Below are 57,671 nucleotides of genomic sequence, written 5' to 3'. Positions count from 1 at the left end.
CAGCGAATGTACGCCCATTTTGCTCAGGCGCTCAACATGCTGAACCGCGCGAAGATCTTTGGAGTTCATGATATAGGTGCCGTGCTCATCTTCAAACGCGGCCATTTTTTCATCCGGTTTGTGGCTTTCGCTCAGCAAAATGACCTGATCAGTCGGCTTGCCTTCACCCAGTGTGGGCGCGACGTCCTGCATCTGTACCGCGGAAGCGGGTTGTTGCACTTCTACAATCTGGCCGGCATCGTCTTCTTTGGCGGCTTCCGCCTTGTATTCCCAGCGGCAGGCGTTGGTACAGGTGCCCTGATTGGGATCCCGCTTATTCATATAGCCAGACAGCAGGCAGCGACCTGAGTAGGCCATGCAAAGCGCGCCGTGAACAAAGATCTCCAGTTCGGTTTGCGGGCATTTTTCACGGATTTCTTCGATTTCTTCCAGCGACAGCTCGCGGGAAAGAATCACCCGTTCAATCCCTTGCGTTGACCAGAATTTTACCGTCGCCCAGTTAACTGCATTGGCTTGCACCGACAAGTGGATAGGCATGTCAGGGAAGCTTTCTCTGACCATCATGATCAGGCCGGGATCAGACATGATTAAGGCGTCAGGGCCCATGTCGACAATCGGGGTCAGATCGCGGATAAAGGTTTTAAGCTTGGAGTTATGCGGCTGAATGTTGCACACCACGTAGAACTTTTTACCCTGGGCATGGGCTTCGTCGATACCTATCTTCAGGTTGTCGTGGTTGAACTCATTGTTGCGTACACGCAGGCTGTAACGGGGCTGGCCTGCATACACGGCATCGGCACCGTAGGCGAAGGCATAGCGCATGTTCTTCAGGCTGCCGGCAGGCGATAACAATTCAGGTTTAAACATAACTCGGGTTTCCCTTTTGGGTCAAAGTCTGATGTCAGATCAGGCCGCACTCCTGCTCACCGACAGGGCGAATTCATGGGAGGCGGAAAACAGAGGGCGAATTTTACTGTGAAGGCGGGGATCTGGCAAATATCCTGAATCTTGATAAGGGTATTAAGTAGCACAAAAGATGACAGCTGCTTAAAATGGATGTGAGCCATGTCTCATACTTTTTATGTTAGCGGTAAGAGTATTAGAGGTCTTAGCCGTTTAAGTTTACTTATTAACGGTGTTTTCTTATTGCATTGAGTTGGATATAAAAAAATGGATATAGCGTCGATCATTTCGTCTGTGTTTAGTATTTGGGTGGTGATGGCAATACTGGTAATTGTCATACTGCGTTCTTCTATTAAGTTTGTTCCGCAAAATACTGCTGTGGTCGTTGAACGATTCGGTAAATACCACAAAACCATGGAAGCGGGTCTGAATTTTATCGTGCCTATGATTGACCGGGTTGCCTACACCCAGACCCTGAAAGAGCAGGCGTACGATGTCCCGAGCCAGTCGGCCATTACCAAAGATAACATTTCCCTGATTGTTGACGGGGTGCTCTATATCAAGCTGATCGACCCTTACAAAGCCAGCTATGGCGTCGACAACTATATTTTCTCTGTCACCCAGCTGGCGCAGACCACCATGCGCAGTGAAGTGGGGAAAATGGACCTGGATAAGACGTTCGAAGAGCGTGAGAATCTCAATACGGCGATTGTGTCTGCCATCAACGATGCCGCCTTGCCATGGGGTGTTCAGGTACTGCGATATGAAATCAAAGATATTGAGCCGCCACGTTCAGTACTGGACGCCATGGAGCGCCAGATGAAAGCCGAGCGTGAAAAGCGGGCGGTTATTCTTGAATCTGAAGGTAAGCGCCAGAGCGAGATCAATATTGCCGAGGGTATGAAGCAGGCCCGGGTACTGGCAGCAGAAGCGGAAAGATCCGAGCAGGTTCTCAAAGCCGAAGGTGAAGCCCAGGCTATTCTGGCGGTCTCGAAAGCCGAAGCCGATGCGCTGGCGATTATCGGCCGGGTGGCATCTACCGAAGAAGGCCAGAAGGCAATCCAGCTGGATCTGGCGGGCAAGGCCATTCAGGCCAAAGAAGCGATTGCGAAAGAATCCTCTGTTGTTCTGCTGCCTGATGCTTCTTCTTCTGCGTCAAACATAGTGGCAGAAGCCATGACCATTATTCACCAGCTCAACCGTCAGCAGGGCAATTCGGCTAAAAGAACCGACCCGCACGAGGAACAGTAATGATGACGGATTTTTTTGGACTGAGCCCGGCTCAGCTGACCATAGTGATCGGCCTTATCCTGCTGGCCGTCGAGGTCTGGATGCTGGGGCTGTCGACTATTGTTTTGCTGGCCCTTGGTGTGTCAGCCATCCTGACCGGTACGCTGGCACTGGTGGGTGTGGTACCTGAAACCATGACAGCCCTGGTGGCGGTCAGCGGTATCGGCGCGGGCGTATTGACGCTGTTGTTGTGGAAACCGCTGAAACGCTCGCAGAAAGCGGAAAAACCGAAACAAAATATCAGCAGTGATTTTATCGGCCTGACGTTCCGGCTTGATGCCGCACTCAGCCATGAACAGCCGGGGACAGTAAAGTATTCCGGCATCAGCTGGAAACTGGTACTCAGCAGCGATTACACCGGTGAGCAGGTAGAAAAAGGCCGGGAAGTGGAAGTGGTGGCGGTGGATGTCGGTCGCTTTACTGTCAAGCCGGTGAATCACGCTTAAGCGAGTGTTTGTGAGGATTTCTTCCCTTGAAAAGGGGGAGGGACTGAACCGATTGCAGGAATCACAATGATTCCCTCCCTTTGGCAAGGGGAGGGTTAGGGCGGGGTTCGTGAAATGTGCACAGATTTGGCATTTGTGCTCGGTAACCCCCCGCCTGGCCGCCCCCTTGAAAAGGCAATGCGTTGTCAGACGCGTTCTTCCATGCCACCCAGTTCTTCAAACAGGTTAGGCAGTATGGCGGACAGCTCACCGCACATTAATGACAGATCAGCATCCAGACGCTGCGCCATGTCTTCACGGTCGATGTCGTCATTTTGCTCTCTCAGCTCATCGGAAAATTTCAGGCGCTTGAGTGACAGATCGTCGCCCAGCACAAAATCGATGCGCTCCTGCCAGTTGATAGCCAGTTTGGTTACCACTTTATCGGCTTCGATATGGGCCAGAATTTCATCACAGCTCAGGTCCTGCTGCTTACAGCGGATCACGCCGCCGTCTTCCAGAATGGCTTTCAGCTCGGCTTCTTCACCTATGGTAAAACCGTTAGGGGACTCGCCGGAGCGCACCCATTCTGTCAGTGTCTGCGCGGCTGGTTTGGCCACAGTCACAGGCACAACCGGCAGGCTGCCGATGGATTTACGTAGCAAGCCAAGCAGATCTTCGGCTTTTTTGAAGCTGCCGGCATCAACCAGCAACAATCCCTGCGCAGGCATGATCAGCGCATAGGTGTGGCTCTGACGGCTGAAAGCGCGAGGCAGCAGATCCATCACGATCTCATCTTTCAGGGTGTCTTTTTCATTTTTCTTTAGTTTACGGCCCTGTTCTTTCTCCTGCATCTCCACTTTGGCATTCAGTGATTCTTTGATCACAGAGGCGGGCAGCATTTTTTCTTCTTTGCGGGCACAGATCAGAATGTTGTCCCCGGCAAGGTGAGTATACATATCACCGTGTTTGCCCAGTGCTGAAACCCAGCCGAATTTTTGAATATCCTGGCTACCACAAGGGGTAAAGCGGAATTCTTCCAGTTGCTTCTCAAGCTCTTCCGGTTTGAAGTCAATCTCGCGACTGAAGCGATAGGTAAGCAGGTTTTTAAACCACAGCATAGTTGTGACTGATCCTAGGTGTGTGCATTGGGCCGACAATCTTATACCCAAGTTGCCTCACTTTGCTAGGTTCAGTGAGGTTTGCAAGCAGCACGGACAGAGGCTGCCGTCGGTATTCCCGTGGCCTGGCGGCAGAAAATCGTGTCTGGCAGTCGCAATTTTTTCTGTTGATCTGACCGTGATAGCACCTGGCTGAGGTACAATCGGCCCTTATCTTTTCTCTGGATCTCTCAGTATTTACACTAACGGCATGAAAATACTTCACACCTCAGACTGGCACCTCGGGCATCAATTACATGGCTATCAGCGCGATTATGAGCACCAGCAGTTTCTCGACTGGTTGGCCGATACGCTGGAACGCGAACAGGTCGATGCCCTGCTGGTGGCCGGCGACATTTTCGACAGCGCCAATCCGCCGGCCAGTGCCTGGCGTATGCTGTACCGTTTTCTGGCCCGGTTAGCGAAAACCCTGCCAGAGCTGAACGTGGTGATGACGGGCGGCAATCATGATTCGCCCAGCAAGCTGGATGCGCCTCATGAACTGTTAAAAGCCTTTGACCTGCATCTGGTCGGTGGTATCAGCCGCGATGATCAGGGCCGGCTGGAGATGGACAGATTGCTGGTGCCGCTGACCAACCGCAGCGGCGCTACGACAGCCTGGGTGCTGGCGGTGCCGTTTCTGCGCAGCAGTGATCTGCGCACTGACGATCTCAGCGAAGATGACGATCGCCTGATCAAAGGTGTCGAAACACTCTACCAGCAGGTGACCGACGCCGCCCGGAAGGTCCAGCAGCCAGGTCAGGCACTGATTGGCATGGGGCATGTCTATATGGCTTCCGGCCAGTTATCTGAAATGTCTGAGCGCCGGGTGCTGGGCGGTAACCAGCATGCATTGCCAGCCTCTGTCTTCCCTGATGATCTCTGCTATGCCGCGCTGGGCCATCTCCATCTTGCCCAGCGGGTCGCGAAAAAAGAGCACATACGGTATTGCGGCTCGCCGCTGCCTCTGTCGATGTCTGAACGCCACTACAAGCACCAGGTGGTATTGCTGGAGCTTGACGGGGAAAGCTTGTCGGGTATTACCCCGATCCCGGTACCCAGAGTGGTTGATATGCTCAGAGTTCCGGCTGAACCTCAGCCGCTGGATCAGGCTTTGAACGCCCTGAAAGCGTTAGCAAGCGGGGATGGTCCGAGGGAAACCCAGCCTTATCTGGAAGTGCCGGTGCTGCTTGATAAACCTCAGGCGATGCTGCGGGAGAAAGTGCTGCAGGCGCTGGAGGGGAAAGCAGTCCGGCTGGCGAAGATAACCACCCATTATCGTCAGCAGCAAGACGCGCCTTCGCTTGAACATCAGCGCTTGTCTGAAGTGAGTCCGCAGCAGGTTTTTGCTTTGAGCTGGCAACAGAAATATGACGGACAGCCACCCAGTGCGATGTGTGAGGCATTCGAGACATTACTCACGCGCATTGACGACGAAGAAGATAAATAACGGCAGACAGAGACGATGAAAATTCTGGCTTTGAGGGGCGAAAATCTCGCCAGCTTACAAACACAGTTTGAGATTGATTTTGCCAACGGGCGTCTGGGCGAGGCCGGTTTGTTTGCCATTACCGGCAAAACCGGGGCAGGCAAATCAAGCTTACTGGATGCGATTTGTCTGGCGTTATACGACCGCATTCCGCGTTTACAGTCGAACAAAAAAAATGATGCGGAAATCGGACGCGGCGACGATGAGAACCGCATCAGAGCCAACGATGTCCGCAGTATTCTGTCGCGGGGCAAAGCGGAAGCGTTTTCCGAGGTCGACTTTCAGGCCAATGATGGCTCCCGCTGGCGGGCACACTGGCAGGTCCGCCGGGCCAGAGGCAATGCGGAAGGGCGTGTGCAGCCTTCTGAGCAATGGCTGGAAAACCTCGAGTCCGGGCAGCGGTTTGCGGGTAAAAAACAAGAAGTGCAGCTGGAAATCGAGCGTCTGATCGGCCTGACCTTTGAGCAGTTCCGCCGGGCCGTGATGTTGCCGCAGGGCGAGTTCGCGGCATTTCTGAAAGCGGCTGCTGATGAGCGCGCGTCTTTGCTCGAGCGCATGACAGGCGGTGAAATTTACGGCCGGCTGTCGGTAGCCGCTTACGAAAGAGCCAGAGAAGAGAAACTGAAACTGCAACAGCTGCAGGAAAAGCTGGGTGATATTGCCTTACTCAGTGACGATGAAAAACTGGTATTGAACGCGCAGATCACTGCCCTGAAAACCCAGCTGGCCGAGCTTGATGCGCGGCTGGCGGCGCTGAGCCAGCATCAGCAGACGCTGAGCACAGAGAAAACGCTGCAGGAGCGGGTGGCGCAGAGTCAGCAGGCGCTGACTGAGGCGATCGCACACAGTACGCAGGCCACTCCCCGCACTGAATATCTGGCTAAGCTTGAGACAGCCCAGCCGGCGCGGGCAGACTTTACTTTGCTGACCCAGTCTGTGCAGCAAATCGGCCGTTTGCAGGCCTCACTGAACGACGCTCAGCAAGCGTTAGCGCAGGATCAGCAGCAGCGACTGGATGCCGATCAGGCCGTAGTGCAAGCCCGGCAGTCACTCGAACAGGCACAGCAAGACTGGCTGCTGCTGGAGCCCAGGCTGAAACAGGCACAGATGCTGGATCAACAGCGACAGGGGCTGGAGCAGCAACATCAGCTGCTGGTGCAGGATGCTCAGGCGCTGCAACAGCAACTGGAGCAGGAAGACAGGGAATACCGGCACCAGCAGAGTGCACAGCAGCAGTTGCAGGCGCAGGGCCAGCAGTTGTCCAAGCAACTGGAAGACAATCGTACTCTGGCTGCGGTAGCCGAACAGTTCCAGCCTGTGCTGGATAACCTGAAACAATATCTGACCGCCCACCGTTCCTTGTCCCGGCTCAGGAAAGACATGCAGCAAGGGTTGCAGGAGCAGCAGGCATACCGGCTCAATGACAGCAAGCTGAAACAAGAGAGTGAGCACCTGCTGACACAGCGGCAACAGCTGGAAAAACAGCGGACTGAGCTGAATGTCGACGAGGTGAGCGCGGCGCAGGAGCAGAGTCAGCAGGCTTACCGCCGCCATCAGCAACGTCTTGATGATCTGCGTCAGGCGATGGCCGCCACACAGGAATGGTGTGGCTTGCTGGATCAGCAAGGCCGGCTGATGCAGGAGCGACAGGAGCTGGAGTCAGCCCGTCTGCAGACAGAGCAGAAATTGCAGGCATTAGTGCCCGAGCTGAGTCTGCTCAGTGCACGGGCGGAAGAATCTGAATATCAGTTTCAGCAAAGTCAGGCCGTGCTGCAGCTGAGCGATTACCGCAGCCTGCTGAAACAGGATGAGCCATGTCCTTTGTGCGGCGGGCTTGATCATCCTTATGCCGCCAGTCATCCGGCAGTCGATAGCGTGCTGGAACAGCATAATCAACGCCGGCAGGCACTGGCGAAGCAGTTACAAGCGCTGGAAGGTGAACGCCATCATCTGGCGCAGCTGGTACCGCAATACACTCAACGCCTGGCGGTGATCAATGACGAGCTGGCCAGTATCGCTGCGGTAGCTGCGAAGATGGCGGTTCAGGCAGCCGATTGCGCCAAGGCATTGCACATTGAGTTTACTGAACAGATGCCCCTGGCCTCACTGCGTGAACAGCTGACTGCCTGGCAACATGAAGCCGGGCAATTATCCCCGCAACTGCGTCAGCTTCAGCAGCAGTATGAAAGCGGTCAGTTACACTTGCGGCAGGCCAGAGAACTGGAGCAGCAGTATCAGCAAGTGGTACAGGCTGAAAACAAACTCGCGCATGACATCCACCAGTTAGCTCAGGCAGAAGCAGGCCGGCAAGCCAGACTGACCTCGCTGGAAGAGCAGTGCGCTGAACAGCAGACCCTGCTCGGTCAGCGAGCCGAGACCCTGAACAAACAGTTCGGCAGCGAGGTCTGGCTGGAGGGCTTGCGTCAGCAGGGAGAAGAGCAATATACCCTGCAGTTAACCCGGCAGGCGGAGGATTACCTTAAGTGCCAGCAGGATCTGATCACCACAGACAAACAGCTGCATGCGTTGGCCCCGGAGCTGGCGCAGCGCCTGACCCGTATTCAGAATCTGCAGACACAACTGGCAGAAGCGAAGAACAAACAAGCGGCACTCAAGAGCCAGCTTGAGCAGCTATGGCAGGAAAGAAAAGCACTGGTGGGTGAGCAGGCACTCACTCCTATAGAATCGCAGCATAAAGCCGTAGTGGAAGCGGCCCGTCAGTCACTCAGCACCAGCGAGCAGCAGCAGCGGCAGGCCGGTGAGCGCCATGCCGCCACTCAGTCGGCCTTAAACAGCACGCAGCAACAATTACAAGAGGCCCAAACAGCGCACAGTTCAGTGCTGCAGCGCTGGCAGAGCTGGCATCAGAAGCTGGGGATGTCGGAGCAGGAACTGATGACCTTGCTAAGCAAGGATGAGGCGTGGCTGGCTGAGGAAAAAGCGGCGCTGCGAGTGATTGAGCAGGCACAGGCCGCCGCCCAGACCCGGTTGTCCGAACGGGAGCAGTCGCTGAAAGATCATCAGCCCAGAGTGGATGCCGCCAAAGCCTGGCTGACCGCGCAGGGCATGGCGCCGGAGGCTGAACGCCAGAGTGAGCATCAGGCTCAGTGGCAAGCGGACAAGCAGGCACTGGAAGAGCAGCATTTTACCCAGCGACAGCGTGTGGTGCAGGCGGAGCAGGCCGAACAACTGGCCGGTACTCTGACTCAGCAGTTGCAACAGCAGCAAGCGAGTACTGAACTCTGGCTGGAAATGAGTGAGCTGATAGGTTCTGCCAATGGGAATAAATTCAGAACGCTGGCGCAGGGACTGACATTGCAGCAACTGGTACTTCTGGCCAATGAGCATTTGCAGGATCTGGCGCCGCGCTATGCCCTTCAGCCTGTGCCGGGCAGCCCGCTGGCGTTGCAGGTTGTCGACCATGATATGGGCGATGAAGTGCGCAGTGTTGAGTCATTATCCGGCGGGGAGAGCTTTCTGGTATCGCTGGCACTGGCGCTGGCGCTGGCTTCACTGGCGGCTGATACCCGCCAGCTGGGTTCGCTGTTTATTGATGAAGGGTTCGGCACCCTGGATCCTGACAGCCTGGAAATGGCGCTGGCCTGTCTGGACGCCTTACAGGCCGATGGCCGCCAGATTGGGGTGATCTCCCATGTCGGCACACTGGTGGAACGCATTGGTGTCCAGGTGGCGGTCGAAGCCATGGGCGGTGGCCGCAGTCGGGTACGGATCCTGGGCTAAGCGGGATAAATCGCGGATATCATGACAGTTTGATAGCAATCGGGTGAAGCTTTTCGCCTCTTGGTCACAAAAGTGTCATACTTTATTCGGATAATGGCGCCAGACAGAGAGCTATGACTTAGGTATCGAGATTATGGTTAGACGGATTCTAGTGGTTGAGGATGAAGCACCGATCCGCGAAATGCTGTGCTTTGTGCTGGAACAAAAAGGTTATCAGACAATTGAAGCAGAAGACTATGATTCTGCGCTGGAGAAGATCTGTGAACCTTTTCCTGAGCTGATTCTGCTCGACTGGATGTTGCCGGGCGGGTCAGGGATCAACCTGATTAAACACCTCAAGCGCGATGAGGTCACCCGCAGCATTCCCGTTGTGATGCTGACAGCGCGTGGTGAGGAAGAAGATAAAGTACGTGGGCTGGAAGTGGGCGCGGATGACTACATCACCAAGCCTTTCTCTCCCAAAGAGCTGATGGCTCGTCTGAAAGCCGTGATGCGCCGTGTGTCACCGACGTCACTGGATGATGTGATAGACGTGCAGGGACTGAAACTGGACCCTGTCTCACACCGTGTGACTTCCAATGATGACCCGCTGGATATGGGGCCGACAGAGTTCAAGATGCTTCATTTCTTTATGACGCATCAGGAGCGGGTATACAGCCGCGAACAACTGCTGAACAATGTCTGGGGCACCAATGTCTATGTTGAAGACAGAACGGTTGATGTGCATATCCGTCGCTTGCGCAAGGCACTGGAGTGTGGCGGACACGATAAAATGGTACAGACGGTGCGTGGTGCCGGATACCGTTTTTCAACAAGGGTGTAATGACCACACAAAAGGACGATGAGTCAGTAGCTGGTTGTACGGCCGGGTTAAGCCGCAGTTACTGGCGGGAGAGGTGAATGGTAGAACGCTTGTCATGGAAAAAGCTGGTCCGGGAACTGGCTTTTTTTTATTTCCCCTGGGTTATCCTCGGGCTGATTGTTGGTTACATGCCCTGGTTTTTGCTGGCGGCCAGCTGGATTCTGCTGGGCTGGCACTGTCACCATCAACTTAAAATGTCCCGCTGGCTGTGGACGGATCGCAGCCTGACTCCGCCATCCGGTTCGGGCAGCTGGGAGCCGCTGTTTAACGGTATTTACCGCCTGCAGCAAAGAAACCGCCGCCGCCGCCGCGAACTGGCGACCTTAATCCGCCGCTTTCGCAATGGCGCTGAATCTCTGCCGGATGCGGTGGTGGTTTTTCGCAGCGAGGGCAATATCGTCTGGTGTAACAAACTGGCGCAGAATCTGTTGGGCCTTCGCTGGCCGGACGATGCCGGCCAGCCGGTCAGTAACCTGCTGCGCAGCCCGGATTTTGTCCGCTATCTGGCCAAACAGGATTTTGAAGATCCGCTGGAAATCACCTCGCCGCTCAATTACGACCGGACGCTGGAGTTACGTATCATGCGTTATACCGAAGGTGAATACCTGATGGTGGTGCGTGATATCTCGCAGCTCAAGCAACTGGAAGGGATGCGCCGCAACTTTTTTGCCAATGTTTCGCACGAACTGCGCACCCCTATGACAGTACTGCAGGGCTATCTGGAAATGTCACGGGACCCGGATATGCTGGTTGGCCCGATGTGGGAAAAAGCCCACGGCGTGATGACAGAGCAGCTGACGCGGATGAATTCGCTGGTGGAGCAATTACTGACCCTGTCCAAAATCGAAGCGGCTCCTCATCTGGAGCTGGAAGACAGAGTCGATGTACCCGCCATGCTGGATGTGCTTGAAAAAGAGGCTATTTCGCTCAGCGGCGATAAAAATCAACTCTTTGAATTTAATGTCGATGAGTCACTTCAGGTATTTGGTGATGCCGATCAACTGCGTAGCGCCATTTCGAATCTGGTCTATAACGCAGTTAAACACACGCCGCCTGAGTGCAAAGTGACGGTACGCTGGTTCCTGTCGCCTAAAGGTCCGCGACTGGAGGTCACAGATACCGGCAGTGGCATTGAGCCGCAGCATATCCACCGGCTGACCGAACGTTTCTACCGGGTTGATAAAGCACGCTCGCGTGAAACGGGCGGCAGCGGCCTGGGGCTGGCAATCGTGAAACATGCCCTGAGTCACCATGATGCGTTTCTCGAAATTGAAAGTGTGGTTGACGAGGGAAGTACTTTCTCGTTTACGCTGCCGCAGCGCCTGATTGCGAAGGCAGCCTGATTCAGATTGGGATGATATACAGCCGGCCCTGGGGGCCGGCAGAGGAGAAGAGCGGTAAATGAGACACAAAGGCTGGGTGGCGACATTGAAGTGGGGCTGGCTGGGCGTGATGAGCCTGTTGAGTGGTGGTCATGCTCTTGCACAAGATGCGCCGGCGCCTGCTCCTTATCAGAACGTCGAAGGCGTAGCCGGTGTGCTGACGTCTGTCGGCTCCGATACCTTTGCCAACCTGGTGACTTACTGGTCGGAAGCGTTTATGCAGCGCTATCCTAATGTGAACGTTCAGGTGCAGGCGGCGGGCTCATCCACCGCGCCGACCGCACTGATCGAAGCCACAGCCCAGCTTGGCCCGATGAGCCGCCCGATGAAGAGCCGGGAAATGACCGCTTTTGAACAGAATTACGGGTATAAGCCTACGGCGGTTCGGGTTGCGATTGATGCACTTGCCGTCTTTGTGCATGAAGATAATCCCTTGCAGGGGCTGCGATACCGGGAACTGGATGCGGTGTTCTCCCGTACTTTGCGTTGCGGTGCCAATTCGCCAATCACACATTGGGGGCAGCTGGGGTTAACCGGCCGCTGGGCGCAGCGTGATATCCAGCGCTTTGGCCGTAACTCCGTCTCAGGCACTTATGGTTATTTCAAGCAAAAAGCCTTGTGCAACGGCGATTTCCGCAATGATGTCAACGAGCAACCGGGTTCGGCTTCTGTGGTGCAGTCGGTATCGACCTCGCTCAATGCCATAGGGTATTCGGGCATTGGCTATCGGACCTCAGGGATCCGGGCATTACCTATCGCTCAGGGGGATGGTCCTTTTATTGCGGCCACCAAAGCCAATGCGGCCAACGGCAGCTACCCGCTAGCGCGTTATCTGCTGATTTACGTTAATAAAGCGCCCGGCAAACCCTTACCTAAACTGGATGCGGAATTCCTGCGGTTCATTTTATCCAGTGACGGTCAGCAACTGGTGGATAAGGACGGCTACGTGCCTTTACCCGCGGCTGTGATCGCCAGAGAGCTGGCGGCGCTGGGGCTGGCAGATGCTGAGTAAGTCTCAGTATCTGTTAAAGGCTCAAACGATAATTCCCGCCAAAGCGGGGATTGGGTAGGTTACTAAGACTGCGATGGTTTTCGCTTGACCTGTCTATTCACATTCTTCTTCCGGCGAAATTGACAGCTCCCAACCGGTTTTTTGCCAGTAATCCCGCTCTTTCGCCAGATCGGCCGCCAGTAAACGGTTATTACCCTGCCAGCCATCAGGCAGGGTGAGCTGCCATTTTTCTTTATCAGCGCTCAGGGTAAGTGCTGGCAGCGGCTCATCAGAGCGCTGTCCATGCAGGGCGACGGCCAGTCGCAAGGCGCGGATCATCGGATAGATGTGTTTGCGGTTGTAAATGGTCAGCTCTGGCATTTCATCGAGCTTGAGTGGTTTGCGCTGAAAGCGCACTAAGGTCGCCAGTACTGTCTGTTGCTCAAGATTGAAGCCTGGCATAGTACTGTGGCGCAACAGATACGCGGAATGGCGGTGAAAGCCGGGATAGCTGATACTCAGCCCGACCTCATGCAGTAATGCGCCCCAGCTGAGCAGCGATGCCAGCTCAGGCGTATGACTGGCGGACGGATCAGCAATCTGGCTGTACAAGTGCTCTGCTGTGTTTTTTACCCGGTTGGCCTGATCGATATCCACGTTATACTGCGCTGCCATCGCAGTGGCCGTCCGGCTTCTGATATCACTTTGACGGAACCTGTCTTCCATTTCATACAGCAGCCCTTCACGCAGCGCGCCATCGGAAAAAATCATAGTGTCGATTTTCAGTGCGCTGAATACCGCGCTTAAGATGGCGACACCTGCCGCAAAAACCGGTTTTCGATCTTCGGTCAGTCCGGGCAGGTTTAACTCAGAACTCTGTTTGCAGGCGGAAACCTGTTTGACCACCTCGTCCAGCCGCTCTCTGGTGATCACCCCGTCGGCATGTCCCTGGGCGATGACCACTTCCCGAATGGCTTTGATGGTACCCGAGGAACCAATGGCCGTGTCCCAGCCCATTTTGCGATACTTGCTGGCGATGCTTTCCATTTTCTGCAGCGCTGCCATCTGGGCTTTGGTGATGGCTTTGGCGGAAATTTTGCCGTTGGGAAAAAAGTGCTGGTTATAACTCACACAGCCCATGTGTTTGCTGTACTGAAGCTGGGGATCAAAGCCTTCGCCGATAATCAGTTCGGTACTGCCGCCGCCAATATCGACCACCAGTTTGCGGCCCGGTTCGTGCTGTGTATGGGCGACCCCCAGATAAATCAGACGCGCTTCCTCTGTGCCGGGAATGATTTCAATGGGATAGGGAAGTACGCGTTCAGCCCGTTTTAGGAAAACATGGGCATTCCTTGCCTGCCTGAGGGTATAGGTCGCCGCGATGCGGACGTTTTCCGGCGCAAAACCCTGCAAGCGTTCGGCAAACATTGTCAGACAACTCAGGCCGCGCTGAATGGCAGCCTGATCCAGATCCATATTATCGTTGAGTCCTTCAGCCAGATGCACACGCTGTTTATGCCGGCTGACAATCTGCAAGCTATGGCCCACTACCCGGGCGACCACCATATGGAAGCTGTTTGAGCCCATATCTATTGCTGCTATTTCGCGGGGACGCTCAATTTCTATCATGCTGCGTTTTCATTATTCTCTTCGGAGGCCATCGTTTCAGCTATCTGGCTGGCTTGTTTTTGCATCTTTTTTTCAGACTGTTTCAGGTAGTCGTAGATGGCAATCTGCGATCTGATTTTCCGCTTGTTACCGCGCGGTACGTAATTGTTGCTCATCGACTTATCCAGAATTCTTGCTTTGACTGTGTCTGAGAACTGGATGTTAAGTATGTCGATGATTTTCTGCTTCAGCTCAGGTTGCCTTATCGGGCAGCCAACTTCAATACGGTTGTCGATATTGCGTGTCATCCAGTCTGCGGACGAGATGAACACTTCGGGCTCGCCATTATTTTCGAACACCATGACTCTGGGGTGTTCCAGGAACCTGTCAACGATACTGATGATCCGTATGTTGTCGCTGATACCGGTAATACCCGGCACCAGAGAACACATGCCACGAATGATCATATCAATGCGAACACCGGCGCTGCTGGCCTGATAGAGGCGGTTAATCAGTCCCTTATCAACCAGGTTGTTTACCTTGAGTGTAATGGCTGCCGGCAGTTTTTGCTTGGCGTTGGCAATTTCTCTGTCGATGAGTTCATACAGACGGCTGCGCGAGTTGCGCGGCGAGACTATCAGCTGATTGAACTTTACCGGCCGGTACGGGTTCTGAATAAAGCTAAATACCTGACGCACTTCGTTGGTCAGCTCAGGATCGGCGGTGAACAGCGAGAAATCGGTATAAATCCGTGCTGTTTTCTCATGGAAGTTGCCTGTGCCTATGTGTGCGTAGCGGACGATGGCATCGTCTTCCTGGCGTGTGATCAGGCACAGTTTAGAGTGAATTTTCAGTCCGGGTACGCTGAACACGACACGCACACCCGATTCGGTCAGGCGTCTGGCCCATTCGATATTGGCTTCTTCGTCAAAACGCGCCTGCAGTTCAACCACTACAGTGACCTGTTTGCCGTTATTGGCGGCATCTATCATAGAATCTATGATGCGCGAGTTTTTGGCGACCCGGTAAATATTGATATGGATGCTGCGGACTTTAGGATCGAACGCGGCCTGACGGACAAATTCCGTCATGTGGTTGAATTTGTGGTACGGGTAGTACAGCAGGATATCTTGCGCCTTGATGGCTTCAAACGCATTTCTGGCGCTGACAAAATGGTAACTGTCCAGAGCCGGTAAGGGTTTGTTTTCCAGGTAGCTTCGGCCAATGTTCGGAAAACTGATGAAATCTTTGAAATTGTGATAGCGGCCGCCGGGAATAATGCTGTCGTAGCTGGACACTTTCAGCAAGCCGCACAGTTTTTCGATCAGCTCCCCCGGCATATCGCGCTGATAGACAAAACGTACCGGCATAGCCGTCAGGCGTTGATTCAGCCCTTCTGACATCAGTTCCAAGATACCGTGGTCAACCTCCTGGCTGAGATCGTACTCGGCATCCCGGGTCATCTTCATCGAATAGGCCGCCAGACTGTCATAATCGAAAAAAGCCTTGAAAATATCATCCAGGCACAGCCGGATAATATTATCTAACAAAATCAGTGTTTTTCTGTTTTTACCTTTGGACTCAGGAACTTTAATAAAGCGCGGTAGCTGGTCGGTCGGAATTTCCAGCAAGGCATACTGGCTGTTGTCCCCCTGCTTCATGTCGATCGCCAGATAGGTATATTCATCCTTGAGAAACTGCAGTAGATCGATATCGTCAGTCAGTAAAATCGGTGTCACGTGAGGCAAAATGGTGTGGCGGAAATACCGTTTCAACCACTCAACCTGGTTATCATCGACCTGTTGTTCGTTGATGAGGAAAATATGGCGGCGGGCCATTTCCAGCAGGATTTCGTTATACAGGGTATCGAAGTCCTGATTCATTTTCAGAACCCGGCTCTGGATCTTGCTCAGCAGGTGCTTGGCATTGGTGTTGCCGCTCTGCTCCTGGGTGATCAGAATACGTCGTTTGACATCGGCAAAGCGGACTTTATAAAACTCATCTGTATTGCTGGAAAAAATACCCAGGAAACGGACTCGCTCAATCAGCGGCACTGATTTGTCCGCCGCTTCCTGGAGGACTCGTTCATTAAAAGACAGCCAGCTAAGTTCTTTGTCAATATACAGCGGTTCAGTACTCATGGTTTTCCTAACATCAGAATCAACAGCAGAGAGAGCGGCCTGTCTTTCAGTTTTGAAAGGACAACAGCCCTTTAGTGCGCTTCACTACTTTCGGGTTCTTCGAAATCTATTGTCAGATCATCGGCCAGACTTTCCAGCTGCTGCTGTATGGTCGAGACAGCCACTTCTGCCGGGATTTCAAGTTCAAACCAGGCAGTGAAGATGGGGTAGCCCCAGTTGGGTGCACTGTGTGTGTCGGTTTTTAGCTTGTGAATATTGATCCCCAGCTCGCCAAGGCGAGTGGTGACTTCTTTGACGATGCCTGAGCGGTCGTTGCCTGTGACTGTGAGCTGCTGCAGTTGAGCGGGAGGCGCCGTGATCTTGGTATCCTCGGCGATATGAATGTTCAGACCATCAAGCTTGGACATAGCCTGCCGTAAGGGCTTGACGGACTCTTCCGGGATATCGACCTGAAGAATACCGGCAAACTGACCTGCCAATTTGCTCATACTGCTGCCCAGCCAGTTGCCTTTATGCTGATAAACAGTATCTGATAATGCCCCCACTAATCCCGGGCGATCCTGACCAATGACTGTAATGACAAGGTGTTTCATGTCGCGTCTCCTTCTGGTAGCGGTTAAATTCATTATCTGACCACGATCAGATTATGTCCAGACAGGATACCTACTGAGTCACCGGAATTCGGCTACCGTCATAAATCATTAAGAATACGGAAATTTTGTTGCAAATTGATGTCAGTCATTCCATCAGTCTCTCACAATAAAAAGGCCAGCAATAAACCGCAAGTCGCTGTAATATTACTGTCATCTAACAGACATATACTTTGTCAGTTTGTAACTTTCATGGGGTGAGAATGGCAGATGCCGGTGCATTTTTGACTGACAATAACCGTAACCGTCAACGAAAAGACAGGTTTGCGCGTTATGGAGTGATTGCCGGTGGAATATCTGTCCTTCTGACTCTTGTCCTGATCTTTTTCTATCTGCTTTATGTGATCGTGCCTGTGTTTGCACCGGCCAGGATCACGCCTGTTCAGTCGTTTTCTATTCCGCTGACACTAACCGCTGCAGTGCGTGTCAATGAACAGAACACCCATGTTTTTCACTTCTCCTCTGAGGGGCAGATCAGCCTGGTCGCACTCAGTGCCCGTGAGGGACAGCAAGCGGTTACACAGCAGCAGGCTGTGATGGCTAACCCGACCAGCTTCGCTGCGGCTTTGCCTAACGAGCACGTGTTTGCCTATGGTGATCAGTCAGGTGGCGTCACTGTGGTGAAGCCGCTGATCAGACAGGGTAAGCTGATGATGAGCAAGCCCCTGACATCCTCTTATATTCAGCTTGATACTCAGGGGCAGCCTCTGGTTCAGCTGGCGGTTTCAGTGCGTCGCCAGGTCGCGGCTTTGGTTGGTGTCACACAGGATCAGCGGCTCGTTGCCAAGGTTTTCCATCGTGGCAGTGGTCTGGATACCGGTGAACAGGCGTGGCAGGAAACCCAGCTTGCTATGCCGGCAATCGGGCATCCGGTAACGGATATGGTGGTGACGCCGGATGGCCGTACTGTGTATGTGCTTAATGGCCGGCAAGTTACTGTGATTGATCTGCGGCATACCGTAGGGCGGATTCGCCAACAAACAGATGTCAGTCAGGGGGCGGGGGATCCGGTCGCCATGACGGCACTTTCTGGTGCTAATTCGCTGTTAATTACCGGTAATGACGGCAAAGTCACGCAATGGTTTGAAGTGGTGAGTACGGGGCAACGCCAGCTGATACCTGCTCGCACCTTTTCAGCCGATTCAGGTGCTCTGCATCTGGTGGTGCCTGAGTATTACCGCAAAGGCTTTCTCGCTGTTCAGGATGGCGGCAGGCTGACGGGATATTACATGGCGGATTCACCTGCTCCTGTACTGGAATCCCGGCTGTTCAGTCAAACGCCCGATCTGATGGCTGTCTCGCCCCGTGCCGACAGGTTGCTGGCGATCTCAGAGCAGCAGTGGCAGTTATTTAAGGTCTCCAACCCTTACCCGGAAGTGAGTTTCAGCAGCCTGTGGCAGAAAGTCTGGTATGAAGGTTACCCGGAACCGGATTATGTCTGGCAGTCCACTTCTGGTACTGACGAGAGTGAGCCTAAGCTGAGCCTGATACCTGTTGTTTTCGGTACCCTGAAAGCGGCTTTTTACGCTTTGTGTTTTGCAATTCCTCTGGCACTGGCTGGTGCTATCTATACCGCCTATTTTATGTCTTCTTCGATGCGTAAAGTGGTGAAACCGACGATAGAGATCATGGAAGCCCTGCCGACTGTCATTCTGGGGTTTCTGGCTGGTATCTGGCTGGCGCCTATCGTTGAAAATAATTTGATAGGCATAGTGCTCAGCGTGCTGGTGCTGCCTCTGGTGATGGTGGCTGTCGGTCTGGGTTGGGCTATGCTCCCAGGCGGCTGGCAGCGAAAAATGCCAACCGGGCTGCATATTTTATTGCTGATGCCAACGCTGGTGCTGGCCGGATACCTTTGTTTCTCGCTAAGCCCTGTGGTTGAACAAGCTTACTTTGGCGGGGATATACGCAGTTATCTGACCAATAACTGGGGGATTGGTTATGATCAGAGAAATGCGCTGGTGGTGGGGATCGCCATGGCCTTTGCGGTGATCCCGACCATTTTCACCATTGCCGAAGATGCCATTTATTCGGTACCGTCGCATCTGAGCAGCGGCTCGCTGGCACTGGGGGCGACCCCCTGGCAGACCCTGACCCGGGTTGTTCTGCTAACCGCCAGCCCGGGGATCTTCTCCGCTGTGATGATGGGGCTGGGACGGGCGGTGGGAGAAACCATGATAGTGCTGATGGCTACAGGCAATACGCCCATTATGGACTGGAACATACTGGAAGGTTTGCGTACGCTGTCGGCAACCATTGCTATAGAAATGCCGGAATCGGAAGTCGGCAGTGCGCATTACCGTGTCCTGTTTCTGGCGGCATTTGTTCTGTTTGTTTTTACCTTTTTCTTCAATACCCTGGCTGAAATTGTGCGTCAGCGACTGCGTGAAAAATACAAGTCGCTATGATCACCGGGGCAGAGGCTGTGTGACTGATTAGATGTTGAAATGGATGCGTTCCGGCTCCCCCTGGATCTGGCTGACGGCTGGTACTGTCAGCCTGAGTTTGCTGGCGGTGCTGGGTTTGTTACTCATGATAGGCTGGAAAGGATTGAGTTACTTCTGGCCGGCACAGGTGTATCGGTTTGACGTCAGTCTGGCTGATCATCAGCAAGTGATCGTGGGTGAAATTTATGAAACCAAACAGGTGCCCCGCCAGCAGTTACTGGAAGCCGGGTATGAGCTGGCGGGCAATGATAATACGACCATTGCCCGCTATCTGATCAAAACCGGCAATCGTGAATTAGCCGATTTAGACTTTGTGACCCTGCTCGATACACAAATCCGGTCAAAGGAAGTGGCGCATGGGGTTGCAGTGATTGACAGGCTGCGTAACGGCAAGTTTTACGGTTATCCGCAGGCAGTGATGGTTAATGGCAGCAGTCACAGTGCCGCTTTATTACCTGACTGGCTGAGCCAGGCTGAGGCCGCCAAAGAAGCTATACTGGAACTACAGCAAAATCAGTATATTCCGCTGAATCGTCAACTGGCGTCGCTGGCAGCTAGCAGTGATAAAGCGTCCGAGTCGCGACGGGGGGAGTTGCTGGCTCGTCTGCGTGAGGTTGAGCACGAGCTAGGACAAGTCCGTCAGGTACTGGATGGTCAGTCGCTGCTGATGAAGGACGCTGAAGGGCGTGAGGTACAGATACCGCTGGCGGATATACTGGACGTCTGGTACCCCAACGATATGTCATTCTCTGAAAAAGTGGCACACTGGGGACGTCAGCTCGGTCACTTTGTCACTGATGCGCCTCGTGAAGCGAACACCGAAGGGGGCGTGTTTCCGGCCATTTTCGGCACTGTGCTGATGGTACTGCTGATGAGCGTGATTGTGACGCCTTTGGGAGTACTGGCCGCGATTTACCTTCATGAATATGCCAAACAGAACCGCTTTACCCGTTTAATTCGCGTGGCTGTGATCAATTTGGCGGGTGTGCCGTCTATCGTGTATGGCGTATTTGGTCTGGGCTTTTTTGTTTATATGGTGGGCGGCACCATTGACGAGCTGTTTTTTTCGGATCAGTTACCCGCGCCGACTTTTGGTACGCCGGGTATTCTCTGGTCTGCGCTGACACTGGCGATTCTGACCTTGCCTGTGGTGATAGTCTCAACCGAAGAGGGCTTGGCCCGTATACCGCCCTCCATTCGTCACGGCTCGCTGGCATTGGGCGCGACACAAGCCGAAACCTTATGGCGGATTGTGATCCCCATGGCCAGCCCGGCTATCATGACGGGGTTAATCCTCGCGGTGGCCAGAGCGGCGGGAGAAGTGGCACCACTGATGTTAGTCGGTGTTGTGAAAATGGCGCCATCGTTACCGATAGATGCACAGTTTCCGTATTTGCATTTAGACCGAAAGTTCATGCATCTTGGCTACCATATCTATGATGTCGGCTTTCAGAGTCCGAACGTAGAAGCGGCGCGCCCTCTGGTTTATGCGACCTCTTTGCTGCTGGTCACTGTCATTATTGGTCTGAATCTGACCGCCATTGGCATTCGTAATCATTTGCGGGAGAAATTCCGCGATCTGGAACAATAACGAGAAGGACGTAGATGTTTTCATTCAACGCCAGTATGGACTGGCTTAAGCCAGTCGATCTGACCGCACTGCCAGAAGAAAAAACCGCCCTGACAATAGACGGGCTGGATCTGTATTATGGTCAGAAGCAGGCGCTGTTTACTATCAACATGAAGATTGCCAAAGGCCAGGTCACGGCCTTTATCGGTCCGTCCGGTTGTGGGAAATCCACCCTGCTGCGCTGTATTAACCGGATGAACGAGCTGGTGGAAGGCTGTCGGGTTGAAGGGCAGATCATGCTGCATGGCAGAAACATCTATGATCAGAATGTGGATGTGGCGGCCCTGCGCCGTCGCGTCGGCATGGTCTTTCAGCGGCCCAATCCGTTTCCTAAATCCATTTATGAAAACGTGGTTTACGGTTTACGTCTGCAAGGGGTGAAAAATACCCGGGTGCTGGATGACGCGGTAGAAAATTCACTGCGCGGCGCCGCGCTGTGGGATGAAGTGAAAGATCGTTTGCATGAGAATGCATTTGGTTTATCTGGCGGCCAGCAGCAGCGTTTGGTGATTGCCCGCGCCATTGCGATTGAGCCGGAAGTCATCTTGCTAGATGAACCGACCTCCGCCCTGGATCCGATCTCCACGCTGACCATTGAAGAGCTGATCAATGACCTGAAGAAAAAGTACACGGTTATTATTGTTACCCATAATATGCAGCAGGCCGCCCGCGTTTCAGACAACACGGCTTTTATGCACATGGGCGAGCTGGTGGAGTACGCATCAACCAATGACATCTTCACCACCCCTAAAGAAAAACGCACGGAAGATTACATCACCGGCAGATACGGATAAGGAGTAGAGACAATGTTAGACAATATGAGCCTTAGCCGTCATATCTCCGGCCAGTTCAATGCCGAGCTTGAGAGTATACGCACCCATGTCCTGGCTATGGGCGGACTGGTTGAGCAACAGCTGACAGATGCGCTCAAGGCAATGCACAGGCAGGATGTCGATCTGGCTCGCCGGGTCATTAAAGATGATCATAAAGTCAATGCGATGGAAGTGGCGATTGATGAAGCCTGCACCCGGATTATTGCCAAACGTCAGCCGACCGCCAGTGACTTGCGTCTGGTGATTGCCATTATCAAAACCATTACTGATCTCGAACGCATTGGTGATGTGGCAGAAAGCATTGCTAAAGTGGCGCTGGAAAACTTCACCAATAAGCAATACAACCTGCTGGTGTCGCTGGAAGCCCTTGGTCAGCATGCTGCCCGTATGCTGCATGAAGTACTGGATGCCTTTGCCAGAATGGATGTGAAAGCGGCGATTCGGGTGTATCAGGAAGATGACCGGATTGACAGAGAATACGAGGCGATCATCCGGCAATTAATGACCTATATGATGGAAGATCCGCGATCTATCCCGAATGTGCTGCAAGTGATGTGGTCGGCGCGTTCCATTGAGCGGGTGGGGGATCGCTGCCAGAATATCTGCGAATACATCATTTACTTCGTTAAAGGCAAAGATATTCGCCATACCAGTCCACAGGAAATGGAAATTTTCATGGATAATAACCGCTGAAGGTTATCGGGGGAGTCATACGGCTCCCCGGTTTGCTCTTAATCGTCGCTTTTATCAAAGCGATCCGGCACAAAAGTTTGCTCGTCCATGGGCGGTCGCGTGTAACCACTCTTGTTGATTTCGGGCAGGATCACTTCCGGATACTGGATGTCCTGATAGGGGATCTGGCTCAGGAAATGCGAAATACAGTTGATTCTGGCCTGTTTCTTATCGTCACTTTCAACCACCCACCATGGGCTCTGTTTAGTATCTGTGTGGGCAAACATCTTGTCTTTTGCCGCCGAATATTCCGCCCAGCGTGAGCGTGATTCCAAATCCATCGGACTGAATTTCCATCGCTTGATCGGGGTATTGATGCGTTCCAGAAAACGCTTTTCCTGCTCTTCGTCTGATACCGAGAACCAGTATTTGATCAGTATGATGCCGGATCGCTGCAGCATGCGTTCGAATTCCGGGCAGGCCAGCAGAAACTCTTCGTATTCTTCTTCGCTGCAAAAGCCCATCACCTTCTCGACCCCGGCACGGTTATACCAGCTTCTGTCAAACAGTACGATTTCGCCGGCAGAGGGAAGCTGTTCCACATAGCGCTGAAAATACCACTGGGTTTTCTCTTTCTCTGTCGGTTTTGGTAAGGCGACCACCCGACAGACACGGGGGTTGAGCTTCTCGGTGATCCGCTTAATGGTGCCGCCTTTGCCGGCCGCATCCCGGCCTTCAAAAATCACCAGCACTCTCAGGCCTTCCTGTTTGACCCACTCCTGGCACTTCACTAGTTCAATTTGCAGACGCTCAAGCTCTTTCTCATAGTTTTTCTTCTTGAGCTTGCTTTGTAACGGCTTGTCAGACATAAGTAAATCACATTCCTGTTTACTGGACTCTGCGCTAATAATAGCCTGTTTGAGTCATGTGTTATGTGATTGGTTGACTATAGGGATGAAAAGTTTGACGACTCGCTCCCTGAAAAGGAGCGAGTATGTGCTCAGTACTTGAGTGCTGTGATGACTGCGGCGATCTTATCACTGCTGGTCACGGGAATGGTGTAGTCATCGACCTCTTGACTGCCCATGTGGGCGCCAGCGGCGATATGCTCCATCAGGCTTGGCCGTGTCGTTTTACCCGACAGGTGCAACTCTTTCACTCCGGTTTGCGCGACAATCTTAGCGGCGTTGCTGGCGGTAATCCCAGCGCCGGCCATGATGCTCAGGCGATCACCGCAATAGCGTACCATGTCTGCCAGTGTCTCAGCCCCTTCCAGCGCCGTGGACTGCAGCCCGGAAGACAGAACGCGTTCGCAACCTGCGCCCATAATGGCATCAAGCGCTTCAGTGTAGTTGTCGCATTGATCAATAGCCCGGTGGAAAGTGACCCCCAGCCCTGTAGCCGCTTTCATCAGCTCGCTCAGCTGTGCGGTGTCCACTTTGCCTTGCGCCGTCAGCACGCCTATCACAATGCCCTGAAGGCCTATTTGCTTGGCGGCATGTATATCTGCCAGCATGGCTTCCATATCTTCGCCGGAGAATAGAAAGTCGCCCTGGCGGGGACGGATCATGGCATAGACGGGCACCTTAGCGATACGCGCAGCCTGATGCATTAAACCGACGCTGGGTGTCAGGCCACCCAAGGCCAGTGACGAGCATAATTCTATACGGCTTGCCCCGCCTAGTTGGGCGGCATGCAGGGATTCAATACTGTCAATACAGACTTCAAGATGAGTCAGGGGAAATGCGGACATGAGGGTGCCTTGTTCAGTAAACCTTGGCAGAGTGTAAACGGAGAGGGGAAGGCTGTCGAAGTGTCTGATCAATCTCAGTGATGAAAATGAGATAAAAATAAGCCCGGCACTATGGCCGGGCTATGCATTCAGCGCAAGGCTGTATTACAGGTCTGCAGTGTGCTCAGACAGGTAAGCAGCAACACCTTCTGGAGAACCAGTCATGCCTGCTTTGCCTTCTTCCCACTGTGCCGGGCAAACTTCACCGTTTTTCTGGTGGAAGTTCAGCGCGTCAACCATACGCAGCATCTCGTCGATGTTACGGCCCAGAGGCAGGTCGTTAACCACTTGGTGACGAACAACACCTTCTTCGTCGATCAGGAAAGAACCACGGAAAGCAACGCCAGCTTCTGGGTGCTCAACGTCGTAAGCTTTACAGATTTCGTGCTTAACGTCAGCAATCAGAGGGTATTTAACCTGGCCGATACCGCCGTTTTCAACAGCAGTGTTACGCCATGCGTTGTGAGAGAACTGAGAATCGATCGATACACCGATAACTTCAACGCCTTTCGCTTGGAAATCAGCAAAACGCTTGTCAAAAGCGATTAGCTCAGATGGGCAAACAAAAGTGAAGTCCAGCGGGTAGAAGAAAACAACCGCTTTTTTGCCTTCAGTGAATTGCTTGAAGTTGAAGTTATCAACGATTTCACCGTTACCCAGAACTGCAGCAGCTGTGAAATCAGGTGCTTGACGACCTACTAGTACCATATTGGTGCTCCTAATATTGGAATGTGTACCACCCCGTAAGGGCAGTTCCTTCATAAATCAGGACACACTATAGCGAAAGTGCTACATTGAAAAAAGTGGAATAAATAGATTATTACAATCGAAAAATACGATGAGCAAATTTCCTTCTCTGAAACAACTCCATTATCTGGTGACACTTTATGAAACCCGCCATTTTGGTGAAGCGGCCAAGCAGTGTTTTGTCAGTCAATCCACATTAAGCTCTGGGATTCAGAATCTTGAGGATCTGGTTGGTTGCCAGCTGATTGAGCGGGACAATAAAGCCCTGGTCTTTACCACCACAGGTGAAGAAGTCGTGGTACGCAGCCGTGAACTGCTGGCAAGAACGCAAGATATGATGGAGCTGTCGAAAAGCGGTGAAGACCAGATGGCCGGTCAGGTCAGGCTGGGGTGTATTCCGACCATTGCCCCTTTCTTGCTGGGCGATTTAGTGCAGGCTGTGAATCGCAGGCACCCGCAACTCCATCTTCTATTGCGCGAAGATACAACGGACAACCTGTTGAGCGCGTTACGCAATGGTGACATGGATGTGCTGATACTGGCACTCCCGGTTGAAATCAGCGGTATGCACAGCCAGGTAGTGGGGCGCGATCCCTTCAAAATGGTGATCAGTAAAAATCAGGCCGCCAAGGTGAATGTTCCGCTGCGCTATGCCGATTTACCGGATGAATCTGTCTTTTTGCTGGAGAAAGAACATTGCCTCACCGGCCATGCGGTGTCTGCGTGCCAGCTAACCAGTAAAGAAAAGATTAACCCGTTTGCGGCGACCAGCTTACATACCCTGGTACAGATGGTATCGAATGGTCTTGGCTCTACCTTTATTCCGCACATGGCGATCAAGCATGGCTTGGTCGATAGCCCGGATCTGGTGATCTTAGATCCGCCAGGGCAGGCCGCTTATCGTGAAATAGGTCTGGTCTGGCGACCGACATCCAGTCGTGTACCCACTTTTCAATGCCTGGCAGAGATAGTCACAGAGCTGCTTTAACAACATTCAGGACGCTCAGTAGACATGTTTTTATTTTTTGGTGAAATATTCTACTGAGTTCTGGTTTGTTTGATACTTTATTCTGTTTGGTCGTTTTGCCAAGTGCTTCATTTTGTAGGTTTTTTCTGTTTCGTACTGTAAAACAATTCCCCGCTTCGTCTGCAAAATTATTCCTCCAATGTATGACTCTGCCAAATCTTGTCTATAAATGTATGTAGATTGAGTGCGTTACAGTCCATCTTGCTATTTTGTCTTGTTTAAAACGGCATATTTCCAATTGTTAATTTAGTGTTAATTGGTAATTTAATTACGTAATACTTTACATTTTTGGTTGAGAAACAGACTGGAGGTTAAAAACCGAATATATCGCCTTAAAGTGTTTTAATTTAGTGTTTTGAGTAATAACTCTATTTTTTGTAAATTATTGATTTTGTTGTGTTTGTTTGGTTTTTGTGATTCTGTTGCTTTTGGGGAGGGTTTGCCTTTTCCGATTTGTTAAGGCAACGTAATAGCCATGTTGAGGCCGAAAGTGGTCTATGATGGAAATCAGCCGATGCATAGTTTAAGTCGTGATTTAGTTACACTTGGCTGATTTGGGTAAATGGGGAGTCATAAATGAGTATGGAAAATCACCACCAGTTTGGTCAGCTGACGTTGGTCGCACCGCTTTCAGAGTCACAGCGAGACATCCTGAGTGATGACGCAATGGCTTTTGTTGAGCAACTGGTCAGTCGATTTGCTTCCCGTGTGCCGGAACTGCTGGCAGCACGTGAAGTTCGTCAGCAGTCTATTGATGCCGGGCAGTTACCTGACTTCCTGCCTGGCACCCGGGATATCCGCGAAGGTAACTGGACCATTCAGAACATTCCGTCTGATCTGCAGGATCGCCGTGTGGAAATCACAGGTCCCGTTGATCGCAAAATGGTGATTAATGCGCTGAATGCCAATGTAAAAGTATTCATGGCGGATTTCGAAGACTCCTTTGCCCCCGCCTGGAGTGCAGTGATTGACGGCCAGCGTAACCTTAGGGATGCGGTGAAGCGCACTATTTCTTACACCCACCCTGACACAGGGAAAGTGTATGAATTGAAAGAGGACCCAGCAGTACTGATCTGTCGCGTCCGTGGCTTGCACCTGCCGGAAAAACACCTCTTCTGGAATGGTCAGCCGATTCCGGGTGCGCTGCTGGATTTTGGCTTGTATTTCTTCCACAACCATAAGCAATTGCTGGAAAACGGCAGCGGGCCGTACTTCTATGTTCCCAAGCTGCAGGCTTACCAGGAAGCGGCCTGGTGGAGTGATGTGTTCAGTTTTGCCGAAGATCAGGCTGGCCTGGCGCGAGGCACGATTAAGGCCACTGTGCTGATTGAAACTCTGCCGGCGGTGTTTGAAATGAATGAAATTCTTTTCAGCCTGAAAGAGCACATTGTGGGTCTGAACTGTGGCCGTTGGGATTACATCTTCAGTTATATCAAGACACTGCGTAACCACCCGGATCGTATCTTGCCGGATCGGCAGGTGGTGACCATGGAAAAACCTTTCCTCAACGCTTACTCACGTTTGCTGGTGAGAACCTGCCACCGCCGCGGAGCGTTTGCAATGGGAGGCATGGCAGCCTTTATTCCTTCTAAGGATGCCGAGCGTAATGCCTGGGTACTGGACAAGATCCAGACCGATAAAGCGCTGGAAGCCAATAACGGCCATGACGGCACCTGGGTTGCCCACCCGGGGCTGGCGGATACCGCCCGCGACGTTTTTGATAAGTGCCTGGGTGCACGTTCAAATCAACTGGATGTGACGCGTGATTCGGATGCACCGATCACGGCGGCTGAGCTGTTGGCACCCTGCGACGGCGAACGAACAGAAGACGGCATGCGTCATAACATTCGTGTTGCTGTGCAGTACATCGAAGCCTGGATCTCTGGCAACGGATGTGTGCCGATTTACGGCATGATGGAAGATGCTGCCACCGCTGAAATCTCTCGTGCTTCCATCTGGCAGTGGATGAAGCACGGAAAGTCGCTGAGTAACGGCCAGATAGTTACCAAAGCACTGTTTGAACAGCTGCTGGATGAAGAAATGCAAGTCCTGGAGCAGGAAATCGGTACTGAGCGTTTCAGCAAAGGACAATTCCAGGAAGCGGCTGCCATGATGGCGCGCCTGACCACCAGTGATGAGTTGGTCACCTTCCTGACACTGCCTGGTTATGAATACCTGGAATAACAGTGAAGCAAGCATTCAAACCGGAACTGTAACACATAACAAAAAGCACATAGTGCAACAAGTACTGCCCGGCTTAGTCCGGGCAGAGGAAGCCCAAGAAAACTGAGTAGAACTGAAGCGCAGAACGTCCAGATTTTGCGAAATATCGCCACATAATACGAGGGATTTATTATGACACTGACTCGCCAGCAACAGATCGAAGCCATTGAAAAGGATTGGGCGGAGAACCCACGTTGGAAACATGTTAAGCGTACTTATACTGCGGAAGAAGTGGTTAATCTGCGTGGTTCGGTCGTACCGGCGAACACACTGGCACAGCGTGGTGCTGATAAGTTGTGGGATTTAGTTAACGGCTCTGCCAAGAAAGGCTATGTGAACTGTCTTGGCGCGCTGACCGGCGGCCAGGCTGTTCAGCAGGCGAAAGCGGGAATTGAAGCTATTTATTTGTCAGGCTGGCAGGTAGCTGCTGATAACAACACGGCATCATCCATGTACCCAGACCAGTCCCTGTACCCGGTCGATTCAGTGCCAGCGGTTGTAAAGCGCATCAATAACTCTTTCCGCCGCGCTGATCAGATTCAGTGGGCAAACGGCAACAGCCCGGAAGAAGGCGGCATTGATTACTTCCTGCCTATCGTTGCAGATGCGGAAGCCGGCTTTGGCGGGGTACTGAATGCTTACGAGCTGATGCGCAGCATGATTGATGCAGGAGCTGCCGGCGTACACTTCGAAGATCAACTGGCTTCGGTGAAAAAATGCGGCCACATGGGCGGTAAAGTTCTGGTACCTACGCAAGAAGCGGTACAAAAACTGATTGCTGCCCGTCTGGCGGCGGACGTTTCCGGCACAACGACGCTAGTGATTGCCCGTACCGACGCGAACGCTGCCGATTTGCTGACCTCAGACTGCGATCCGTATGATGCCGATTTCATTACCGGTGAGCGTACACAGGAAGGTTTCTACCGCGTTCGTGCCGGTATCGATCAGGCTATCGCCCGTGGTCTGGCTTATGCTCCGTATGCCGACCTGATCTGGTGTGAAACAGCGACGCCTTGTCTGGAAGAAGCGCGTAAGTTTGCTGAAGCTATCCATGCTAAATACCCGGATCAGCTGCTGGCGTATAACTGCTCACCTTCTTTCAACTGGGAGAAGAACCTGGATGCCGATACGATTGCCAAATTCCAGCAAGAGCTGTCTGACATGGGCTACAAGTACCAGTTCATCACACTGGCGGGCATTCACAACATGTGGTTCAACATGTTCGAACTGGCACACGCGTATGCTCAGGGTGAAGGTATGCGCCATTATGTTGAGAAAGTACAGCGCCCTGAGTTTGCGGCAGCAGAGAAGGGTTACACCTTTGTTGCTCACCAGCAGGAAGTGGGTACTGGTTACTTCGACAAAATGACGAACGTTATTCAGGGCGGAAACTCTTCTGTGACTGCGCTGACAGGTTCAACTGAAGAAGATCAATTCTGATTGAATTGACCGGCAATAAGCAATCTATCCTAGTAAGACCGTTTCGCAGCTGTTACCCGAGAGGGGATTGCGATTAACGTTATCGACTGTGATCAGGCTTGTTCACGTCAAGCCTAGTCTGATAACGCTTTCACTTAACGAATTGTTATCGCCTTGGGAGCCTCTGGCTCCCCTTTTTCTTTTCTGATTTTTCTAATCGGTATTTTCGACTTATCTCTGCTTTTTGCCTTCGCTTACTTTTCCGGGCGTAGCAGTACCTCTTTGTGCGTCAGCCAGAATGCTTGGGATGCATCCATCAGCCTTGGATAGAGAATGAAGAAGCTCTGTTCCAGCTCCTGATAATGCCCAGCCAGAAAAGGCGGACATTCAGCCAGCGAGCTTAACTTCGGGCGGCGAATTGCCATGCGTTCCAATGCCTGATGAATACTGGCAACCTGCTGATACTGAATCAGCCATTCTTGCTGCCACATACGTTGCGTCATTTGCCGGTAATGGTCCGGTTCATTTCCCTCAAAGCCTTCAACGTTTTTACGCGCCTGTTCAACAAATGCGGCCAAGGATAAGGCATGGAAAGTCTGCCAGTGGCGGGCGAGGTAATGATCCCAGATCATATCCAGAGCGATACCGCTTACCCGGCGGATGTCCGGCGGAAATGCTCTGCGCCAGGCTTTGACTTCAGGCTGGCTGTCGATATAGCTATCGACAAAGCGGTGAAGCTTGATACCTGCTGCCACATCAGAAGAATAATCGCGGTAGGGATCGCCGCGAACAAAATCGGCCAGCAAGTTGCCCGCCAGATGACTCTGACAATGATCAGCCAAGTGAAGGTGTGCCAGGAAGTTCATAGTAGTGAATTCACATCTATTGCTGCCGTTAGATAAGAGTGAGCCTGACACTGTAGCAGCAATACCGGGCTGCGGTGCAGTGACTGCGTGCAGTATCAGATACAGTGTAGAGTGAAACATAATGATGCTGTCATTCTGAGGCACTGGTAAAACTTTTTGGATCTCTTTTCGCAGTTGCGGACTTTATTGCGAAAAAACGCCACTATCCTTAGTTAAAGCAAGCAGTTTGGTCGCCTTAGCTTAGTCGCATTGCCTGAGTCATATTAATAGACTCATGAGTTCCAATGTAACCCTTTTGCTGCAATGCTTTGCCCAGGGAGTGAGGGAATACTATGAACGCCTTTTCATTCATGCTGTTAGCCGCAATACTGGCCTTGCCGCTGATTTCAGGCACTGTGTTGGCCGAACAGCAAGTGCAGCAAGCCAGTGCCTCAGCCCGTACTGAACCGGTAGCCAGGATCATTGGCGGCAACCCGACATATCAGGAAAACATTCCGTGGCAGGCGCTGGTATATATTGACGCCAGCAACGACGGCCATGATGTCTTTCAGTGCGGTGGTGTCATCATAGATAAGAATACAGTACTGACAGCCGCACATTGCATTATCAAAAACTCAGTCGCAGCGCAGCAAGATGAGATATTTGTCTGGGCGGGTATTACCTCGACGGACTCTGTGACTGCTTTCAATGCCCTGCGAGTGACAGCGGTTGATCTACATCCGGGTTTTAATGAAGAGACTTTTATCAATGATATTGCTTTGCTGCGCCTGGGCAAGGATATTCCGGCAGGTGCCCAGCCCATCCAACTGGCCACTGTGAGTGAACAGCAACAGGCCGATACGGCATTTGACAATACTTTTGTGCCCGACAGCCAGCGCGGTCAGAATTTACTGGTGTCCGGGTGGGGCCGGACCTCAACTGAACCCGGGGCCACCTCGGCCCGGCAGCTGCAGCATGCGTTGCTTGCTGGCGTGCCGGACGATTATTGCGAACAGGTATGGGGCTCAGTGGTTGAACCGTCTCAGAGTGCAATGTTTGTGTGTGCGATGTCGCCAGATCCTGCGGTTAAGCGTGACACTTGTCAGGGCGATTCCGGCGGTCCATTGGTGTGGCAGAACCCCCAGGCCAGCGCCGATAGTGATCTGGGTTTTCGGCTGGTGGGCTTAGTCAGCTTTGGGGCGGAATGCGCAGCGGATTTCCCTGCTGTTTATACTGAGGTTTCTCATTATCGTGATTGGATTGCTTTGATAGCGGGAGACGGTTTTAACTTTTACCCGGACTCTGTTTTTGCATTTAATCCGTTTGCCCTCAATGCCGAAAATACCTCAGTGACGTCTGAGACAGACACTCAGAACAGCCAAGACAGTGCTATCAGTGCATTGAGTGGCGCTATGGCGAGTCGATCGGGGGGGAGCGTAACGGCAGGAGGCATGCTTGCACTGCTGGGGATGCTCTGGTGGCGCAGAAGTCAGGGCGGTGAAAGCTGAACAAGGGCAGTTCAGTATGCTCAGTATCTGAGAGGCGTAATAACAACTGCCCCGTAAAATTATTTTTATTATCAACGGTATTGAATGCTTGTCCCTCCAGAGCCTGATGCCACTCTGCCTGCTTTATCCTCTGCAATGAACTATCCGTCCAAATTCTCAATAAGTGACAATGGCGCAATAACAGTGAGAATTATAATTAAGCGACTGTAAATCATGAGGGTAGCAGTTATGAAAGCCCCCATAACTAACAGTCTGTTATTGCTGGCTTTCCTGTTTTTTGTGTCAGGGCTGGCGAAGGCACAGACTGATGAGTCGCCTGTCCAGGCGGAGCAATTCGAACCAACAGCCAGAATTGTTGGTGGTATATCCGCTGTGCCCGGAGATATTCCCTGGCAGGCGTTTATCAATATTGATTTTTCTGATAACGGCACAGAAGTGTACCTGTGTGGCGGTGTGGTGATTGCTCCTCGCATCATACTGACAGCGGCGCATTGCATTATCAATGGCGGCCGAATTGCCACTCCCCTGCGTGTGAAAGTCTGGGCCGGTATTACATCGGTATTCAGTGCGACAAGCAGAAATGCTGTCCCTGTCAGCGCAATCAATGTGCATCCCAGTTACAACAGCAGTAATTTTAACAACGATATTGCCATCATCCGCCTGAGCCTGGATCTGCCGGAAACCGCGATCCCGATACAGATAGCGTCTGTCCCGACCCAGAACCGGGCGGATGCTGAATTTGCCAATACTTGGGTGGCAAACAGCAACCGTCCAGCCAATTTACTGATCTCGGGGTGGGGCAGTGTGACACCGGATCCGGATTCTGCGGGTTCCACTCAGCTGCAACAGACGGTATTGTCTGGCGTACCCGACCGGGTCTGTGACAACTTGTGGGGGAGTTCGGTGCACCCCGGGGTGTACAGTATTTTTGTCTGCGCCTCTCCTCCGTCACCTAATTTATCCCGCGACAGCTGCTTTGGTGATTCAGGCGGGCCGTTAGTCTGGCAGGATCCGCAGGCCAGCAGTGATCCGGATTTTGGCCTGCGTCTGCTGGGGCTGGTGAGCTTCGGCGAAGGGTGTGCCGGCAATCTGCCCGGAGTCTATACCCAAGTCCCTTCCTATTTTGACTGGATAGCCGCTGTCGCTGGCAGCGATTTCCGTCCCAATCCGGCAGCTGTGTTCAGCGTGAATCCTTTTCTGAAAGACTACAGCAATGCGGGGCTGGAACAGTTTCGGGTGGAGAGCAGTGGTAGCGATGACAGCGGGGGAAGCTATTCGCTGGCATGGCTGCTGGGACTCGTCGGCCTGCTTCTGTGGCGTTCGCGCAAGAAAGGCTGACAACAAATCATTTCATAACATTTCTCCGGGCTTGATATTGCAGTGTGGCGGCCTATACTAGCTGCCTGCTGTAAGTTAGGGCCTAAAAAATGCAAGTTTCAGATTTTCACTTTGACCTTCCCGATGAATTGATTGCACGTTATCCGCAGCCGGAGCGTTCATCCAGCCGTCTGTTACAACTGGACGGTAACAGCGGTGATGTGTGCCATAAATCGTTTAGAGATGTGTTGGATCTGGTGCGTCCCGGTGACCTGCTGGTATTTAACAATACCCGGGTGATCCCGGCGCGTATGTTCGGCCGTAAAGCCAGTGGCGGTAAGCTGGAAGTGCTGGTCGAGCGACTGCTTGATGATAAGAGCATTCTGGCTCACGTTCGGGCTTCTAAAGCACCCAAACCGGGCACCCAACTGTTATTGGGCGAAAATGACGAGTTTGAAGCCGAAATGGTTGCCCGCCACGATGCCTTGTTTGAAATTCGCTTCAACAGTGCGCTGACGGTACTGGAGATTCTGGAGCAGGTTGGTCACATGCCCTTGCCGCCTTATATCGACCGTCCGGACGAAGAAGCAGACAAAGAGCGTTATCAAACGGTTTATAATGCCAAACCCGGTGCAGTGGCTGCTCCGACCGCCGGGCTGCATTTTGATGAACAACTATTGGCGGATATCAAGTCAAAAGGGGCCGAGTTTGCCTTCGTGACCTTGCACGTAGGTGCCGGCACCTTCCAGCCAGTCCGGGTTGATAATATTCATGATCACCATATGCACGCGGAATACGTCGAAGTTCCGCAAGAGGTGGTTGATGCGATTCAGGCCACCCGAGCCCGTGGCGGCCGGGTGATTGCAGTGGGAACCACTTCTGTTCGTTCGCTGGAAAGTGCGGCTCAGGATGCCCTGAAGAACGGTACCGAACTGGTCCCTTTCTTTGGCGACACGGATATTTTCATCTTCCCTGGCTACGAGTTCCAGCTGGTGGACGTGCTGATCACCAATTTCCACCTGCCGGAATCCACCCTGATCATGCTGGTGAGCGCATTTGCCGGTTATGAAAATACCATGGGCGCTTATCAGCAGGCTGTTGAACACAGTTACCGTTTCTTCAGTTACGGGGATTCTATGTTCATCACCCGGCGTCAGCGCTGAATCGGCTGCGCTGAGCCAGTGTCTGGCTGTGTGCGCGAATTCTGGCGCGGCAGCCTGAATAGCTGAACTTTTACTCAATATCACTGTCTGGTCTTGGACCGGACAGTTCGCGATCCTGATTGATTGGGGGTTGCAGTGCATCAGGCGATGGGCCTTTTGCATCGACTTAATGTCAGATTGTTTCTCTGGCTTTTGGAGGCTTTGTGAAATTTGAATTAGATAAAACCCAGGGACGTGCACGTCGCGGCCGTCTGGTCTTTGAACGCGGTACGGTAGAAACGCCGGCATTCATGCCTGTGGGTACTTACGGCACCGTAAAGGGTATGACGCCGGAAGAAGTAAAAGACACAGGTGCACAGATCCTGCTGGGTAATACTTTCCACCTGTGGCTGCGCCCTGGTCAGGAAGTGATGAAACTGCACGGCGATCTGCATGACTTCATGCAGTGGCAAGGCCCGATTCTGACCGATTCAGGCGGTTTTCAGGTGTTCAGCCTGGGTGATATCCGCAAAATTACCGAAGAAGGGGTGCATTTCCGTAACCCGGTCAACGGTGACAAGATTTTCATGGACGCCGAAAAGTCGATGGAAATTCAGTACGATCTGGGCTCTGATGTGGTGATGATTTTCGACGAGTGTACGCCTTATCCGGCGACGCATGACGAAGCGAAGACATCGATGGAAATGTCACTGCGCTGGGCAAAACGCAGCCGTAACCATTTCGATAAAATGGGTAATAAGAATGCTCTGTTCGGTATCGTACAGGGCAGCGTCTATGAAGATCTGCGTGATGTATCGGTCAAAGGCCTGACTGAGATCGGCTTTGACGGTTACGCTGTGGGCGGTCTGGCCGTTGGCGAACCGAAAGAAGATATGCACCGTGTGCTGGAGCATACTTGTCCGAAATTACCGGAAGATAAGCCGCGTTATCTGATGGGTGTCGGTAAACCGGAAGACCTGGTTGAAGGTGTGCGCCGTGGTATCGACATGTTCGACTGTGTGATGCCAACCCGTAATGCCCGTAATGGCCACCTGTTTGTGACTGGCGGTGTGATCAAGATCCGTAATGCGAAACATAAAACGGATACAAGTCCACTGGATCCGCACTGTGACTGTTACACTTGTCGCAATTACTCGAAGGCGTACCTGTATCATCTGGATAAATGTAATGAAATTTTGGGTGCACGCCTTAATACAATCCACAACTTACGCTACTATCAGCGTTTGATGGAAAGCATTCGTCAGGCGATTGAAGAAGATCGTTTCGACGCATTCGTAGAAGAGTTCTACGCGCGCCGGGACCGCGAAGTTCCACCATTAAAAAACGTTTAACTATAACGAGGACGTGAATAAATGAGTCTTTTTATTTCTCAGGCACATGCAGCAGCAGAAGGCGCTCCACAAGGTGGCGGCATGCAGCTGTTTATCATGCTGGCTCTGTTTGCTGTAATTTTCTACTTCATGATCTACCGTCCGCAGGCCAAGCGGGTGAAAGAGCATAAAAACCTGATGTCTGCCATGGGCAAAGGTGATGAAGTGCTGACCAATGGCGGCCTGGTGGGTAAGATCACCAAAGTCTCAGCGGAAAATGACTACATTGTGATCGCACTGAACGACACAACTGAAGTTACCATCAAAAAGGATTTTGTTTCTGCCGTTCTGCCAAAAGGCACAATGAAATCACTGTAATTTATGGCTTTGAAGGATCTTCTCAGTGTTAAACCGGTATCCCTTGTGGAAGAACCTGATGGTGGTGTTCGCACTGCTCATCGGTTTGCTCTATGCACTTCCCAATGTGTTCGGTGAAGATCCAGCGATTCAAATCTCCGGGGCGCGTGGCGCCTCGGTAGAAATGGCCACGCTGGATAAAGTTACCGAGCAGCTTAATCAAGATAAACTCTCCTACAAATCTGTCGCATTCGAAAACGGGGCTATTCTGGTCCGCTTCAAAGACACTGAGACACAAATCAGTGCCCGCGATTTAATGAATCAATTTCTTGGCGATAACTATGTTGTTGCTCTGAACCTGGCACCTTCAACTCCTGCCTGGCTGGAAAGCCTGGGCGCCACCCCAATGAAACTCGGCCTGGACCTGCGCGGCGGTGTGCACTTTCTGATGGAAGTGGATATGGATGCTGCGATGGATAAACTGCTGGGCCAGCAAGAAGATACTTTCCGTACTGAGCTGCGTGAAGCCCGTATCCGTTACCGTGCGATTTCAGTGAAAGGCGACGGGGTGGAAATCCGGCTTCGTAACGACGAGCAAGTACAAGAAGCCAAGCGTACACTGTCGGCTTCGCACCCGGACATGCTGTTCGTTGAAGGCAGTGGTTTTGCACTCACCGCCAGCTTCACTGAAGCGCGGATGCAGGAAATTCGGAACTATGCCGTTGCTCAGAATATTACTATTCTGCGTAACCGGGTTAACGAACTGGGTGTAGCAGAGCCACTGGTTCAGCGTCAGGGCGCTAACCGCATTGTTGTGGAACTGCCGGGCGTACAGGATACGGCACGTGCCAAAGAAATTCTGGGTGCAACCGCAACCCTGGAATTCCGTGAAGTGGACACCAATGTGGATCTGGCTGCCGCCGCTGCAGGACGTGTACCACCGGGCAGCGAGGTGAAAACTTCCCGTGACGGTAATCCTGTGGTGCTGAAAAAGCGGGTGATCCTCGAAGGTTCACACATTACCGATTCCACATCCAGCAATGACGAGTATGGTCGCCCGCAGGTGAACATCAAGCTGGACAGTGAAGGCGGCAATAAAATGACAGCTTTCTCCCGTAATAACGTGGGTAAGCTGATGGCAACGCTGTTCATTGAATATAAAGACAGCGGCAAGCGTTCCCCGGCTGGCAAAGTGATTCTGGAAAAACACGAAGAAGTGATTAACCAGGCAACTATTCAGACCGCGCTGGGACGTGATTTCCGTATTACCGGGATTGACAGCCAGGCTGAAGCGCACAATTTGGCACTGCTGTTGCGTGCTGGTGCACTGATCGCGCCAATTTCAATTGTGGAAGAGCGCACTATCGGTCCTTCTATGGGTCAGCAGAACATCGACATGGGGATCCAGGCCTGTATCTGGGGTATGGTCGCCGTGATGTTGTTCACTTTGCTGTACTACCGCAAGTTCGGTCTGATTGCCAACCTGGCCCTGACGATGAACCTGGTATTGATCATTGGTGTGATGTCCATGATTCCGGGCGCCACTATGACCTTGCCGGGTATTGCCGGTATTGTACTGACAGTAGGTATGGCGGTGGATGCCAACGTGCTGATCTTCGAGCGGATTCGTGAAGAGCTGCGTGATGGTCGCAGCCCGCAGCAGGCGATTCAGCAAGGTTACGCCAATGCTTTCAGCACTATCGCTGATGCCAACATCACCACGCTGATCACCGCTATCATTTTGTTTGCGGTAGGTACGGGGGCGATTAAAGGCTTCGCGGTGACGCTGTCTATCGGTATTCTGACCTCTATGTTTACGGCTATCGTGGGCACCCGTATGTTGGTGAACCTGCTGTATGGCGGTAAGCGCATCGATAAACTGTCGATCTAAGGAGACGCTGACATGTTTCAATTAATGAAAGCGGATAAAGTGATCGACTTTATGCGTTGGTCGAAGCTGGCCTTTGTTTTGTCTGCAGTGATGATCATTGCTTCCATTTCTATTGTTGTCACTAAAGGCATGAACTGGGGGCTGGATTTCACAGGCGGTACCCTGATTGAAGTGGGTTTTGAACAGCCTGCGGATTTGGGCCAGATTCGTGATTCACTCGAAGCGTCCGGCTTTGGCGATGCCATTGTTCAGAATTTTGGTACGGCCCGTGATGTCATGGTGCGTCTCCAGCCGCGTGAAGGCGTGGCAGGTGAAACCCTGGGCAATCAGATCCTGGATGCACTCCGTGAAGGCACGCACCAGAGTGTCGAAATGCGCCGGATTGAGTTTGTCGGCCCGAACGTCGGTGATGAGCTGGCGGAAGCGGGCGGTTTGGCTATTCTGGTCTCATTGATCTGTATTCTGCTGTACGTATCCATGCGTTTTGAGTGGCGTCTGGCCGCCGGTGCTGTGTTGTCGCTGACTCACGATGTCATCATTACTATTGGTATTTTTTCACTGCTGCAAATTGAGGTCGACCTGACGATTGTCGCCGCGCTACTGACGGTTGTCGGTTATTCACTCAATGACACCATAGTGGTGTTTGACCGTATCCGTGAGAATTTCCGCAAGATGCGTAAAGGTGGCCCGGCAGAGGTGATGAATAACTCTGTTACTCAAACCCTGAGCCGTACCCTGATCACTTCAGGGACCACTTTGTTCGTGGTGATCGCCCTGTTTATGAAAGGCGGCACTATGATCCACGGGTTTGCCACAGCACTGCTGATCGGTATTACCGTCGGTACCTATTCTTCTATCTATGTTGCTTCGGCACTGGCGCTGAAACTGGGTATTACCCGTGAGCACCTGATGCCGCCAAAAGTGGAAAAAGAAGGCGAAGAATTCGACGCCATGCCGTAATGGCGATTGGGGCAGGTTAAATTCTGCCCTTAAACGTTGGCGAAGACGTAAAAAAGCCCCGGTAATCTGATTGCCGGGGCTTTTTGTATGGCTGCTGAAAACCACCGTACAGACAGTGGTTTTCAGTGCAGTATTATTTTTTAAGTGCTTCGCTACCATGTTCACGGATTTTCGCCAGCATAGGCTTCACGACGCGCACATTCCCGGCAACTATGTTGCCAGATGTCAGGTAATTGGTGTTACCGGTGAAGTCGGTACAGATGGCGCCAGCTTCACGGGCAATCAGCTCACCGGCGGCCATTTCCCAAGGCTTCTGACTCAGCTTGAACACACCGTCTACACGGCCGGCGGCCAGGTAGCACAGATCCAAAGCGGTACAACCGGACAAACGCATGTCATCACATTCAACAAACATCGCCTGCTGAATTTTGGCGTAGCTTTCAGAGTGTTGTTTGGCAGTGAAAGGCAGGCTGCTTGCCAGAACCGTACCGGCCAGATTACGTGGCTGAGAGGCACGGATACGCTGGCTGTTCAGCTGTGCGCCAGAACCGCGGGTTGCGGTGAACAGTTCGTTACGGGCAGGATCGTAAACAGCGGCGACTTCAGTACGGCCGCGCATACGCAGGGCAACGGAAATTGCATAATGCGGGATACCGCGAGCGAAGTTATTGGTGCCATCCACTGGGTCGATGATCCATTGGCATTCTTTGTCGCGGCCTTCTTTGGTGCCGGACTCTGCACCGACGATGCAGTGATCAGGATAAGACTTCAGAATAGTATCGATGATGATAGCTTCTGCTTCGTGATCGATATTGGTGACAACGTCGTTGCCTTTTTTACTTACTTCAATGCCTTGCGGTTTTTCTAAAGACTTAGCGACATGGTCACCGGCTTTACGGACAGCACGGATCGCGATATTTAGCATCGGATGCATAGGATCTTCCCAACGGATGTTAAAGAACTAAAAAGCGGCGGCGAGTATATCAGAGCCTGAGTAAAAAGGAAGTGGTGATTTTTTATCCAGCATAAGGACGGAATTAACTGCCAGTCTTCGCTTACAATGTTTTCCCCACTTTACAGAAGGCTGTGCTAAAATCCCCCGGTTTTGGAATCAGAGTTGGAAAACAGGCCGTCATGTTAGATCAAATCCGCGTGGTGCTGGTGGGCACATCACATTCAGGCAACATAGGCTCAGCGGCACGAGCGATGAAAGTGATGGGGTTGAGCCAGCTTGTTCTGGTCGAGCCCGCTTGTGAAATTGATGGCCAGGCTATCGCGCTGGCTGCCGGCGCGGCAGATATTGTCGAAAATGCCCGTATTGTTAACAGCCTGGATGAAGCCATTGCCGATTGCGGCCTGGTGATCGGTTCAAGCGCCCGTTCCCGCAGTCTGGAATGGCCGCAGCTCAATCCCCACGAATGTGGCATTAAAGCCATTCAGGAAGCGCCGGCTCACCCGGTTGCCTTGCTGTTTGGTCGTGAACGTACTGGTTTGACCAACGAAGAGCTGCAAAAGTGCCACTGCCACGTGTATATTCCCGCTAACCCGGAATACAGTTCGCTGAATCTGGCGATGGCTGTGCAGACGATCAGTTATGAAGTGCGCATGGCCTGTCTGGATAAGGAATCCCAAGCGTTTCCTGCCGATGACAGTTTGCCTGAATACCCGCGCACCATGGAACTGGAAAAGTTCTTTGACCATTTGTACGACGTCATGGAGCAGACACAGTTCATCAGCAGCCGTTCCGGCATGGTGATGGCAAAATTACGGCGCCTGTTTGTGCGCGCCAGACCCGAAGAGCAGGAGCTGAATATCCTGCGCGGTGTGCTGTCATCGGTACAAAAATCCCTCGCCGGACAGAAAAAGTAGTTGTTTAATGTACAGATAATGCCTGACTAAATTAGTCGGGTATATACTTGACCATTTTAGTCGGGTATGCGACACTGCTGCCATAGATTCGAGTAGGTAGCGGTGTGTTATGAGATTGACATCAAAAGGACGGTATGCAGTCACGGCCATGTTGGACGTTGCGCTGCATTCTCAGGAAGGTCCAGTACCTCTGGCTGATATTTCAGAGCGTCAGGGGATTTCACTGTCTTATTTGGAGCAATTGTTTGCTCGCTTGCGTAAAGCCGGCCTGGTGGCCAGCGTGCGTGGTCCGGGCGGTGGTTACCGACTGGGCGAAGAGGCGCATCAAATTGCTGTCGGCACTGTAATTGCGGCCGTCGACGAATCAGTTGATGCCATGAAGTGCCACGGTAAAGGGGATTGTCAGGGTGGTGTACGCTGTCTGACTCATACCCTGTGGCATGACCTCAGCGCGCGCATCAGTGACTTTCTGAACAATATTACGCTCGGTGAACTGATGCAGGACAACGACGTACTGACGGTGTCAGACCGCCAGGATCAGCGCCTTCAGAAGTCGTCTTTTGGACATAAGAATACACACGACAGCGCCACTATAGGTGTCGATGTTCGCTCCTAGCGCCCAGCGGCCCGTGTTTTTGGAGATGAAGATGAAATTGCCAATATACTTAGATTATTCCGCTACTTGCCCTGTAGACCCACGCGTTGCCGAGAAAATGGTGCAATGCATGACAATGGACGGTAACTTCGGTAACCCGGCTTCCCGTTCCCACCGTTTTGGCTGGCAGGCTGAAGAAGCGGTTGATAATGCCCGTGAGCAAGTGGCAGACCTGCTGAATGCGGACCCACGTGAGATCGTGTTCACCTCAGGTGCAACAGAATCTGATAACTTGGCGATCAAAGGTATTGCGCACTTCTACGGCAAAAAAGGTAAGCACATCATTACCTGCAAAACAGAACATAAAGCGGTTCTGGATCCTTGCCGTCAGCTGGAGCGTGAAGGTTACGAGGTGACTTACCTGGAGCCTGAGTCAAACGGTCTGATCGATTTGGCTAAGCTGAGTGACGCCATCCGCGAAGACACCATTCTTGTTTCCATTATGCATGTGAACAACGAAATCGGTGTGATTCAGGACATTACCGCGATTGGTGAAATCTGCCGCGAACGTGGCGTGTTTTTCCATGTTGATGCCGCTCAGTCTGCTGGTAAGTTGCCGATTGATGTACAGGAAATGAAAGTTGATCTGATTTCCCTGTCTGCGCACAAAGTTTACGGTCCTAAAGGTATCGGTGCACTGTATGTGCGTCGTAAACCACGTATTCGCCTGGAAGCACAAATGCACGGTGGCGGTCATGAGCGTGGTATGCGTTCCGGTACCCTGGCTACCCATCAAATCGTTGGTATGGGTGAAGCCTTCCGTATCGCGAAAGAAGATATGGACCTGGACCGTCAGCATGCTCTGGCTCTGCGTAACCGCTTGCTGGACGGCGTAAAAGACATTGAAGCGATGACAATCAACGGTGATCTGGAGCAGCGTGTTCCTAACAATCTGAACATCAGCTTTGCGTTTGTTGAAGGTGAGTCACTGCTGATGGCGCTGAAAGATCTGGCGGTCTCGTCCGGTTCTGCCTGTACATCAGCCAGTTTGGAGCCTTCGTACGTACTGCGTGCTTTGGGCCTGAATGATGAATTGGCTCACAGTTCAATTCGCTTCTCTTTTGGTCGATTCACGACAGAAGAAGAAGTAGACTACGCAATTTCGCAGATCCGTACCGCAGTAGATAAACTGCGTGAGATGTCACCGCTTTGGGATATGTACAAAGAGGGAATCGACCTGAACACAGTTGAGTGGGCACACCACTAAGTTGCGGTCTTCACGAATTCGAGGAAATTACCATGGCCTATAGTGACAAAGTAATTGATCATTACGAGAACCCGCGGAACGTGGGCTCATTTGATAAAGATGATAAAAATATCGGTAGCGGTATGGTTGGCGCGCCAGCATGTGGCGACGTAATGAAACTGCAAATCAAAGTGTCTGATGCAGGCATTATTGAAGATGCACGTTTTAAAACCTACGGCTGCGGTTCTGCTATCGCATCCAGCTCACTTATCACTGAGTGGGTGAAAGGCAAGACCTTAGACGAAGCCGCATCGATCAAAAACTCAGCGATTGCTGAAGAACTTGAGCTGCCGCCAGTGAAGGTTCACTGCTCAATTCTGGCTGAAGACGCCATTAAAGCCGCTGTTAGCGATTACAAAAAGAAACATCAAAGTAATTAATGAAATAAGGGTTGTTGTTCATGGCCATTACCATCACTGAAACTGCAGCGAGCCGTGTTGCGGCTTTCCTGGAAAATCGGGGCAAAGGTTTAGGCCTGCGCTTGGGTGTCCGAACATCAGGATGCTCTGGTATGGCCTATGTCCTTGAGTTCGTTGATGATATCGACGAGGGCGATGAGGTCTTTGAGCAATTCGGCGTCAAAGTGATCGTCGATGCCAAGAGCCTGGTTTACCTGGAAGGGACAGAGCTGGATTTCGTCAAAGAAGGACTGAATGAAGGTTTCCAATTTAACAACCCTAACGTGTCTAGCGAATGTGGTTGTGGTGAAAGCTTCAACGTTTAATACTCGCTGACGGCGAGACATTGCCTGGGCGCGAGCATTCTGTTTCGCGCCTCTTGCTTGTAAACCGATATCAGACGCCATATGAATCATTTCGAACTATTTGGCCTGCCTTTCCAGTTTGAACTGGACGGTAGCCTTCTTGCCACACGTTTCCGCGACCTGCAGCGACGTTTTCATCCGGATAACTTTGCTACAGCTTCTGAGCGCGATCGACTGATGGCCGTTCAAAAAGCTGCTCACATCAATGACGCATTCCAGACCCTGAAAAACCCGGTGACTCGTGCTGAGTATATGCTGGCGGAAAACGGCGTTGATATTCGCGCCGAACAGCAGACCTTGCAGGATCCTGAATTTCTGATGCAGCAAATGGAACTGCGTGAGGCCTTGGAAGAGATCCCTTCCGCTGAGGATCCTGAGTCCGCTCTGTTTGATTTTGAACAGCAGGCAGTCAGTTTGCAGAAAGCCCAACTCAGTGAGTTGAAACAATTGCTGGAAGCCAGCGAGTGGGAACCAGCAGCAGACGCAGTACGTAAACTCAAATTCATCGAAAAGCTGCGAGTCGAGGTCGAACGTCTGGAAGAGACGCTGTTCGACTGATTTTATTTACTTATCAGCTTAAAGCCCACAGGAAGGACAATGGCACTGTTACAGATTGCTGAACCTGGTCAAAGCGCTGCACCGCACGAACATAAACTGGCGGTAGGTATTGACTTGGGAACGACCAACTCTCTCGTTGCTGCTGTGCGTAGTGGCGTGGCCGAGACCCTGCCCGACGAGCAAGGCAAGTCAATTCTACCTTCTGTTGTTCATTATAATGAGCAAAGCATTCTCGTTGGCGACGAAGCCAGAAAACTGGCCCAGCAGGATCCTGCGAATACCATTATTTCCGTTAAACGCATGATGGGACGCTCGCTGACCGATATTCAGCAACGTTACCCTAATTTGCCTTATCAGTTTGAGGCATCAGAGTCAGGTTTACCGCAATTGCTGACTCGCCGCGGTAAGGTCAATCCAGTTCAGGTCTCTGCGGATATTCTGAAAACCCTGACTGAGCGTGCGAAGGCGACCTTGGGCGGTGAGCTGGAAGGTGTCGTGATTACGGTTCCTGCCTACTTTGACGATGCTCAGCGTGCCGGTACCAAAGATGCGGCGTCATTGGCCAACCTCAAAGTATTACGTTTGCTGAACGAACCCACCGCCGCAGCCATTGCCTACGGTCTGGATTCTGGTCAGGAAGGTGTGATTGCCGTTTATGACCTTGGTGGCGGTACCTTTGATATCTCGATTCTACGTTTGTCTAAAGGCGTATTTGAAGTTCTGGCAACCGGTGGTGATACAGCACTGGGTGGTGATGATTTCGATCATCTGCTGGCGGAGTGGATTCTGGCACAAAGTGGTCACAGTGACGTCTTGACAGCGTCCGAGCGCCGTGCACTGCAGGATGTGGCCACAGACGCCAAAGTGGCTCTGACCGACAGCGACAGTGCTGAGATTGACGTGCTGGGCTGGCAGGGGCAGATTACCCGAACTCAGTTTGAAGCCCTGATTCAGCCGCTGGTGAAAAAGACGCTGATGTCTTGCCGCCGGGCGGTGAAAGATGCGGGTATCGAACTTGATGAAGTGATTGAAACCGTGATGGTCGGCGGCTCAACACGCGTGCCACTGGTGCGTGATATGGTGGGCGGATTCTTTGGCAAAACACCGCTGACATCGATTGACCCAGATAAAGTGGTCGCTATCGGTGCGGCAATTCAGGCCGATATTCTGGCCGGCAACAAACCCGATTCTGAGATGCTGCTGCTGGATGTGATTCCCTTGTCACTGGGTATTGAAACCATGGGCGGCATGATCGAAAAGATCATTCCCCGTAACACTACTATCCCGGTTGCCCGCGCGCAGGAATTCACCACCTTCAAAGACGGCCAGACGGCGATGTCTGTACATGTGGTACAAGGTGAGCGTGAAATGGTCGCAGACTGTCGTTCACTGGCCCGCTTTACCCTGCGTGGTATCCCTGCGATGGCCGCGGGCGCGGCACATGTGCGCGTCACCTACCAGGTAGATGCGGATGGGTTGCTGTCGGTCACCGCGATGGAAAAAAGCTCTGGTGTACAATCGTCCATCCAGGTCAAACCGTCTTACGGTTTGACGGATGACGAGATTGCTAACATGATTCGCGATTCGATGACACATGCTCGTGAAGATAAAGATGCCCGTGCACTGGCTGAGCAGCGCGTAGAGGCGGATCGGGTACTGGAAGGGCTGATTGCTGCCTTGGCTGCCGATGGCGAGACTCTGCTGTCGAAACAAGAGCGTGAAGCACTGGAAACCGCCATGATGGAGCTGGTTCAATTGCGTCAGGGTGAAGACCCGCGTGCGATTGAAGCCGGTATTAAGAAAACTGATAAAGCAAGCCAGGAATTTGCCGCACGCCGTATGGATAAATCCATTCGGGAGGCACTGGCCGGTCAATCGATTGATGAGGTTTAGGCATGCCTAAAATTGTTGTACTACCCCATGAAGAACTTTGCCCAGAAGGCGCTGTGCTGGATGCATCTAGTGGCGAAACTGTGCTGGATGTGGCACTGCGAAACGGCATTGGTATTGAGCATGCCTGTGAAAAGTCCTGTGCTTGCACAACCTGTCACGTCATTATCCGTGAAGGGTTTGATTCACTGAACGAAAGTGAAGAACTGGAAGATGACATGCTGGATAAGGCATGGGGCCTGGAACCTGAGTCTCGTCTGGGCTGTCAGGCCCGAGTGTCTGATGAAGATCTGGTGGTTGAAATTCCTCGCTACACCATCAATCTGGCCAGCGAAAACCATTAATCAGCAAGCCCGTCCCCCTTTGGTGACGGGCTTGCTACACTTTTAATACTTTCTGTTTGCAACGGGGGCAGGTGAATCATGGGACTGAAGTGGATTGATTCCAGAGACATTGCCATTGCCTTGCTGGAAGAGCATCCGGACGTTGACCCGCAAAGCATTCATTTTGTCGAGTTACGGGATTGGATTCTGGCGCTGGACGAGTTTGATGATGACCCAAACCACTGCGGGGAAAAAGTATTGGAAGCGGTGCAATTGTGCTGGATGGAAGAAAAGGACTGAGTGGATATTCGTTAATAGTCGATCATTCTCTTAATCTTGTGGCAAATGCCTTGTTTATTTGTCTATTTGACGGCAAGGTAAACCAATCGCTTTGATATGTGAGTGACAGCCAGCAAATTGCCTGCACTGACAAAACTAAATGGCGGACCAAAAGGTCCGCTTTGTTGTATTTTCGCATTGCTTAACTTGAAATTACGCATTCATGCACCATAAACACAGTAAATTCAGTGTGACTGGATGCGGGCTATGGCCTATCAGGCACAGACAGCCGAAGGACAGAATCCGGCTTTCTGGAAGTCTTAAGCGTGCCGCCTGTACGAGCTGTGAGTGCTCGTTGGGCATATACTCAAGGAGTTTTACATGTCTTCTACTATGTCAGTATTTCTGACTCAGGACGCTGCTGCTGAGCAGTGGGGTGAGAATGCACTGGTTTCTTATACCGCTAACGGTGTTCAGATTCATGTGACCAACGACGATGTGCTGAATCTGATTCAGCGTGCCGGCCGGACTCTGGACGGTCAGGGTATCAAGCAAGTCACTCTGAGTGGCGAAGAGTGGGATCTGGAAACCATCTGGTCTTTCATTCAGGGACACCGTAATGCCAAGCCGGGCAACAGTGTCAGCTGGCCTGAGCTGGATGATGAAGATGAAGCGGAACTGCAGGCGCGTCTGACTGCCACCAACTGGGTTCGCGATATTATCAACCAGAGTGCAGAAGTGGTGAATCCTTCGCATCTGGCGAACCGTGCCGGTGAATTTATCAAATCACTGGCCCCTGATCATGTCAGTTACAAAGTGATTAAAGGCAACGATCTTCTGGATGAAGGCTGGATCGGTATTCATACTGTTGGCCGTGGCTCAGAACGCTCGGCTGCGATGCTCATTCTTGATTACAACCCAAGCGGTGACGCCGAAGCACCTGTTGCTGCGTGCCTGGTCGGTAAAGGCATTACTTTCGATTCCGGCGGCTACAGCATGAAGCCTTCTGAAGGGATGGCGGCGATGAAAGCCGACATGGGTGGCTCAGCAATGGCCACCGGTGGTCTGGCGTTGGCGATTGCCCGCGGTGTGCAAAAGCGCATTAAGCTGATCTTGTGCTGTGCGGAAAACATGGTATCGGGTCGTGCCTTTAAACTGGGCGATATCATCACGTACAAAAATGGCAAGACGGTTGAAATCCTCAACACAGACGCAGAAGGCCGCCTGGTACTGGCGGATGGCCTGATTTATGCCAGTGCCCAAAAGCCGGGCCTGATCATTGACTGTGCGACCCTGACCGGCGCGGCGAAGAATGCCCTGGGTAATGACTACCATGCCTTGTTCAGTTTTGACCACAGCATGGCGCAGAAAGCACTGATTGCCGCCAGTGAAGAGCACGAAGGTTTGTGGCCTTTGCCTCTGGGCGAACATCACCGTCGTATGATGCCATCCAGCTTTGCTGATCTGGCCAACATTTCAACCGGCGATTTCATGCCGGGTGCAAGTACAGCGGCGGCTTTCCTGTCTTACTTTGTCGAAGACTATAAGCATGGCTGGCTGCACTTAGACTGCAGCGGTACCTACCGTAAATCGGCCAGTGATAAATGGGGCGTGGGCGCAACGGGTATGGGTGTACGCACACTGGCGAACATTCTGGCCCAGGATTAATTTCATTCTCCGGTCTATTTTTACGCACAACAGTTCACGCTGTTGTGCGTTTTCAACTTAGGGAACACAGATATGCTTACCGTACTACTTTCCGCAGAACCGAGTCAGGGTGCCTGGGGCGATAAAGCGTTGGTCTCTTACCAGCAGGACAGCGTGATCATTCACTATCAGGATGATTTTGTACTGCGCCGCATTCAGCAGGCTGCTCGTCAGCTTTCTTCTCAGGGGGCGACTCAGGTCAGCCTGAGCGGCGAGGGCTGGAGCTACGAGCGCCAGTGGGCGTTTTATTGTGGCTTTGCCGCAACACGCAAATCGGTGGACGTGCAATGGGCTTCCCAGGATGACGACGAGCTGGAGTTGCTGAACGCACGCCGTCGCAGTGCAGACTGGGTACGTCAGGTTGTTAATGCGACGCCGGAAGACATGTACCCGGAAAAACTGGCGCAGGATGCGGTAACTTTCCTGAAAAGCGTGGCCGGCGACAATATCACCCACGAGGTACTGGTTGGCGACGAACTACTGACCGAAGGCTGGATTGGTACGCACAGTGTTGGCCGTGCAAGCAGTCGTCCGCCTGTGATGCTGACGCTGGACTTTAACCCTACTGGGGATGCGGATGCACCTGTGCATGCCTGTCTGGTCGGTAAAGGAATTACGTTCGACTCCGGTGGTTACAGCATCAAGTCCAGTGCCGGTATGGTGGCGATGAAATGCGACATGGGCGGTGCGGCAACAGTGACAGCTGCTCTGGCCTATGCCATTGAACAAGGCCTGAAAAAGCGCGTTAAACTGATTTTGTGCTGTGCCGAAAACATGGTCGCCGGTAATGCCTACAAGCTGGGCGATATTCTGACCTATAAGAATGGTCTGACGGTGGAAGTGGTCAATACCGATGCTGAAGGGCGTCTGGTACTGGCAGACGGCCTGATCAAAGCCGGTGAAATGAAGGCACCGCTGATCATAGATGCCGCAACGCTGACCGGTGCGGCTATGATGGCTGTGGGTCAGGATTATAACGCTATCTTCTCCATGCAGCCTGAGCTGCTGCGCAAAGCGCAGCAATTGTCTGAGCTGGTTAATGAGCCCGCATGGCCGTTACCGCTGCAAAAATGGCACCAGAATAATTGTCCGTCTGATTACGCAGACACCGCCAACAGCCGTGCTGTGAAAGGTGGTGGTATGGGCGGTGCTTCGAATGCTGCTGCTTTTTTGTCCCGTTTTGTCAGCGATGACAGCCGCTGGGTTCATTTCGATCTGGCCTCTTGCTTCCGTGACGGTGCTGATGCACGCTGGGCAGCGGGCGCGACGGGGCTTGGGGTGGCAAATATTGCCGCGTTGCTGTTACAGTAAGCGCTATGGGACAGGGAAACCTGCCTGCCAGAAGTGAACTGAGTATAAGGAATATAATAATGACAATTGAACGTACCTTCTCAATTGTAAAACCGGATGCAGTAGGCCGTAATCAGATCGGTGCAATTTATCATCGTTTAGAAAGCGCTGGTCTGACGATTGTTGCGGCGAAAATGCTGCGTTTAACTGAACAGCAGGCACAGGGGTTTTACGCTGAGCACGAAGGCAAGCCGTTTTACGCGCCGTTAATTGAATTCATGACGTCTGGCCCTGTGATGGTACAGGTACTGGAAGGCAACAATGCGATTACGCGCTACCGTGAGCTGATGGGTAAAACCAACCCGGAAGAAGCTGCGTGCGGTACACTGCGTGCCGATTACGCAGAAAGTACTCGCCTGAATGCCGTACACGGTTCTGACAGCCCAGAGTCTGCAGCCCGTGAAATTGCGTATTTCTTTTCCGAGGATGAAATTTGTCCTCGTGACTGATTCATGATCTGAAAGCCGGATACAACGGGAAGCCAAGGCTTCCCGTTTTTTTATCTTTTTTATCTTTTTTATCTTTTTTATCTATTCAGGTTTGATGGAGGCGCTGGCTGGCGTCAGCTAAGCTGTAATCAGCTGCTTAGCTGACATTAGCAGCAAAAGTGGAAACACGCCGATAAAGTCTGTACAATTTCGCGCCTTGAATCTTCCCGCTATTTGGGGCCACCCTGGGTCAGCGTTCCCTGACATACCGGGTGCAGGATCTGTCATTTTTTAGTGAGGCGACAACCGATGACGAATGCCAAAATCAATCTGCTGGATTTCGATCGCGAAGGACTGCGGCAGTATTTTGCCGAAGAGCTGGGCGAAAAAGCCTTCCGCGCGGATCAGATCATGAAGTGGATGTATCATTTCGGTTGCGATGACTTTGATCAAATGACCAACATCAATAAGAAGCTGCGCGAGAAACTGAAAGCCGTGGCTGAGATTCGTGCCCCTTATGTATCTGAAGCGCAACACTCGGCCGACGGCACTATCAAGTGGGCCATGCGTGTCGGCGATCAGGATGTTGAAACTGTGTACATTCCCGATGATGACCGTGCCACCCTGTGCGTGTCTTCTCAGGTGGGCTGTGCGCTGGACTGTAAATTCTGCTCTACTGCACAGCAAGGGTTTAACCGTAACCTGAAAGTGTCAGAAATTATCGGTCAGGTATGGCGCGCTGCCAAAGAGATCGGTGTTGAGAAAGAAACGGGCCGTCGTCCTATCACCAACGTGGTCATGATGGGCATGGGTGAGCCATTGCTGAACATGAAAAACCTGATTCCGTCGCTGAAAATCATGCTCGATGACCTGGGTTTTGGTCTGTCGAAGCGCCGTGTCACTGTGTCAACGTCAGGCGTCGTGTCTGGTCTTGAGCAGATGATAGGTAAGATAGATGTGGCACTGGCTATTTCTCTGCACGCCGGTAATGACCAGTTGCGCTCCGAAATCATGCCGATTAACGACAGGTACAATATCGAAACTTTCCTGGATGTGGTACGTCGCTATATCGCATCGTCGAATGCCAACCGCGGCAAAGTCACGGTGGAATACATACTGCTGGATCATGTGAACGACGGCATGGAACACGCGCGGGAACTGGCGCATACGCTGAAAGACACCCCGGCGAAAATTAACCTGATCCCTTTCAATCCGTATCCGGGTTCCCCTTATCGTAAGCCAAGCAATTCACGGATTGACCGCTTCATGAAAACACTGATGGAGTACGACTTTACTGTGACTGTGCGTAAAACACGTGGTGATGATATCGACGCTGCCTGTGGGCAATTGGTTGGTGATGTGATTGACCGCACAAAACGTACTATGGCAAAACAAGCGAAAGGGGAACCAATCCCAGTAAAAGCAGTCTGATAACAATAACATAAAGCTCGGAATGGATGTGAGCAAGGAGTTGTTATGATACGCTGGACCCTGTATCCGATCACAAGCGGCTTTTTTGCCGCTTGTTTGCTAGTGGGCTGTGTAACCGTTGACCCAACAGCGAAGGATCGCAGTGTGGATCCCATTGCGGTGGCGGATGCCAGAGTGACACTCGGACTCAGTTATCTTGAACAAGGTCAGCGGCAGAGAGCACAGCAAAATTTACAGAAAGCCTTAGACGTTGCGCCGGATCACCCCAGAGCACAACTTGCCATGGCACATTATTACCAACAAGTGGGTGAAAACCGTTCAGCTGAAGCGCTCTATGTCCGAGCATTGCAATATTCCCCCAAAAATGGCGATGTGCTTAATAACTATGGTGTATTCTTGTGTAATGAAGCACGGTTTGATGAAGCAGATAGCGCCTTTATGCGTGCTGTTTTACAGCCGGATTATTTTCAGGCTTCAGCGACGTATGAAAATGCGGCTTTGTGCAGCATAAAACATGGTGATGCGACACAAGCTGCAGATTATTTCAGAAAAGCATTGGATCATGAGCCTTACCGTCCGCTGTCTATGTTGCAGCTGGCAAGACTGGAGTTGACTGGTGGTGATTACCAGCTGGCCGATGCCAGACTGGATGCATTCAGTCTGCGATACGGAGAGACTGCTGATAGTCTTGTTCTTAAAATTCAGTCGTCACGCCAGAGCGGTCGCCTTGATCGGGTGGAAAAATATGCCGAATTGTTGCGACAACAATTTCCTGATTCTCAGCAATATCAGAATTATCTAGCCAATGAATACTGAACAGAACGAAGAACGAGTAACGGAAGACGTCATTCGTCCCGGAGATATGCTACGCCAGGCGCGTGAGCAGCTTGGCTATTCTCAAAAGGATGTAGCGAGCCGACTGCGCTTGCGGATGTCTGTAATCGATGACATTGAAAACAACCGGTTTGATGAAGCTCAGATGGCCACCTTTACCCGTGGTTATGTCCGCTCGTATGCAAAATTTGTCGGTCTTGATGTTAACGAAGTACTGAACAAACTTGAAAGCATTGGTCAGGGGCAGCCGCAAGCCCAGACTATGCAAAGTTTTTCACGTAAAACCAAGCGTGACAAACACGATAACCGTGTCATGGGCCTGACCTGGCTGCTGGGGGCTGTGATCGTCGGTATGACAGCAGCCTGGTGGTGGCAAACTGAGCAAAAAACGGAAACCCCGGTTATTTCTGAGCAAGTATCGCCAGCGAATCCGCCTCTGGATGAATCACTGGCCGGTACGGTCGATGATATGGCGGGAACGCTGAACACAGACGACGTGAGTGCGATTGCGGAAGGGGCAACGCAAGAGAGTCCCGCTGACGACCCATACAGCAATACTGCTGGCGGTGATGATTTACCGCTCAACACCTTCGATGAAGCTGCTAACAATAGCACCAGCGAGATGCCTGCGGGCAGCGTGATTGATGATGAAGGCAATGTGCTTTTTGATGAAGCCAATGACTCACTGATTAGCGTTACAGCCCCGGTTGCGGAAGAAGCGCCGGCACCTGATCTGCAACTGACTTTTAACGGTGATTGCTGGATTGATATCCGTGATGCCAATGGCAAACAACTTGATACAGGTATCAAATCCAGCGGCGATGTTGTCTCTATTGAAGGACAGGCCCCGTTTAAGATAGTGCTCGGTGCGCCGAGTGTTGTTACAATGAGCTTCAAAGGTGAACCAGTTGATCTGAGCGGCTACCCGGCTGGCAGAGTCGCCAGGTTGAAGTTGCCGTTGTAAACAGAGAATGAAAGATGCATAACGAGTCTCCGATTAAACGCCGTCCTTCCACCCGAATTTATGTGGGTAAGGTGCCAATTGGTGATGGTGCACCGATTGCGGTGCAGTCAATGACCAACACCCGTACTACAGATGTGGCAGCGACGGTCGCACAAATCCGCGCACTGGAAAAAGTCGGTGCAGATATTGTCCGCGTTTCAGTGCCCACTATGGATGCGGCTGAAGCTTTTAAAGCGATTAAGCAACAGGTGAATCTGCCCTTGGTGGCTGATATTCATTTTGATTACCGCATTGCGTTGAAAGTGGCGGAGTATGGCGTGGACTGTCTGCGCATTAACCCTGGCAATATCGGTCGTGAAGATCGTATCCGTGCTGTGGTGGACTGTGCTCGCGACAACAATATTCCAATCCGGATCGGTGTAAACGGCGGCTCGCTGGAAAAAGATATTCAGCAGAAATATGGCGAACCAACGCCTGATGCGCTGGTTGAATCGGCGATGCGTCATGTTGAAATCCTGGATCGGCTGAATTTTGATCAATTCAAAGTCAGTGTTAAAGCTTCTGACGTATTTCTGGCTGTGGAGTCGTACCGCAGGCTGGCAAAGCAGATCAAACAACCTTTGCATTTGGGTATCACTGAAGCCGGTGGCGCGCGTGCCGGCGCCGTCAAATCTGCCGTTGGCCTGGGCATGCTGCTGGCTGAGGGAATTGGCGATACGCTGCGTATCTCTTTGGCCGCCGACCCCATCGAAGAAATTAAAGTCGGTTTTGATATCCTGAAATCCCTGCGAATCCGTTCCCGCGGCATTAATTTTATTGCCTGCCCAACCTGTTCACGTCAGGAATTTGATGTGATTGGCACAGTTAACGAGCTGGAACAGCGCCTGGAAGATATCACTATTCCTATGGACGTCTCTGTCATTGGCTGTGTGGTTAACGGGCCGGGCGAAGCAGAAGTGTCCCATATGGGCATTGCCGGCGGTAACCGTAAGAGCGCCTTCTATGAAGACGGTGTGCGCCAGAAAGAGCGTTTTGATAATGACAATGTGATCGATCAGCTGGAAACCAAGATCCGGGCCAAAGCGTCCATGATGGATCAGCGGAACCGGATTGACGTCATCGAAAAGTAAGCCTTTTCTGTCTGACTTACCCCGGAATCCTTCGGGGTAAGGTTCACAACGTCCTGCATAACTTATATATTCAGTTCTATTCATTCGAACTTAATCCCCATCGGTTAATTGAGAATCAACGTGGCGAAACAAATTCAAGCAATTCGAGGCATGAACGATTGCCTCCCAACTCAGTCTCCGCTTTGGCAGAAAGTGGAAAATACCGCGAAACAAGTCGTCAGCGCTTACGGATACAATGAAGTTCGTATGCCGATTGTCGAGATGACGCATTTGTTTAAGCGTGCCATCGGTGAAGTGACCGATGTGGTCGAAAAGGAAATGTATACCTTTGAAGACCGCAACGGTGACAGCCTGACACTGCGCCCTGAAGGGACAGCAGGTTGTGTACGTGCCGGTATAGAAAATGGCCTGCTGTACAATCAGGAACAGCGTTTGTGGTATATGGGCCCCATGTTTCGCCATGAGCGTCCGCAGAAAGGCCGTTATCGCCAGTTCCATCAGTTTGGCGTAGAAGTGTTTGGCATTGAAGGGCCGGATGTTGATGCAGAACTGATCATGATGACGGCACGTTTGTGGCGTGAACTGGGCATTGATAAGCATGTACGCCTGGAGCTGAACTCTATTGGTTCTTCTGAAGCCCGTGCCGCGTATCGCGATGCTTTGATTGCATTCCTTGAGCAGCATCTTGACGTGCTCGATGAAGACAGCAAGCGCCGTATGTACACCAATCCTCTTCGTGTGCTGGATACCAAAAATAAAGATATACAAGCGATTTTGACCGATGCGCCGACCTTGTCTGACTATCTGGATGATGATTCCAAGGCGCATTTTTCAGGTTTGTGTGAACTATTAGACGCTGCTGGCATCGAATACCAGGTAAATGAACGCCTTGTGCGTGGTTTGGATTATTATAACCGCACGGTTTTTGAGTGGATCACCGACAGCCTGGGTGCCCAAGGCACTGTATGTGGTGGTGGCCGCTATGACGGTATGGTTGAACAGCTGGGTGGCAAAGCGACGCAAGGCGTGGGCTTTGCTATGGGCCTGGAGCGTCTGGTACTGATGCTGGAAACCCTGGAGCTGACCGACGTTCGCCGCAGTGTAGATGTCTACGTAGTGACTGCCGGTGAAGGTACACTGATGGCAGGCATGAAGCTGGCTGAAACCCTGCGCGAAGCCGTACCGGGACTGAGAGTGATGAATCACTTTGGTGGCGGTAACTTCAAGAAACAGTTTAAACGCGCAGATAACGTGGGTGCGATTGTTGCTCTGGTTCTGGGGGAGAACGAAATTGCAGAAGGTACTGTAGTCGTTAAGGATCTCCGTGGCGGTGAGCAGCAAACATTGGCTCAGGCAGAGGTTGCCGCTAAGCTGGCAGAATTGATTTAAGAGAGGACAGGACGTGGACGTCAATACCACAGAAGAGCAACAGATTGAATCCATCAAGGCATGGATGAAAGAGAACGGTAAAGCCGTTGTGCTTGGTGCCGTACTTGGCCTGGGCGGCCTGTATGGCTGGCGTTATTATCAGGGAGAAGTGCAGGCTGCTAAGGAACTGGCTTCTGAAGCTTATACTCAGACTGTACAGGCTCTGGACAGTGGCAGCGACGAGGCTGTCAGTCAGGCTCAGACGTTTATCAATGATAACCCAAGCAGTCAGTATGCGGTGCTGGCTGCATTGCAACTGGCCAAAGTGCAGGTGGATAAAGGTGAACTGGACGCTGCAGCAGAGCAGTTAAACTGGGCTATCAGTCATACAGAAGATGTTGCTCTGTTGCCTGTGGCTCACACCCGACTGGCGCGAATTCTGGCGGCTCAGCAGTCTTACGACAATGCACTGGCGGAACTGGACAAAGTGAAAGCGGAAAGCTGGCAGGGTAAAGTGGCTGAACTGCGCGGTGATATTTTGCTGCAGAAAGGGGATAAATCAGGAGCTCGTGATGCTTATATCAGCGCACAGCAACTGGGCGCTTCTCCGGCACTGCAAATTAAACTTGACGATCTGGCCCAGTAAAGGCGACAGAGTATGCGAAAGCTATTGAAGCAAGCTGTAGCGCTCGCTGTCGCTATTGGTGTATTGAGCGGCTGTGCCAGTGAAGAAGAAGCGGTGCAAATGGCACCTCTTCCTGCGGTTGAAAACCAGTTCACGCCTGTTCAGGACTGGACACGCAATATTGATGAAGGCGTACAGCATTATTACTCGCGTCTGTCTCCGGTGACGGGATACGGGAAGTTGTTTGTAGCCAGCCGTGAAGGCAAGGTGGAAGCCTTAGATCCGGCGACGGGTAAGAGCGTGTGGGAGCACGAGATTGCCGGCAGCGGCAATGCTAAGTTGTCTGGCGGCCTGACGGTGGCTTACAACAAAGTCTTTATCGGCAGTGAAAATGCTGAAGTTATTGCGCTGGATGCAGAAACCGGTGAGCAAGCCTGGCGTGTCGATATTGATGGCGAAGTGCTGGCTAAACCACTGGCGGATGAAGGCCTGCTGCTGGTGAACACCAGCCGCGGCATTCTACAGGCTTTAGATGCAGAAACCGGTGCGTCTAAATGGCAAATCAGCAGCGAAGTACCATCGTTGACGCTGCGTGGTGACAGCTCGCCTGTGTCTATCTCCGGCGGAGTATTCTGGGGGCAGGCCAACGGTCGGTTGGCGGGTGCTTTCATTCGTAACGGCCAGCTTTTGTGGCAACAGCCTATCGGCCAGCCGCAGGGAGCGACAGAAATTGATCGCCTGGTCGACGTCGATGCTGCACCTGTGATTAACGGTGACCGCCTGTATGCTGCCGGATACAACGGCAATCTGGTATCCATTGATCTGCGTAGTGGCCAACAGGTATGGAAACGCAACTACTCTTCAGCGACTGACTTTGTGATCGACAGCGGCTTGCTGTTTCTGGTAACGGCAGAGGATCACCTGGTGGCCGTGGATATTCGCAGTGGCACAGAGCTGTGGCAAAATACTGAGCTTGCTCACCGCATTCTCAGTGCTCCGTCTGTGATCAATGGGAAGTTAGTGCTGGGTGACAGCTTGGGCTATCTGCATTGGCTGGATACCCATACGGGTGAATTTCTTGCCCAGCAGCAAACCGATGGCAGCGGCATTGCTATCCCGCCGTTAGCGCTGTCAGATGGCTACCTGGTGGTGACCCGAGAAGGCAAATTGAGCAAAATGCATTTGCCTTAGTCACAGGCATATTCTGTGATAAGATTAACGCTTCGGCTCCTGTTTGTATTCACATCAGGGGCCGTTGTTATTCTACCCTTGACGTAGTGATTGTCGTTTGAGACAGACATTACTGTCATTAAGATGATGAAAAAGATAGAGGTAAACTCATTATGATTCCTGTAGTTGCCCTTGTCGGGCGCCCGAATGTGGGTAAATCGACGTTGTTTAACCGTCTTACCCGCACCCGGGATGCGCTGGTCGCTGACTTTCCTGGCCTAACCAGGGATCGTAAGTA

51 protein-coding genes (2 of these 51 cut by a window edge) are annotated in these 57,671 nt (G+C 52.1%); 41 read left to right on the top strand and 10 right to left on the bottom strand.

Translation table 11 applies throughout. From position 1 onward, the window contains the following. On the bottom strand, positions 1 to 867 hold the 5' portion of the coding sequence (yegQ, locus tag Q4491_RS06140) for a tRNA 5-hydroxyuridine modification protein YegQ (RefSeq protein ID WP_303455709.1). 507 nt of this gene lie to the left of the window's left edge; 867 of the gene's 1,374 nt are visible here — the first part of the coding sequence; its start codon is at positions 865 to 867; its stop codon lies beyond the left edge, outside the window. A 303-nt stretch (positions 868 to 1,170) separates the two neighbouring features. Between yegQ and Q4491_RS06135 the strand changes: the two genes are divergently transcribed. Next, positions 1,171 to 2,154, top strand: coding sequence for an SPFH domain-containing protein (locus Q4491_RS06135; RefSeq protein ID WP_303455707.1), 984 nt, complete (start codon positions 1,171 to 1,173; stop codon positions 2,152 to 2,154). Beyond that, positions 2,154 to 2,639, top strand: a complete 486-nt coding sequence (locus tag Q4491_RS06130; RefSeq protein WP_218382747.1) for an NfeD family protein — start codon at positions 2,154 to 2,156, stop codon at positions 2,637 to 2,639. Before Q4491_RS06135 ends, Q4491_RS06130 begins: the two co-directional genes overlap by 1 nt. Positions 2,640 to 2,824: 185 nt before the next feature. On the opposite strand, the gene rdgC is transcribed toward Q4491_RS06130, so the two are convergent. Next, positions 2,825 to 3,736, bottom strand: coding sequence for a recombination-associated protein RdgC (rdgC, locus tag Q4491_RS06125; protein WP_192017055.1), 912 nt, complete (start codon positions 3,734 to 3,736; stop codon positions 2,825 to 2,827). 253 nt (positions 3,737 to 3,989) lie between these two features. Between rdgC and Q4491_RS06120 the strand changes: the two genes are divergently transcribed. The 5 genes from Q4491_RS06120 to Q4491_RS06100 all read left to right on the top strand — a co-directional run bounded on the left by Q4491_RS06120 (position 3,990) and on the right by Q4491_RS06100 (position 12,264). Further along, positions 3,990 to 5,228: an exonuclease SbcCD subunit D C-terminal domain-containing protein gene (locus Q4491_RS06120; RefSeq protein ID WP_218382749.1), complete on the top strand. Its 1,239-nt coding sequence runs from the start codon at positions 3,990 to 3,992 to the stop codon at positions 5,226 to 5,228. A 15-nt stretch (positions 5,229 to 5,243) separates the two neighbouring features. Next, on the top strand, positions 5,244 to 9,008 hold the full coding sequence (locus Q4491_RS06115; RefSeq protein ID WP_303455701.1) for an AAA family ATPase: 3,765 nt from the start codon (positions 5,244 to 5,246) through the stop codon (positions 9,006 to 9,008). A 133-nt stretch (positions 9,009 to 9,141) separates the two neighbouring features. Beyond that, positions 9,142 to 9,831: a phosphate regulon transcriptional regulator PhoB gene (gene phoB, locus Q4491_RS06110; RefSeq protein WP_046218890.1), complete on the top strand. Its 690-nt coding sequence runs from the start codon at positions 9,142 to 9,144 to the stop codon at positions 9,829 to 9,831. A 77-nt stretch (positions 9,832 to 9,908) separates the two neighbouring features. After that, on the top strand, positions 9,909 to 11,213 hold the full coding sequence (gene phoR / locus Q4491_RS06105) for a phosphate regulon sensor histidine kinase PhoR (RefSeq protein WP_192016959.1): 1,305 nt from the start codon (positions 9,909 to 9,911) through the stop codon (positions 11,211 to 11,213). Positions 11,214 to 11,322: 109 nt separating this feature from the next. After that, positions 11,323 to 12,264, top strand: a complete 942-nt coding sequence (locus Q4491_RS06100; protein WP_272872735.1) for a PstS family phosphate ABC transporter substrate-binding protein — start codon at positions 11,323 to 11,325, stop codon at positions 12,262 to 12,264. A 93-nt stretch (positions 12,265 to 12,357) separates the two neighbouring features. On the opposite strand, the gene ppx is transcribed toward Q4491_RS06100, so the two are convergent. From ppx to Q4491_RS06085, 3 genes are all read right to left on the bottom strand, one after another. Next, the gene (gene ppx, locus Q4491_RS06095; protein WP_192016961.1) at positions 12,358 to 13,872 is read right to left on the bottom strand and encodes an exopolyphosphatase; all 1,515 of its coding nucleotides are present in this window, start codon (positions 13,870 to 13,872) and stop codon (positions 12,358 to 12,360) included. Continuing rightward, positions 13,869 to 15,992, bottom strand: a complete 2,124-nt coding sequence (ppk1, locus tag Q4491_RS06090) for a polyphosphate kinase 1 (protein WP_192016962.1) — start codon at positions 15,990 to 15,992, stop codon at positions 13,869 to 13,871. The genes ppx and ppk1 overlap by 4 nt, the downstream gene beginning before the upstream one ends. 71 nt (positions 15,993 to 16,063) lie before the next feature. Next, positions 16,064 to 16,585, bottom strand: coding sequence for a glycine cleavage system protein R (locus Q4491_RS06085; RefSeq protein WP_237793933.1), 522 nt, complete (start codon positions 16,583 to 16,585; stop codon positions 16,064 to 16,066). Between the two features lie 260 nt (positions 16,586 to 16,845). Between Q4491_RS06085 and Q4491_RS06080 the strand changes: the two genes are divergently transcribed. Genes Q4491_RS06080 through phoU form a run of 4 tightly spaced genes read left to right on the top strand, consistent with a single transcriptional unit; the run spans position 16,846 to position 22,245 of the window. Beyond that, entirely contained in the window at positions 16,846 to 19,050 is a 2,205-nt protein-coding gene (locus tag Q4491_RS06080; RefSeq protein ID WP_237793934.1) for an ABC transporter permease subunit, read from the top strand. 31 nt (positions 19,051 to 19,081) lie between these two features. Continuing rightward, a complete protein-coding gene (gene pstA, locus Q4491_RS06075; protein ID WP_218382760.1) occupies positions 19,082 to 20,680 on the top strand; it encodes a phosphate ABC transporter permease PstA in 1,599 nt (532 codons plus the stop codon). A gap of 14 nt (positions 20,681 to 20,694) precedes the next feature. Further along, positions 20,695 to 21,513, top strand: coding sequence for a phosphate ABC transporter ATP-binding protein PstB (gene pstB / locus Q4491_RS06070; protein WP_192016966.1), 819 nt, complete (start codon positions 20,695 to 20,697; stop codon positions 21,511 to 21,513). Between the two features lie 12 nt (positions 21,514 to 21,525). Beyond that, on the top strand, positions 21,526 to 22,245 hold the full coding sequence (gene phoU / locus Q4491_RS06065; RefSeq protein WP_027252979.1) for a phosphate signaling complex protein PhoU: 720 nt from the start codon (positions 21,526 to 21,528) through the stop codon (positions 22,243 to 22,245). 38 nt (positions 22,246 to 22,283) lie between these two features. Here the strand turns inward: phoU and ppk2 are convergent, their stop codons facing one another. From ppk2 to Q4491_RS06050, 3 genes are all read right to left on the bottom strand, one after another. Further along, entirely contained in the window at positions 22,284 to 23,093 is an 810-nt protein-coding gene (gene ppk2, locus Q4491_RS06060) for a polyphosphate kinase 2 (RefSeq protein WP_192016967.1), read from the bottom strand. A gap of 131 nt (positions 23,094 to 23,224) precedes the next feature. Further along, a complete protein-coding gene (locus tag Q4491_RS06055; RefSeq protein WP_303455689.1) occupies positions 23,225 to 23,977 on the bottom strand; it encodes a copper homeostasis protein CutC in 753 nt (250 codons plus the stop codon). A 144-nt stretch (positions 23,978 to 24,121) separates the two neighbouring features. Further along, a complete protein-coding gene (locus Q4491_RS06050; RefSeq protein WP_027252976.1) occupies positions 24,122 to 24,724 on the bottom strand; it encodes a peroxiredoxin C in 603 nt (200 codons plus the stop codon). Positions 24,725 to 24,854: 130 nt separating this feature from the next. On the opposite strand from Q4491_RS06050, the gene Q4491_RS06045 reads away from it, so the two are divergent. The 3 genes from Q4491_RS06045 (at position 24,855) to aceA (ending at position 29,453) form a co-directional block, all read left to right on the top strand. Beyond that, positions 24,855 to 25,751, top strand: a complete 897-nt coding sequence (locus tag Q4491_RS06045) for a hydrogen peroxide-inducible genes activator (protein ID WP_218382763.1) — start codon at positions 24,855 to 24,857, stop codon at positions 25,749 to 25,751. 615 nt (positions 25,752 to 26,366) lie between these two features. Further along, the gene (aceB, locus tag Q4491_RS06040; RefSeq protein WP_192016970.1) at positions 26,367 to 27,974 is read left to right on the top strand and encodes a malate synthase A; all 1,608 of its coding nucleotides are present in this window, start codon (positions 26,367 to 26,369) and stop codon (positions 27,972 to 27,974) included. 171 nt (positions 27,975 to 28,145) lie between these two features. Then, a complete protein-coding gene (gene aceA / locus Q4491_RS06035) occupies positions 28,146 to 29,453 on the top strand; it encodes an isocitrate lyase (protein ID WP_192016971.1) in 1,308 nt (435 codons plus the stop codon). A 233-nt stretch (positions 29,454 to 29,686) separates the two neighbouring features. Here the strand turns inward: aceA and Q4491_RS06030 are convergent, their stop codons facing one another. After that, positions 29,687 to 30,418: an ACP phosphodiesterase gene (locus tag Q4491_RS06030; protein WP_303455682.1), complete on the bottom strand. Its 732-nt coding sequence runs from the start codon at positions 30,416 to 30,418 to the stop codon at positions 29,687 to 29,689. Between the two features lie 212 nt (positions 30,419 to 30,630). Here Q4491_RS06030 and Q4491_RS06025 point away from each other — a divergent pair, with 212 nt between their 5' ends. The 7 genes from Q4491_RS06025 (at position 30,631) to secF (ending at position 38,783) form a co-directional block, all read left to right on the top strand. Continuing rightward, complete coding sequence (locus Q4491_RS06025) at positions 30,631 to 31,785, top strand: serine protease (RefSeq protein WP_303455680.1); 1,155 nt, start codon at positions 30,631 to 30,633, stop codon at positions 31,783 to 31,785. 228 nt (positions 31,786 to 32,013) lie between these two features. Then, positions 32,014 to 33,123 carry a serine protease gene (locus tag Q4491_RS06020; RefSeq protein ID WP_303455678.1) on the top strand — a complete coding sequence of 370 codons (1,110 nt, stop codon included), beginning with the start codon at positions 32,014 to 32,016 and terminating at the stop codon, positions 33,121 to 33,123. 89 nt (positions 33,124 to 33,212) lie between these two features. Beyond that, positions 33,213 to 34,265, top strand: coding sequence for a tRNA preQ1(34) S-adenosylmethionine ribosyltransferase-isomerase QueA (queA, locus tag Q4491_RS06015; protein ID WP_192016975.1), 1,053 nt, complete (start codon positions 33,213 to 33,215; stop codon positions 34,263 to 34,265). A gap of 203 nt (positions 34,266 to 34,468) precedes the next feature. Continuing rightward, a complete protein-coding gene (gene tgt / locus Q4491_RS06010; RefSeq protein ID WP_192016976.1) occupies positions 34,469 to 35,596 on the top strand; it encodes a tRNA guanosine(34) transglycosylase Tgt in 1,128 nt (375 codons plus the stop codon). Positions 35,597 to 35,617: 21 nt separating this feature from the next. Beyond that, positions 35,618 to 35,953 carry a preprotein translocase subunit YajC gene (gene yajC / locus Q4491_RS06005; protein ID WP_192016977.1) on the top strand — a complete coding sequence of 112 codons (336 nt, stop codon included), beginning with the start codon at positions 35,618 to 35,620 and terminating at the stop codon, positions 35,951 to 35,953. 25 nt (positions 35,954 to 35,978) lie between these two features. Beyond that, positions 35,979 to 37,823, top strand: coding sequence for a protein translocase subunit SecD (gene secD, locus Q4491_RS06000; RefSeq protein ID WP_192016978.1), 1,845 nt, complete (start codon positions 35,979 to 35,981; stop codon positions 37,821 to 37,823). Between the two features lie 12 nt (positions 37,824 to 37,835). Continuing rightward, positions 37,836 to 38,783, top strand: coding sequence for a protein translocase subunit SecF (gene secF / locus Q4491_RS05995; protein ID WP_192016979.1), 948 nt, complete (start codon positions 37,836 to 37,838; stop codon positions 38,781 to 38,783). Between the two features lie 133 nt (positions 38,784 to 38,916). Here secF and suhB read toward each other — a convergent pair whose 3' ends face one another. Further along, a complete protein-coding gene (gene suhB, locus Q4491_RS05990) occupies positions 38,917 to 39,717 on the bottom strand; it encodes an inositol-1-monophosphatase (protein ID WP_027252966.1) in 801 nt (266 codons plus the stop codon). A 200-nt stretch (positions 39,718 to 39,917) separates the two neighbouring features. On the opposite strand from suhB, the gene trmJ reads away from it, so the two are divergent. From trmJ to der, 20 genes are all read left to right on the top strand, one after another. Further along, entirely contained in the window at positions 39,918 to 40,652 is a 735-nt protein-coding gene (gene trmJ, locus Q4491_RS05985) for a tRNA (cytosine(32)/uridine(32)-2'-O)-methyltransferase TrmJ (RefSeq protein ID WP_303455673.1), read from the top strand. Between the two features lie 109 nt (positions 40,653 to 40,761). Further along, entirely contained in the window at positions 40,762 to 41,268 is a 507-nt protein-coding gene (gene iscR, locus Q4491_RS05980; protein ID WP_027252964.1) for a Fe-S cluster assembly transcriptional regulator IscR, read from the top strand. A gap of 31 nt (positions 41,269 to 41,299) precedes the next feature. Beyond that, positions 41,300 to 42,514, top strand: a complete 1,215-nt coding sequence (locus Q4491_RS05975; protein ID WP_192016981.1) for an IscS subfamily cysteine desulfurase — start codon at positions 41,300 to 41,302, stop codon at positions 42,512 to 42,514. A 32-nt stretch (positions 42,515 to 42,546) separates the two neighbouring features. After that, on the top strand, positions 42,547 to 42,933 hold the full coding sequence (gene iscU, locus Q4491_RS05970; RefSeq protein WP_218382769.1) for a Fe-S cluster assembly scaffold IscU: 387 nt from the start codon (positions 42,547 to 42,549) through the stop codon (positions 42,931 to 42,933). Positions 42,934 to 42,953: 20 nt separating this feature from the next. Continuing rightward, positions 42,954 to 43,277 carry an iron-sulfur cluster assembly protein IscA gene (gene iscA / locus Q4491_RS05965; protein WP_027252961.1) on the top strand — a complete coding sequence of 108 codons (324 nt, stop codon included), beginning with the start codon at positions 42,954 to 42,956 and terminating at the stop codon, positions 43,275 to 43,277. An 81-nt stretch (positions 43,278 to 43,358) separates the two neighbouring features. After that, positions 43,359 to 43,874, top strand: coding sequence for a co-chaperone HscB (hscB, locus tag Q4491_RS05960; RefSeq protein WP_192016982.1), 516 nt, complete (start codon positions 43,359 to 43,361; stop codon positions 43,872 to 43,874). A 39-nt stretch (positions 43,875 to 43,913) separates the two neighbouring features. After that, positions 43,914 to 45,767, top strand: coding sequence for a Fe-S protein assembly chaperone HscA (gene hscA / locus Q4491_RS05955; protein ID WP_303455668.1), 1,854 nt, complete (start codon positions 43,914 to 43,916; stop codon positions 45,765 to 45,767). Positions 45,768 to 45,769: 2 nt separating this feature from the next. Further along, positions 45,770 to 46,108, top strand: coding sequence for an ISC system 2Fe-2S type ferredoxin (gene fdx, locus Q4491_RS05950; protein ID WP_192016984.1), 339 nt, complete (start codon positions 45,770 to 45,772; stop codon positions 46,106 to 46,108). A 78-nt stretch (positions 46,109 to 46,186) separates the two neighbouring features. Next, on the top strand, positions 46,187 to 46,387 hold the full coding sequence (gene iscX, locus Q4491_RS05945; RefSeq protein ID WP_027252957.1) for a Fe-S cluster assembly protein IscX: 201 nt from the start codon (positions 46,187 to 46,189) through the stop codon (positions 46,385 to 46,387). A gap of 360 nt (positions 46,388 to 46,747) precedes the next feature. Then, on the top strand, positions 46,748 to 48,034 hold the full coding sequence (pepB, locus tag Q4491_RS05940) for an aminopeptidase PepB (RefSeq protein WP_192016985.1): 1,287 nt from the start codon (positions 46,748 to 46,750) through the stop codon (positions 48,032 to 48,034). Between the two features lie 72 nt (positions 48,035 to 48,106). Continuing rightward, positions 48,107 to 49,384 (top strand): aminopeptidase PepB, encoded by a 1,278-nt coding sequence (gene pepB / locus Q4491_RS05935; RefSeq protein WP_303455664.1) that lies wholly within the window; start codon positions 48,107 to 48,109, stop codon positions 49,382 to 49,384. Between the two features lie 59 nt (positions 49,385 to 49,443). After that, positions 49,444 to 49,872, top strand: coding sequence for a nucleoside-diphosphate kinase (gene ndk, locus Q4491_RS05930; RefSeq protein ID WP_192016987.1), 429 nt, complete (start codon positions 49,444 to 49,446; stop codon positions 49,870 to 49,872). Between the two features lie 288 nt (positions 49,873 to 50,160). Next, a complete protein-coding gene (locus Q4491_RS05925) occupies positions 50,161 to 51,282 on the top strand; it encodes a bifunctional tRNA (adenosine(37)-C2)-methyltransferase TrmG/ribosomal RNA large subunit methyltransferase RlmN (protein ID WP_192016988.1) in 1,122 nt (373 codons plus the stop codon). A gap of 45 nt (positions 51,283 to 51,327) precedes the next feature. Further along, a complete protein-coding gene (gene pilW / locus Q4491_RS05920) occupies positions 51,328 to 52,098 on the top strand; it encodes a type IV pilus biogenesis/stability protein PilW (RefSeq protein WP_192016989.1) in 771 nt (256 codons plus the stop codon). Beyond that, positions 52,088 to 53,080, top strand: coding sequence for a cytoskeleton protein RodZ (rodZ, locus tag Q4491_RS05915; RefSeq protein ID WP_192016990.1), 993 nt, complete (start codon positions 52,088 to 52,090; stop codon positions 53,078 to 53,080). The genes pilW and rodZ overlap by 11 nt, the downstream gene beginning before the upstream one ends. 14 nt (positions 53,081 to 53,094) lie before the next feature. Further along, positions 53,095 to 54,210 carry a flavodoxin-dependent (E)-4-hydroxy-3-methylbut-2-enyl-diphosphate synthase gene (ispG, locus tag Q4491_RS05910; protein ID WP_192016991.1) on the top strand — a complete coding sequence of 372 codons (1,116 nt, stop codon included), beginning with the start codon at positions 53,095 to 53,097 and terminating at the stop codon, positions 54,208 to 54,210. 120 nt (positions 54,211 to 54,330) lie between these two features. Further along, entirely contained in the window at positions 54,331 to 55,599 is a 1,269-nt protein-coding gene (gene hisS, locus Q4491_RS05905; RefSeq protein WP_218382774.1) for a histidine--tRNA ligase, read from the top strand. Positions 55,600 to 55,612: 13 nt separating this feature from the next. Then, complete coding sequence (locus tag Q4491_RS05900; protein ID WP_192016993.1) at positions 55,613 to 56,224, top strand: tetratricopeptide repeat protein; 612 nt, start codon at positions 55,613 to 55,615, stop codon at positions 56,222 to 56,224. Between the two features lie 12 nt (positions 56,225 to 56,236). Then, complete coding sequence (bamB, locus tag Q4491_RS05895) at positions 56,237 to 57,394, top strand: outer membrane protein assembly factor BamB (protein ID WP_303455659.1); 1,158 nt, start codon at positions 56,237 to 56,239, stop codon at positions 57,392 to 57,394. A 152-nt stretch (positions 57,395 to 57,546) separates the two neighbouring features. After that, positions 57,547 to 57,671 carry the start of a ribosome biogenesis GTPase Der gene (gene der / locus Q4491_RS05890; protein ID WP_303455656.1) on the top strand. It continues 1,384 nt past the right edge of the window, so 125 of the gene's 1,509 nt are visible here — the first part of the coding sequence; its start codon is at positions 57,547 to 57,549; its stop codon lies beyond the right edge, outside the window.

The sequence above is a fragment of the Photobacterium sp. 2_MG-2023 genome, assembly GCF_030547675.1.
Classification (GTDB): domain Bacteria; phylum Pseudomonadota; class Gammaproteobacteria; order Enterobacterales; family Vibrionaceae; genus Photobacterium; species Photobacterium arenosum.
This window is presented reverse-complemented; position numbering and strand designations above follow the sequence as displayed.

Bases quoted from the DNA above. Each gene is read 5' to 3' on its own strand.
- Q4491_RS05925 (WP_192016988.1), top strand. From the start codon at position 50,161: ATGACGAATGCCAAAATCAATCTGCTGGATTTCGATCGCGAAGGACTG.
- Q4491_RS06120 (WP_218382749.1), top strand. From the start codon at position 3,990: ATGAAAATACTTCACACCTCAGACTGGCACCTCGGGCATCAATTACAT.
- pstA (WP_218382760.1), top strand. From the start codon at position 19,082: ATGTTGAAATGGATGCGTTCCGGCTCCCCCTGGATCTGGCTGACGGCT.
- yajC (WP_192016977.1), top strand. From the start codon at position 35,618: ATGAGTCTTTTTATTTCTCAGGCACATGCAGCAGCAGAAGGCGCTCCA.
- Q4491_RS06055 (WP_303455689.1), bottom strand. From the start codon at position 23,977: ATGTCCGCATTTCCCCTGACTCATCTTGAAGTCTGTATTGACAGTATT.
- Q4491_RS06080 (WP_237793934.1), top strand. From the start codon at position 16,846: ATGGCAGATGCCGGTGCATTTTTGACTGACAATAACCGTAACCGTCAA.
- Q4491_RS05975 (WP_192016981.1), top strand. From the start codon at position 41,300: ATGAAATTGCCAATATACTTAGATTATTCCGCTACTTGCCCTGTAGAC.
- hscB (WP_192016982.1), top strand. From the start codon at position 43,359: ATGAATCATTTCGAACTATTTGGCCTGCCTTTCCAGTTTGAACTGGAC.
- trmJ (WP_303455673.1), top strand. From the start codon at position 39,918: ATGTTAGATCAAATCCGCGTGGTGCTGGTGGGCACATCACATTCAGGC.
- ppx (WP_192016961.1), bottom strand. From the start codon at position 13,872: ATGATAGAAATTGAGCGTCCCCGCGAAATAGCAGCAATAGATATGGGC.
- Q4491_RS06135 (WP_303455707.1), top strand. From the start codon at position 1,171: ATGGATATAGCGTCGATCATTTCGTCTGTGTTTAGTATTTGGGTGGTG.
- queA (WP_192016975.1), top strand. From the start codon at position 33,213: ATGCAAGTTTCAGATTTTCACTTTGACCTTCCCGATGAATTGATTGCA.
- Q4491_RS06130 (WP_218382747.1), top strand. From the start codon at position 2,154: ATGATGACGGATTTTTTTGGACTGAGCCCGGCTCAGCTGACCATAGTG.
- Q4491_RS06030 (WP_303455682.1), bottom strand. From the start codon at position 30,418: ATGTTTCACTCTACACTGTATCTGATACTGCACGCAGTCACTGCACCG.
- fdx (WP_192016984.1), top strand. From the start codon at position 45,770: ATGCCTAAAATTGTTGTACTACCCCATGAAGAACTTTGCCCAGAAGGC.
- bamB (WP_303455659.1), top strand. From the start codon at position 56,237: ATGCGAAAGCTATTGAAGCAAGCTGTAGCGCTCGCTGTCGCTATTGGT.
- ndk (WP_192016987.1), top strand. From the start codon at position 49,444: ATGACAATTGAACGTACCTTCTCAATTGTAAAACCGGATGCAGTAGGC.
- aceB (WP_192016970.1), top strand. From the start codon at position 26,367: ATGAGTATGGAAAATCACCACCAGTTTGGTCAGCTGACGTTGGTCGCA.
- pepB (WP_303455664.1), top strand. From the start codon at position 48,107: ATGCTTACCGTACTACTTTCCGCAGAACCGAGTCAGGGTGCCTGGGGC.
- Q4491_RS06100 (WP_272872735.1), top strand. From the start codon at position 11,323: ATGAGCCTGTTGAGTGGTGGTCATGCTCTTGCACAAGATGCGCCGGCG.
- phoB (WP_046218890.1), top strand. From the start codon at position 9,142: ATGGTTAGACGGATTCTAGTGGTTGAGGATGAAGCACCGATCCGCGAA.
- iscR (WP_027252964.1), top strand. From the start codon at position 40,762: ATGAGATTGACATCAAAAGGACGGTATGCAGTCACGGCCATGTTGGAC.
- phoU (WP_027252979.1), top strand. From the start codon at position 21,526: ATGTTAGACAATATGAGCCTTAGCCGTCATATCTCCGGCCAGTTCAAT.
- Q4491_RS06085 (WP_237793933.1), bottom strand. From the start codon at position 16,585: ATGAAACACCTTGTCATTACAGTCATTGGTCAGGATCGCCCGGGATTA.
- ispG (WP_192016991.1), top strand. From the start codon at position 53,095: ATGCATAACGAGTCTCCGATTAAACGCCGTCCTTCCACCCGAATTTAT.
- rodZ (WP_192016990.1), top strand. From the start codon at position 52,088: ATGAATACTGAACAGAACGAAGAACGAGTAACGGAAGACGTCATTCGT.
- Q4491_RS06050 (WP_027252976.1), bottom strand. From the start codon at position 24,724: ATGGTACTAGTAGGTCGTCAAGCACCTGATTTCACAGCTGCTGCAGTT.
- phoR (WP_192016959.1), top strand. From the start codon at position 9,909: ATGGTAGAACGCTTGTCATGGAAAAAGCTGGTCCGGGAACTGGCTTTT.
- pstB (WP_192016966.1), top strand. From the start codon at position 20,695: ATGTTTTCATTCAACGCCAGTATGGACTGGCTTAAGCCAGTCGATCTG.
- ppk2 (WP_192016967.1), bottom strand. From the start codon at position 23,093: ATGTCTGACAAGCCGTTACAAAGCAAGCTCAAGAAGAAAAACTATGAG.
- pilW (WP_192016989.1), top strand. From the start codon at position 51,328: ATGATACGCTGGACCCTGTATCCGATCACAAGCGGCTTTTTTGCCGCT.
- Q4491_RS06025 (WP_303455680.1), top strand. From the start codon at position 30,631: ATGAACGCCTTTTCATTCATGCTGTTAGCCGCAATACTGGCCTTGCCG.
- suhB (WP_027252966.1), bottom strand. From the start codon at position 39,717: ATGCATCCGATGCTAAATATCGCGATCCGTGCTGTCCGTAAAGCCGGT.
- iscA (WP_027252961.1), top strand. From the start codon at position 42,954: ATGGCCATTACCATCACTGAAACTGCAGCGAGCCGTGTTGCGGCTTTC.
- iscX (WP_027252957.1), top strand. From the start codon at position 46,187: ATGGGACTGAAGTGGATTGATTCCAGAGACATTGCCATTGCCTTGCTG.
- iscU (WP_218382769.1), top strand. From the start codon at position 42,547: ATGGCCTATAGTGACAAAGTAATTGATCATTACGAGAACCCGCGGAAC.
- Q4491_RS06020 (WP_303455678.1), top strand. From the start codon at position 32,014: ATGAAAGCCCCCATAACTAACAGTCTGTTATTGCTGGCTTTCCTGTTT.
- pepB (WP_192016985.1), top strand. From the start codon at position 46,748: ATGTCTTCTACTATGTCAGTATTTCTGACTCAGGACGCTGCTGCTGAG.
- ppk1 (WP_192016962.1), bottom strand. From the start codon at position 15,992: ATGAGTACTGAACCGCTGTATATTGACAAAGAACTTAGCTGGCTGTCT.
- Q4491_RS06115 (WP_303455701.1), top strand. From the start codon at position 5,244: ATGAAAATTCTGGCTTTGAGGGGCGAAAATCTCGCCAGCTTACAAACA.
- hscA (WP_303455668.1), top strand. From the start codon at position 43,914: ATGGCACTGTTACAGATTGCTGAACCTGGTCAAAGCGCTGCACCGCAC.
- secF (WP_192016979.1), top strand. From the start codon at position 37,836: ATGTTTCAATTAATGAAAGCGGATAAAGTGATCGACTTTATGCGTTGG.
- aceA (WP_192016971.1), top strand. From the start codon at position 28,146: ATGACACTGACTCGCCAGCAACAGATCGAAGCCATTGAAAAGGATTGG.
- Q4491_RS06045 (WP_218382763.1), top strand. From the start codon at position 24,855: ATGAGCAAATTTCCTTCTCTGAAACAACTCCATTATCTGGTGACACTT.